Here is a 56,048-nt window from a genome sequence, read left to right as displayed (position 1 = left end):
GTGGCCGCCGACCGGGCGCCGGTGACGAGTTCCACCGGCCTCGTGCTCGTCCCGACGCTGGCCATGGCGGACTGCCCGCAGCTCGACGTGCTCTGCGTTCCCGGCGGCCTCGGGGTGAACCCGCTGATGCGGGATGCGGCGGTCCTCGCCTTCCTGCGCCAACAGGCGGAGCACGCCCGCTACGTCACCTCGGTCTGCACCGGCGCCCTGGTGCTCGGGGCGGCCGGGCTCCTGCGGGGCCGGCGCGCCACCACCCACTGGGCCAGCCTCGACCTCCTGGCGGCCTTCGGGGCGATCCCGGTCTCCGAGCGGGTGGTGCGCGACGGCAACCTCCTCACGGGGGGCGGCGTCACCGCCGGGATCGACTTCGCCCTGACCCTGGCGGCCGAGCTCGCCGGACCGCCGGCGGCGGAGGCGATCCAGCTCGGCCTCGAATACGCGCCCGCCCCGCCCTTCGGCGCCGGCACGCCCGCCGGCGCCGGGCCCGCCGTGCTGGCGACGGTGCGGGGGCGCCTCGCCGCGGGCCGGGCCGAGCGGGAGCGCATCGTGGGCGCGATCACCGGGGCGACCGGCATCGTCCCCTGGGCACCGGCCGGGCCCTGAGGCGGGGCGCCGGCCCTTTGCGCGTTCTTAAACGTATTCTGCGCGCCTAGCGGGCAGCGGCGGCGACTCTAGACTGCGCGACCTCGGAACTGCGCGACCTTGCCGGCCCTCGAGCGCGGGAGTGGACCATGACGACGGGCATCGCCACCGGCGCGGGCGCGACGCGGCGGGTGGACCTCCCCGATGCCCTGCGCATCGGGGTGATGGGCGCGATCCTGCTCTTCATGCTGATCGGGGCCGATCCCTTCCTCGACGGGACGGCGGCGGAGAACGCCGCCTCGCGGGCCGGCGGCAACGTCGTCAACCAGGTGCTGTTCCTGGTCATGGCGGCCCTCGCGGCGGCGGTGCTCGCCTGGCGCGGACGCGAGGCCCTGCGGCCCCTGGCCACCCTGCCGATCCTGGCGATGCTGGCCTGGATCGGCGTCTCCACCGCCCTCTCGATCGAGCCCGCCGTCTCCGCGCGGCGCCTCGTCTCCCTCGTCATCATGTTCGGCGGGGTGGTGAGCGTGCTGGTGCTCGCCCGGGACGCGCGCCAGTTCGCCCACGTCCTCGGCGGCACCGTCCTCCTGGTGCTGGCGACCTGCTACCTCGGCCTCGTGCTGATCCCCGAGCGCGCGATGCACACCGCCCTCGACCTGATCGAGCCCGAGCACGCGGGCAGCTGGCGCGGCGTCTTCGCCCACAAGAACGGCGCCGGCGCGGCCATGAGCCTGTTCATCATCGTCGGACTGTTCTGGGCCGGGCTGGGCCAGCGCCTCCTGGGCTACGCGGTCGTGGGGCTGGCGGGGGTGTTCCTCGTCTTCACCAACGCCAAGACCTCCCTGGTCATGACCCCGGCGGTGCTCGGGCTGACCTGGGCCTGCACCCTCTCGGCCTCGGGCGCCTGGCGCCGCCTGGTCCTCCTCGGACCTCTGGCGCTGCTGCTCCTGCTCACCGTGGGCTCGGTCCTGTCGCCCGGCCTCGGCGCCCTGGTGGCGAGCCTGACCTCCGACCCGACCTATACCGGCCGCACCGAGATCTGGCACTTCGCCCTCGACAACATCGCCAAGAAGCCGCTCACCGGCTTCGGCTACGGCGCCTTCTGGGAGAGCGTGTTCTACGGCGGCGGCGGCGATGCCACGACCTGGGTCAACCGCGCCACCGACGCCCATGACGGCTACCTCAACACCGCCCTGGAGAGCGGCCTGCCGGGCCTCGCCCTCACGATGTGGTGGATGGTGCTGGCCCCCCTCTCCGACCTCCAGGCCCAGAGCCGGTCCGGGGCCGGCCCCGCCCTCGATCCCCTGCGGCTGCTCTTCCTGCGGATCTGGCTGCTCGGCCTGATGGTGGGGGTCTTCGAGTCGGTGTTCTACCAGGCCACCAACGCGCTGTTCTTCCTCGTCGCCCTCTCGGTCTTCGGCCTGCGCTTCGGCGCTTCCGGGCGGGTCGTCACGGGGGCCCAGCGATGAGCGCCCCCGCCCCGCCCGCCCATCCGCCGATGGCCCCGCTGCCGGCGCTCACGTCCCTGCGCTTCCTGGCCGCCGCCTACGTGGTGGCGTTCCACTACGCGACCTTCTTCTTCCCCGACGGGGCGATCCCCGGGGCGGTGCGCCTCGGCTATTCCGGGGTGACCTTCTTCTTCCTGCTCTCCGGCTTCATCCTGGCCTACACCTACCGGGACGTGGACCTCACCGACCGCGCCGCCCGCGCGCGCTTCGCCTGGGCCCGGGTGGCGCGGGTCTACCCGGTCTACCTGGTCTGCCTCGTCCTCGCCCTGCCCTGGTTCGTCGCCTGGGTGGCGAAGTCCGCCCCGCCCCTGCAGGGGCTGATGGCCGCGAGCGCGGTGCTGGCGCCCCTGGGCCTGCACGCCTGGGTGCCGGGGGCCGCCTGCGCCCTCGACTGCCCGAGCTGGTCGATCTCGGTGGAGGTCGTCTTCTACGCCCTGTTTCCCCTCCTGCTGCCCCTGGCGCGCGAGGCGCCCGGCCGCACGGCGCGGCTGACCCTCGCCGCCTGGATCGCCCTGACCGGCGGGGCCGCCCTCGCCTTCGCGCGCCACGCCCCCGGCGTCTCGCTGATCGATCCGGATGCGGGAGGCGCCGGCCCGGTGCTGCTGGCCCAGGCCATCAAGTACAACCCCCTGCTGCGCCTGCCGGAATTCGTGGCCGGGCTTCTCCTCTACGGGGCCTGGACCCGCTGGCGCCTGCCCACGCCCGCCCTCCTCGCCCTGGCGGCCCTGGCGGGCCTCGCGCTGGTGGCGGGGGCCCCCCACCTGCCCGCGGTGCTGCTCCACAACGGCCTCACGGCCCTGGCCTGGGCCCCCCTGATCCTGGCCGGCGCCCAGCTCCGCAGCGGTCCCCTGGTGAGGCCGGGCTTCGTCTTCCTCGGCCGGATCTCCTTCGCCCTCTACCTCATCCACGTGCCGGCCTATGCCCTGGTGAACAGCCTCGACCGGATCGCCCTCGGGGGCCGCCTCGCCGCCGCGCCCTGGCTCGGGGCGGGGCTCGCCGCCGCCCTGGCCCTGGCCCTCAGCGTCCTCCTGCACCGGGGCCTCGAGGAGCCGGCGCGCCGGCACATCCTACGCTGGGCCGCGCGCCCGCGGGCCGCCGGACCCGTCGCCGCGGGCTGATCCGCACCCTGTCAGGGAGCGTTCAGCCATCACCCGGCAGGATCACCGTCCTGATCACCGTCTTCCGGCCTCCCGGAGGCCGGACGGTCAAGAACAACGAAGGTCACACCAGCAGAAGGTCATGGCGTCATGTCCGTGAAATCGCTGTTTCGCACGACATCGCTGTTTCGCACGAGGCTTGCCCGTACGACGCTGGCCGCGTCGCTCGGCGTCGCGGGTGCCGTCGGCCTCGCCGCCGCCGCCGAGGCGACGCCCCGCGCCGCGGCTCTCGCCGGGACGCTGGCGGGCGCCCCCGTCGAGACCGTCGCCTATGGCTGCGGTCCCGGCTTCATCCCGAACCGGTTCGGCTATTGCCGGCCGATGTACCGCCCCTACGGCTCTTATCGGCCGCGGCCGTTCTACGGCCCCCGTCCCTTCTACGGACCGCGCTACGGCTATGACCGCCCGCGTCCGCCCTTCGGGCCCTACTTCTAGGATCGGGAACCGCCAGGGTCGGGCTCCAGGCCCGACGCGAGACCGGGCGGCGGCGCGCCGCCCGCGTCATTTCGCGACCGCGCGCCCGCGCCGTGCCGGGACTAGGACCCTCGGCCTGTCCCGAAACCCCGCATCCGGGGAACCCCCATGCGCGCCCTCCTCCTCCTGCTCGGCCTGTCGGCGATCGCCCTCCCGGGGGCCGCTATGGCCCAGACGGTGCTGCCCACGATCGACGCGGCCAACACCCGCTACTCGGATCTCGACCAGATCACCGCCGCCAATGTCGGCCGGCTCCAAGTGGCCTGGACCTTCTCCACCGGGGTCCTGCGCGGCCACGAGGGCGCCCCCCTGGTGGTGGACGGGGTGATGTACGTCCACAACCCCTTCCCCAACACCGTCACGGCCCTCGATCTCGACCAGGACGGGCGCATCCTCTGGCGCTACGAACCGAAGCAGGATCCGGCGGTGATGCCGCTCCTGTGCTGCGACACGGTCCATCGCGGCCTCGCCTATGCCGACGGCGCCCTCTTCCTGCAGCAGGCCGACACCACCCTGGTCTCCCTCGACGCGAAGAGCGGCCGGGTGAACTGGTCGGTCCGCAACGGCGACCCGGCCCGGGGCGAGACCAACACCGCCGCCGTGCTGCCGGTGAAGGGCAAGGTCCTGGTGGGTCTCTCGGGGGGCGAGTTCGGGGTCCAGTGCCACGTCACCGCCTACGACGCGCGCACCGGCGCTCGGCTCTGGCGCGCCACCGCGACGGGCACCGACGAACAGATGCGGGTCGACCCCGCGCGCACGACGGCGCTCGGCAGGCCGGTCGGCCCGGATTCCTCGCTGAAGAGCTGGGAGAGCGACCAGTGGAAGACCGGCGGCGCCTGCGCCTGGGGCTGGTTCGCCTACGATCCGGCCCTCGACCTCGTCTATTACGGCACCGGCAATCCCTCGACCTGGAATCCGCGCCAGCGCCCCGGCGACAACCGCTGGGCGGCCTCGATCGTGGCCCGCGACCCCGACACCGGCATCGCCCGCTGGCTCTACCAGATGACGCCCCACGACGAGTGGGACTACGACGGCGTCAACGAGATGATCCTCACGAACCAGACGGTCGACGGCAAGGAGCGTCCGCTCCTGACCCATTTCGACCGCAACGGCTTCGGCTACACCCTCGACCGCGCCACCGGCGAGCTCCTGGTGGCGCAGACGTTCGACCGCTCCGTGAACTGGGCGACCCGCGTGGACCTCGACCGGGCCTCGCCGGACTATGGCCGCCCGGTCCGCGACCCGCGCTATTCCCCGGAAGCCACCGGCGAGGACGAGACCACCACGGGCATCTGCCCCGGCGCCATCGGGGCCAAGAACCAGCAGCCGGCGGCCTATTCCCCGCGCACCCGGCTGTTCTACGTGCCGACCAACCACATCTGCATGGATTACGAGCCCTTCCAGGTCAGCTACACCCCCGGCCTGCCCTATGTGGGCGCCACCGTGAGCCTGCACCCGGCCCCCGACGATCCCCGCACCGGCACCCTGACCGCCTGGGACGGGGTCGCGGGCACGGTCCGCTGGTCGATCCCCGAGCCGTTCTCGGTCTGGTCCGGAGTGCTCGCCACCGCCGGGGACGTGGTGTTCTACGGCACCCTGGAGGGCTACCTGAAGGCCGTCGACGCCCATTCGGGCCGCGAACTCTACCGCTTCAAGACCCCCTCGGGCATCGTCGGCAACGTCACCACCTACCGGCACCGGGGCCGGCAATACGTGGCCGTGCTCTCGGGCGTCGGCGGCTGGGCCGGGATCGGCCTCGCGGCCGGGCTCACCGACCCGAACGACGGTGCCGGCGCGGTGGGCGGCTACGCCGCCCTGTCCCGCTACACGGCGCTCGGCGGCCAGCTCACGGTCTTCGCCCTGCCCGAGTGATCGTTCGGTGTACGCGCGGACCGGCTTTTCAGCCGAGGTCCTCGTCCTCCTCGGCCGGCGCGTAGACCGCCTCGCCGAGGCGCTTCAGGGGACCGCCCGGCCCCGCGCGCTTCCACAGGCGGGTGTTGAGGGCGGCCACGGGGTCGTGCCCCGGCACCGCGAAGCCCAGCGCCGTCAGGCCCTCCAGGATCTCGCCGGCATGGAGGGGCCGACCGGCCTCGTGCAGCAGGTTGATGGCGGCCGCCACCAGGGCGCGCCCGTGCCGGCGGGCGGCCACGAGGTCCTCGCCCGCCCGCGCGGGGTCCGGCGACGGCTCGGGCCCTGGCCCATCCGTGTGCCCCTGCGTTTCGCGCCCGGTGCCGGACGCCGATTCCGGGACCACCGGCTGCCCCGGCGGCGGTTCGGCGGCGCGGGCCGGCCCGCCGAGGCGGCGGCCGAGTTCGAGATAGAGCTGGTGCTCGGCGATGGCGCGGTCGAGCGCGTCGCGGCGGTGGCGCAGGTCGCGCAGGGCCGCCTCGGCCTCGGCCTGGGACAGGAACATGGACGCCTCATGGAATATTCTTCGAAACCGATGGAGACGGATCGGTTCGTCGCATATTCCTTATCGAGCCCCGTGGCGCAAGACATATTCCCTCACTGATATAGGGAATATACCCTCACGCCACCGCTTGCGGGACCTTGCGTGGCAGCCGGGCGCCCCGCGGCGGGATCAGCAGGGTGCTCGGGTCGGCCGGCTGCAGCAGCATGCCGGTGTCGTCGAGGCGGATTGGCAGCTTCGGGAACACCTCCTGCAGGTGGGCGAGATCCGCCTTGAAGGCCTGCCGGAAGCTGCGGAGGCTGGCATTGTCGGCGCCGAACTGCTTGTGCAGGTTGTCCCAGGTCAGCCGCAGGGGGCGCTGCAGGGCACGCAGGCGGTAGCCGACCCAGAACAGCAGGTCGAGCTTGCGCGCCGAGCCCGAAAAGGCCCTGGCGGCGCGGATGTCCACCGGCAGGGCGTGCTGGATCAGGTTGTCGTAGAAATCCTGGTGGAACTGGACGCTCTTCTGCCAGACCACCCCGTCGGCGCCCTGCGGCAGCCAGAGGTCGAGCTGGCGGAAGGGCGGCACGTTGAGGGTGCTGGCGCTGCCCGCCCCATCCCAGAGGCCGATCTGCAGGGTGCAGGCGGCTAGGCGCGCCAGCTGCTCCTTGAACTGGCGGATGGTGCCGCGCTCGCCGCCCGTGACGGCGAAGCCCATCTCCTTCATGAAGCCCGACAGGCTGTCGGCCACCGCCACGGTGGGGCTGCGCTGGCGCACGGCCTCGGTGCAGAGGTGCAGCAGGACGAGGCGGGCCTTCGGGCCGTAGGGCAGGCCCTGGAACTCCATCTCGCCGGTGGCGGGGTTCTTGAGGCGCCCAGCCAGGAGGCTGAGGGAATTCCGGCCGTATTCGCGGAAGAATTCCCGGGCGTCGCCGGGATCGCGATAGGGCAGGCCGCAGAGGGCCAGCACCGAGTGGATGTGCTGCAGGTTCTCCGGGCCCGTGGGCTCGGTCTCGATCACCTCGCGGATGGCGTCGCGGCGGCGCTGGTCGCGCCCCATGGCCTGGCGCCGGCCGGCCACGGCGCCGCGAGCGGCGGCCTCCGCGTCCCGGGCCCGCTGCCGATGCAGGATGGTCTCCGCGATGGTGGCGAACAGGAAGCTGCCGCGGGCCGCCTCGACCTCGGCGAGGAGGTCCGCGTCGCGGATGCCCGCCAATGTGTCCTCGATCCCCAACAGACCCTGCCCCGATCGACCCCGAACCACGTCACGCGGCGACCATGCCCGATTCCCCGCCCAGGAGTCTCGGCGACCCGGGCGGAAGGTGGACGTCATCCCGGCTATCCACCGGCCGCGACGGGACAAACGCCTGCAGGCCGGCGTGGCGGATCCGGTCGGCGCAGCCCGACGCAGAGTTCGATACGGGGCCGGATTCGGCACAATCCCCAGAGTTCACCGCCCCGATCCCCGATTCACGCCGAACCCGATACGCCGGCACGCAGAATCCCATGCGCCGGCGGGGTTTACGCACGCAGATCTCGATACGGATCCACGCAGAGTTCGATACGCACCCGCGCAGAGTTGAATACGCGAACACCTCGCAAGCCACTGGAGGAAAACGGCTTTCGACGCTCCCATATAACTCTCAGAAATGACTCTCTGAGAATCTCTTACTGATACCTTTCCTAAGGGTCCGGGAGCCGTTCGGAAGAACGAACACACCCCGGGCCAGGCTTTTTCATGGGAATTTTCCAGAGGAAGCCACCGTCTCTCCCGCCTTCGTCCCCAGCCTCACGGGCTGGCCCACAATCCGCTAAGGGAGGCGGAGCGAGGCTGGATGCGGAGGAATGGGGTGAGGATCGAGGATCTGCTGGCGCTGATGGCGCAGCTGCGCGACCCGGAGACCGGCTGCGCCTGGGACGTGGCCCAGGATTTCGCCAGCATCGCGCCCTACACGGTGGAGGAGGCCTACGAGGTGGCCGACGCCATCGCGCGGGGCGACACCGAGGACTTGCGCGACGAGCTCGGCGACCTCCTGCTCCAGGTGGTCTTCCACGCCCGCATCGCGGAGGAGGCCGGGCTCTTCGCCTTCCCGGACGTCGTTCGGGCCGTGATGGCCAAGATGATCCGGCGCCATCCGCACGTCTTCGCGCCGGACGGCTCCCTCCTGCCCGCGGGTTCGCCCCGACGCGACCCGGAGGCCGTGGCCGCCCAATGGGCGGCGATCAAGGCCGAGGAGCGCCGTCTGAAGCCGGCCGGGGCACCGGGACCGCTGGCGGGCATTCCCCTGCCCCTGCCCGCCCTGACCCGGGCGGAGAAGCTCTCGGCCCGGGCCGCCACCTACGGCTTCGACTGGACCGACCCGGCGCAGGTGGTGCTGAAGGTGCGCGAGGAGATCGACGAGGTCGCCGACGCCATGGCCCACGGCACCCCGGCGGCGGTGGCGGAGGAGCTCGGCGACCTCCTGTTCTCGGTAGCCAACCTCGCCCGCCACCTCGGGATCGATCCGGAATATTCCTTACGAGAAGGGAATATGAAGTTCGAGCGCCGCTTCACTGCCATGGCGGCGACCCTCGCCGCGGAGGGGCGCGACCTGGCCGACAGCGATCTCGACGCGATGGAGGCGGCCTGGGCGGCGGTCAAGGTCGCGGAGAAGGGCTGACGCCGTGGGCTCCGCCGGAAGGCGGGCGCTGGGGCTCAGGCTGGGCTCCGCCGGAGGGCGAGCCCTGGGGCTCAGGCCGGGCGCCGGCGGAACGGCCAGTCGATGACCCCGCCGGCATAGAGGGCCCACCAGACGAAGACCGGCTGAAACGCCAGCCGGGGGCCGTGGTACCACCAGCTGTTCGGCAGGCCCGGTACGACGATGCCCTCCAGCGCGTGCTTGAGGTTGGCCGGGAAGACGCAGACCGCGTAGAGGGCCAGCCCGATCCCGGCCCAGCGCCGGGTCGGCCCCCAGGCGAGGCCGAGCACCCCGGCGAGCTCGCACAGGCCGGTGACGATCACGGTGAGGCGGGGCTCCGGCACCCAGTCCGGCATGATCGGCAGGAAGGCGTCGGGGGCGGCGAGGTGCACGATCCCGATGAAGCCGTAGGCCGCCATCAGGGGCAGGCGCCACCAGACGCGGGACGCCGTCATGGCTTCGGGCCTCCCCAGGGCGCGAAGGTCCTCATGACGTGAAGACCTCGCGCAGATCGGCCACCAGGGCCGCCACCGCTTGGTGGCCGGCGCTCGCGAAGACGGTCGAACCGATCGCCGTCACGGGGGCGAGGCCCCGCAGGGAATTGGTCACGAACACCGCCTCGGCGCGCAGGAGCTCGTCGAGGCCGAGGCTGCGTTCGGCGACGGGCAGGCCGAGGCGCGGCGCACAGCCTGCGCGAATCTCGGCGCGCAGGATGCCGGGCAGCACGCCGTCCGCGAGGGGCGGGGTGACGAGGCCGCCGTCGATCACCGCGAACAGGTTGGCGGTACCGGCGCAGGCGACGTGCCCCCGCGTGTTCCGGAACAGGGCCTCGTCGAAGCCCGCGGCCCGGGCGGCCCCGGCGGCCAGCACCGCATCGAGGTAGCCGAGGGTCTTCAGGCCCGCGGCCGGCGAGGTCTCGTTGCGGCGGATCTCCGTGGGGTGGAGGGTGAGGGGCGAAAAGGCGAGGGCCGGCGAGACCGGGGCGGCGCTCGCCCACAGCACCGGCCGCGGCTCGGCCGGGGGGCTGAGCCCGCGCGGGCCGGAGCCCCGGGTCACGGTGGTGCGGATCGCCGCCAGGGGATGGGCCCGGCCCGCCGCCTCGGCGAGCCCCCCCATGGCGTCCGCGATGCGCGCGGGCGCCACGGGAAAGCCCAGGGCCGCGGTGGCGGCGGCGAGGCGGCCGATATGCGCGGCCTCGAACACGATGCGGCCGTGCCGGGCCAGGGCGGTGTCGAACACCCCGTCCCCGAGGGTCAGGCCCCGGTCGGCGAGGTCGAAGGGCACCGGCCCCTCGGTGAGGCCGCCGTCAAACCACAGCATCGGTCTGGGCCGGCAGAGGATGGTCGGCGCGCCAGTCGCGGGCCAATCGCAAAAAGTTGGCGAAGAGGGCGTGGCCGTTCTCGGTGAGGACCGATTCCGGGTGGAACTGCACGCCCCAGGTCGGGTGGCTCCGGTGCGACAGGGCCATCACCTCCCCCTCCGTGGAGACCGCGTCGACGCTGAGCCGGTCGGCCATGCCGGGCTCCGGCGCCACGATGAGCGAGTGGTAGCGCCCGACCTGCATCGGGTCGGGCAGGCCGGCGAACAGCCCGGCCCCGTCGTGGTGGATCGGGGTCGCCTGCCCGTGCAGGGGGCGCCCCGCCCGCGCGACCCGGCCGCCGAAGGCCGCGCCGATGGCCTGGTGGCCGAGGCAGACGCCGAGCAGCGGCACCGCGCCGGAGAGTTCCCGGATGGCGGGCAGCGAGATGCCGGCCTCCGCCGGGGTGCAGGGGCCGGGTGAGATCACGATCGCCGCGGGGTCGAGGGCGCGGATGCCGGCGACGTCGATCGCGTCGTTGCGCACCACCCGCACGGCCTCGCCCAGCTCCTCGAAGTAGCGCACCACGTTGAAGACGAAGCTGTCGTAATTGTCGATGACAAGGATCATGGCGCCCTCCCCGCCCCGTCCCCGGATGCCGGATCCGCGGGTTCGCAGGGACCCGGCTCCAAGAGGTCCGGCTTGCAGGAGTTCGGCTCGAAGGCCTGGAACACCCGGGCGGCCTTGGTCAGGGTCTCCTCGTATTCCGGGCCCGGCTCGGACAGCAGGGTGATGCCGCCGCCGGCCTGGAGCACGGCCCGGCTCCGGTCCATGAACACGGTGCGGATGGCGATGGACGTATCGAGGTCGCCGCTGAAGTCGAGGGCGCCGATGGCGCCACAATAGAGTTCGCGCGCGTCGCTCTCGATCTCCGTGATGATGTCCATGGCGCGCAGCTTCGGCGCGCCGGTGATCGAGCCGCCCGGGAAGGTGGCGGCGATCAGGTCGAGGGCGTCCATGTCCGCTTTCAGGGTTCCGGTGACCACCGAGACGAGATGGTGGACCGAGGCATAGGATTCGAGGCCGCACAGCACCGGCACCCGCACGCTGTGGGGCTCGCAAATGCGCGAGAGGTCGTTGCGCAGGAGGTCGACGATCATGATGTTCTCGGCCCGCTCCTTGGCGTTGGCCTGGAGGGCTTCGCCCAGGCGCGCGTCGGCCTCGGGATCGGCGACGCGGCGCACCGTGCCCTTGATCGGCCGGGTCTCGATCGCCCGTCCGCCGAGCTTGAGGAAGCGCTCGGGGCTGCTGGAGGCGACGCGCAGGGTGTCGAAGTCGAGATAGGCGCCGAAGGTCGCCGGGTTGGTGGCGCGCAGGCGCCGGTAGAGGCCGAACGGGTCGAAGCCCTCCGGCAGGTCGGCCTCGAAGCGCTGGGCGATGTTGGCCTGGTAGATGTCGCCGGCGCGGATGTAGTCCCGCACCTGCTCCACCGCCGCCTCGTAGCCGGCGCGGGTGAAGTTCGAGCGCCAGGCGAGCGGTCCCTGTGCCGCCGGCTCGGGGCTCGGCCGGGCTTGCGCCAGGAGCGCGGCGAACTGCGCCAGCCGGGCCCGGGCCCGGGCCTCGCGCGCCGCCGGGTCGGTCTCGGGAAACCCCGTGGCGATCAGGCGGGCGCGTCCGCTGCCGTGGTCGAGGCTCAGCACCGTGTCGTAGAGGTTGAAGGCGATGTCGTCGCAGAGGCCCGCCCGCCGGGCCGGGGGCGCCACCCGCTCCAGCGTCGCGCCGAGGTCGTAGGCGAAGTAGCCGATGGCACCGCCCGCGAAGGCCGGCAGGTCCGGGTCGCGGGCCGTACGGTAGGGGGCGAGGCAGGTGCGCAGCGCCTCGAGGCCGGCGCCCGGGACGGGGCGCCCGTCCAGGGTGGCCTGGCCATCGCGGAACCGGAAGCGCGCGAACGGGTCCGCCGCCAGGGTCGAGGTCCGCCCCAGGGTGTCGTGGTGCATGGCGCTGTCGAGGAAGGCGAGCCCCGGCAGGGCCGCCAGGGCCTCGGCCGCGGCGACGGGCTCGACGAACGGGATGTCAGCAATCCACATGACGACTCGAAGGTTTCCGGGCGGCGGACCGAAGATCCCGCTGCGCCGAAGCATCGGGGCCGCCACATCCGCCGCGTCCTGCGGTATCACGCCGAGGTGGCATGCGCGACGGCGTGGCAAAAGCGCGATCCGCGCATGACTCGGCCCGGCGCGGCTCGCGTGACGGAGCGAATCCCGTTATAGGGCTGTCAACCTCTTTGTCCCGCCCTCCCCCGATTCCACGGCCGGTCCGGTTTTAGCAGCCGTGCCGGCCCGACGAGCATCCATGACCGCATCCCCCCTGTCATCGACCCCCGCCGAGGCGCCGAAAAGCGCTCCGAAGATCTCCTTCGTCTCCCTCGGCTGCCCCAAGGCGCTGGTGGATTCCGAGCGCATCCTCACGCACCTGCGCGCCGAGGGCTACGAGCTCGCCCGGCGGCATGACGGCGCGGACGTCGTGATCGTCAACACCTGCGGCTTCCTCGATTCGGCCAAGGCCGAGTCGCTCTCGGCCATCGGCGAGGCCATGGCGGAGAACGGCCGCGTCATCGTGACGGGCTGCATGGGGGCCCAGCCGGACGAGATCCGCGAGAAGTATCCGAACCTGCTCGCCGTCACCGGTCCCCAGGCCTACGAATCGGTGGTCGCGGCGGTGCACGAGGCGGTGCCTCCGGCCCACGACCCGTTCCTCGACCTGGTGCCGCCGCAGGGGGTGAAGCTCACCCCGCGCCACTACGCCTACCTGAAGATTTCCGAGGGCTGCAACAACCGCTGCACCTTCTGCATCATCCCCTCCCTGCGCGGCGATCTCGTCAGCCGGCCGGCCGGCGACGTGCTGCGGGAGGCCGAGAAGCTGGTGAAGGCCGGCGTCAAGGAACTGCTGGTGGTCTCGCAGGACACCTCCGCCTACGGCGTCGACATCCGCTACGCCACGAGCCCCTGGCGCGACCGCGAGGTCCGGGCGAAGTTCTACGACCTCGCGGCCGAGCTCGGCGAACTCGGGGCCTGGGTTCGGATGCACTACGTCTATCCCTACCCGCACGTGGACGAGGTCATCCCCCTGATGGCGGAGGGCAAGATCCTGCCCTACCTCGATATGCCGCTCCAGCACGCGAGCCCCACGGTGCTCCGGCGCATGCGCCGGCCCGGCAACCAGGAACGCCAGCTGGAGCGCATCCGGCGCTGGCGCGAGATCTGCCCGGACCTCGTCATCCGCTCGACCTTCATCGTCGGCTTCCCCGGCGAGACCGAAGCCGAGTTCGAGGAGCTCCTCGCCTGGATCCGGGAGGCCAAGCTCGAGCGCGTCGGCTGCTTCGAGTTCGAGCCGGTGGCCGGCGCCGTGGCCAACGGCCTCGGTGACCTCGTTCCGCCTGAGGTCAAGGCCGAGCGCAAGCGCCGCTTCATGGAGGCCCAGCAGGGCGTCTCCGCCCGCCTGCAGAAGGCTCGCATCGGCAAGCGCCTGCCCGTGATCATCGACGCGGCCGACGGCACCGTCGCCAAGGGCCGCTCGAAATACGATGCCCCCGAGATCGACGGCACCGTTCACGTTACATCGCGCCGGCCCCTGCGGGTGGGCGACATCGTCACCGTGAAGGTCGAGCGCGCGGACGCGTACGATCTCTATGGGAGCGCGGTCTAGACCGCGACGCGTCCCTCTCCCCCGTGTGGGGAGAGGGACGCGGTCCTATCCACCGATCGCCCCGCTCAGGATCCGCCCGACACCCGCCGCCGCCATCTCGGTCCAGGCCCGCGCCACCGCGCCGTCCTGGTCGATGCCCCGCACCGCATCCGCGACCACCAGGGCCTCGAAGCCGGCCGCCCGCGCGTCGCGGGCGCTCCAGGCCACGCAGTAATCCGTGGCGAGGCCGCACAGGACGACCCGGGTGAAGCCGCGCTCGCGCAGGTAGCCGGCCAGCCCGGTGGGTGTGCGCCGGTCGGCCTCCAGGAAGGCCGAGTAGCTGTCGACGTGCCGGTGATGGCCCTTGCGGATCACCAGTTCGGCGCGGTCCGCCGCGAGGCCGGGGGCGAGGGCCGCCCCGGCGCTGCCCTGCACGCAATGCTCCGGCCACAGCACCTGCGGGCCGTAGGCCAGCGGCACGGTGTCGAAGGGCGCCCGGCCCGGATGGCTCGTCGCGAAGGAGACGTGCCCCGGCGGGTGCCAGTCCTGCGTCAGCACCGCGTGCGGGAACAGGCCGAGGAGGCGGTTCACCGGCTCGATTACGGCGTCGCCGTCCGGCACGGCGAGGGCTCCGCCGGGCAGGAAGTCCACCTGAACGTCGATGACGAGGAGGACGTCCCGCCCGCCCGGGATCACGCGATCCTCCGATCCTGGGAGGGCCGGATCCCGGGATTCCCGGATCACGGGATCATCACCGTGGCGCCGGTGGTCTTGCGCGCGGCGAGATCCCGGTGGACCTGCTGCACGTCGGCGAGCCGGGCCGTGCTGTGGACCGGGATCGTCACCGCGCCGCTGGCCACCACCGAGAACAGGTTCTCGGCCATGGCGTCGAGGGTCTCCCGCTTGCTCGCATGGGCGAAGAGCGAGGGGCGGGTGGCGTAGAGCGAGCCCTTCTGGCCCAGCAGCGCCAGGCTGAAATCGTCCACCGGGCCGGAGGCCGAGCCGAAGCTGACGAACAGGCCCAGGGGGCTGATGCAGTCGAGGGAGGCGGGGAAGGTGTCCTTGCCGACGCCGTCATAGACCACCGGCACGCCCTTGCCGCCGGTGATCTCCTTCACCCGGGCGACGAAATCCTCGTCGCGGTAGAGGATGACGTGGTCGCAGCCGTTGGCGCGGGCGAGCTCCGCCTTCTCCGCCGAGCCGACGGTGCCGATCACCGTGGCGCCGAGATGCTTGGCCCACTGGCAGGCGATGAGGCCGACGCCGCCGGCGGCGGCGTGGAACAGGATGGTGTCGCCTGGCTTCACCGCGTAGGTCCGGTGCAGCAGGTACTCGGCGGTGAGGCCCTTGAGCATCATGGCCGCGGCGGTCTTGTCGTCGACGCCGTCGGCGAGGTGCACGGCGGCGCTGGCCTCGATCACCGCCTCCTCCGCGTAGGTGCTCGCGGCCGAGCCGTAGGCGACCCGCTCGCCGACCTGGAAATCGGTGACGCCCTCGCCCAGGGCCACGATCACGCCGGCGCCCTCCTTGCCGGGGATGAAGGGCAGCTGCGGCGCCTTGTAGGCGCCCGAGCGGAAGTAGATGTCGATGAAGTTCACCCCGATGGCGGTCTGGCGGACGTGGATCTGGCCGGGACCCGGGGCCGGCAGCGTCACGTCCTCGTAGCGCATCACCTCGGGGCCGCCATACGCGTGAACCTGGATCGCCTTCGGCATCGTGTCGTTCCTCAGTGTGGGTCTTCGGTGTGGATTTCGCGTCGGAGGCTTCGGCCGGACGGGTGCGGGGCCATCGGCCGCGATGACGTGCGACATAGACGGTCTCGGCACGCCGGCAATGGCACAGGTTCTCATCCCGCCCCCGCCACCCCGTGTGCGCCAGCGCACCGGGCCGGCCCCCTCCGGGCGACGGGGACAACCGGATTGCGTCCGCGTCGGCCCCGTGATTAACGCATGTTAACGGCTGCGTCCGCGTCGCGCGGCCCGGGTCGGACCCGAGAAGCGCCGACCCGGTCCGGCTGGGACGACACGACCACGAGGGCGGATCGGCGGGATGGATGAGATCGTGTGGATCCGGCCCGCCGGCTACGACCCCGCCGTCCAGCCGGGCACGATCCTGCGCCCGGATGCGGGGCTGCCGGAATTCCAGGTCCTGGCGCGCCGGCCCGTGGTGATGATGTTCCATGCCGGCCCGGCCTGGGACATCCGGCCCTTCACCCAGCTCACCCTGCGGCTCGTGGCGCCGGAGGAGGCCCTGCCGCCGGCCGGATCGGACTGATCCTGCAGGGCTCGAGCGGGTTCGGGCATCGCCCGGCCGCCGGGCGCCGTCAGACGATGCCGGTGAGGTAGTAGACCCCGATCACCAGGAACACCGCCGCGGTCTTCAGAAGCGTGATGGCGAAGACGTCGGCATAGGCCTGCCGGTGGGTCAGACCCGTCACCGACAGCAGGGTGATGACGGCACCGTTATGCGGCAGGGTGTCCATGCCGCCGCTCGCCATGGCGGCGACCCGATGCAGCACCTCCATGGGGATGTGGGCGGCCTGCGCCGCCGCGATGAAGGTGGCGGACATCGCCGCCAGCGCGATGCTCATGCCGCCGGAGGCCGACCCGGTGATGCCCGCGAGCGCCGTCACGGTGATGGCTTCGTTGACCAGGGGGTTCGGGATCGCCGACAGGGCGTCGCGGATGACGAGGAAGCCCGGCAGGGCGGCGATGACCGCGCCGAAGCCGTATTCGGAGGCGGTGTTCATCGCCGCCAGCAGCGAGCCCGCCACCGCGGCGCGGCTGCCCTCCGCGAAGCCCTGGGAGACCGGGCGCCAGGCGAAGACCAGGACCGTGAGGATGCCGGCGAGCAGGGCCAGCTCCACCGCCCAGATCGCGGTCACGGAGGAGACCGCGGTGACGATGGGCTTGTCGAGGCCGGCCAGCACCGTCTCGGCCTTGGGTCCGTAGAGGCGCGGGATCGCGGCCGTGAAGGCGAGGTTCGACAGGCCGACCACGATCAGCGGCAGGAGGGCGACGGCCGGATGGGCGCGGGCGGCCGCGTCCATCACCTGCGGCTCGTTGCTGTGGTCGGTGCCGTAGCCCTCGCCCCGGCGCTTGGCCGTGGCGATGCGCCGGTCGAGATAGGCGACGCCGGCCACCAGGATGAAGGCCGCGCCGATCAGCCCCAGCCAGGGGGCGGCCCAGGTGTTGGTGCCGAAGAAGGTGGTGGGGATGATGTTCTGGATCTGCGGCGTGCCGGGCAGTGCGTCCATCGTGTAGGAGAAGGCGCCGAGCGCGATGGTGCCGGGGATCAGGCGCTTGGGGATGTCGCTGAGGCGGAAGGCCTCCGCCGCGAAGGGATAGACCGCGAACACCACCACGAAGAGCGAGACGCCCCCGTAGGTGAGCAGGTTGCACACCAGCACGATGGAGAGCACCGCCCGCCGGGCGCCCACCAGGTCGATCACGGCGGTCACGATGGAGCGGGAGAAGCCCGACATCTCGATGACCTTGCCGAACACCGCGCCGAGCAGGAACACCGGGAAGTACAGCTTCACGAAGCCGACCATCTTCTCCATGAACAGGCCGGAGAAGACCGGCAGCACCGCCGACGGGTCCGTGAGCAGCACCGCCAGCAGGGCGGCCACCGGCGCGAACAGGATGACGCTGAAGCCGCGATAGGCGACGAGCATCAGGAATCCGAGCGCCAGCAGCGCGATGAACAGGCTCATGGTCGGGTGGCCTCCGGGCAGCCGATGTCCACGGCCTTGGGCCGGATGCTACAAGCCCCGTCCCTGCGGCACCATCGCGGCCTTGACCGGCGGGGTGACACGCCTCTGTAAGCGTTAGGTTTTACGGGGGCGCGTCGGCCTGGACGACCGACGGGCCCGAGGCCGTTCAGGAGACCGCGAGCCCGTGGCGACACTTCCTCCGAAATCCGAGACCCCGAAATCCGAGACCTTCGCGGTCGCCGTGGTCGGTGCCGGCGCGGCGGGCCTGAGTCTCGCCCTGGCGCTCGCCCGCGACGGCGTCGCCACCGCCCTGGTCGGCCGGCACGCCCCCGTGGCCGACGGGCGCACGGTGGCGCTCCTCGACGGCTCGGTGCGCTTCCTCGACGCCCTCGGGGTCTGGGCCGCGATCGCGCCCCAGGCGAGCCCCCTGGCCGAGCTCCACATCGTCGACGACACCGGCAGCCTGTTCCGCCCGCCCCCGGCCCGCTTCGTCGCCACCGAGATCGGCCTCGACGCCTTCGGCTGGAACGTCGAGAGCGCCCGCCTCGTCGAGGGCCTGCGCGCCGAGGCCCGCGCGGCCGCCAACCTGACCCTGTTCGAGGCGGATGCGGTCGGTTTCGCGGCCGGCGCGGACGCCGCCACGATCACGCTCGCCGGCGGCGCCACCCTGTCGGCCCGGCTCGTCGCCGGCGCGGACGGCGCCCGCTCCAAGCTGCGCGAGGCCGCCGGCATCGTGCCGCGCATCTGGTCCTACCCGCAGAGCGCCGTCACGACGATCCTCGCCCACACGCGGCCCCACCGCGACGTCTCCACCGAGTTCCACACCCGGCAGGGGCCGTTCACCCTGGTGCCCCTGCCCGGCGGGCTCCGCTCCAGCCTCGTCTGGGTGATGGGGGAGAACCCGGCCAAGCGTCTTTCCGCCCTCGACGACGATGCCCTCGCCCGGGCCGTCGAGCATCAGGCCCAGGCGATGCTGGGGGCGATGCGCATCGACGGGCCGCGCGGCCTCGTGCCGATGCGGGGCCTGTCCGTGCCGAGCCCGGTCGCGGCCCGCCTCGCCCTGATCGGCGAGGCCGCCCATGTCTTCCCGCCCATCGGGGCGCAGGGCTTGAACCTCGGCCTGCGCGATGCCGCATCCTTGCGCGACGCGGTGATGCGGGCAGTGTCGGACGGGCGCGACCCCGGTTCGCGCGCGGCGCTGGCCGGCTTCGCCCGCGGGCGCGACCTCGACGCGCGCTTGCGGTCGACCGCGGTCGACGCGCTCAACCGCAGCCTGCTGGCCGACCTCGTGCCGGTGGACGCCCTGCGCGGCCTCGGCCTCCTCGCCATGACGACGATCGGCCCCCTGCGCCGCCTCGTCATGCGCGAGGGGGTGCTGCCCCGCCTCGGCGCCCCGAGCCTGATGCGCTGATCAGCGCCCGGCCACGCTCCGGACGGGCGGCTGAGCGGGACCCTCCTGGGCCGCCCGGCGGTCGACCGAGCCGGTGGCGATCTCCGCCGCCGGGTCCGTCGTGCCGTCCTGGAAGGCGGTGCCCGCCTTGCCCAGGGCGACGCCGTGGGCGAACAGGGCCTTCATATACGTCTGGTCGAACGGCGCGGCCGAGGTCTTTCCGAAACGCCCGTCGATCTGGGCGACCTGGAGGTCGAGGCCGGTGCGCCGGGCGAAGCCCTGGCTGAGGGCGAGCGCGGCCCGTGTCTGCGCCTTGATCGCCGCCGACATCGAGCGGCCGAGCACGCTCAGGGTGGTGCGCGACGCCATCTGGAAGTCGGGCGACAGGCTGTTGTTGACGACGAGGTAGACCTGGGGCGTCGGCAGGGGCGCCGGGTCCTTCGCCAGGAGCATGGATTCCGGGGCGAGGTAGTACGGCGCGGTGGTGCCGCCGTCGTCGTGCATCTCCTGGAAGTGCTTGCCGTCGCCCGCCACCGCGTCGATCATCACCGGCGGGAACACGCCGGGCACGGCCGAGGAGGCCAGGATCACAGAGCGGAACAGCGCCAGCGCCTTCGGCCCCCCGGTCTGCGCGATGGCGCCCATGTCCCACAGGACCGGCCGCTCGCCGTCCACCGCCGTGGTCGCCACCAGGAGCCGGCGGCCCTTGGCGTGCTCCGCGGCCACCGCCTTCAGCAGGGCCGGGGTGACCGCCCGGTCGATCCGGCGCTTGAGGGGCCAGGTATCCGTGAGGGCCTCGTTGGTGCCGCCGAACTCGAACACGTCCGCGGCGGAGATCTCGGTGTAGTTCTGGCGCAGGGCCGCGTCGCCGGCGCTGCCGATGAAGGCGAAGGGCGCGATCATCGCGCCGGTGCTGACGCCCGTGATGACGCCGAAATCCGGCCGGGTGCCGGCCTCGCTCCAGCCGTTGAGCAGGCCGGCGGCGAAGGCGCCGTTCTCGCCGCCGCCCGAGAGCACGAGCCAGGGCCGGTTGGCGGCCGAGGCGCCGTCCAGGAGGGTGCGGAAAGCAGCGGCATCGTCGCCGGGAATCCGCAGCCCCGCGGCCAGGCCGTCGGGCCGTGCCGTCGCGGCCTCGGCAGCCGTGAAGGCCACGCGCCCGGATTGCGTCTCCGCCGAAAGCGGCTTCTCAGCAGGCGGCTTGGCGCGCTCGGCGGCGAATGCGGTCTGCGGAAGGCTGAGCCCGATCAGGGCTGCCCCGAGCAGCGCCGGATGGCGGAAGCCGGTCCGCCGGGTCGATGATCCGGACATGGGTCCGTCCTTCGTGGTCGGTGAGGTGCCCCCCTCGATCGTGAGAACGTGAGCCGGGGATGCGCGTTCCGCCGCGCGTCCCGCGGCGGCGGCATGGCAAACGGATTGCGTGCGCCCGCGCACCTTTACGGCGGGGCCGGCCTTGCCCTAACCGCTGGTTCGGGACGCCGATCTCACAAGAAGTCTCCGGGAGCCAGAAACACCCATGAAACTGCCACGCCGCTTCTTCCAGCCGCTCGCCACCGGCGCACCGGCCCCCTTCCGCGAGCTTCCCGTCAAGCTGGAGCGGATGATCCACTTCGTTCCGCCCCACAACGAGAAGGTCCGGGCCCGCGTGCCGGAGCTCGCCGCCACCGTCGACGTGGTGCTGGGCAACCTCGAGGACGCGGTGCCGATCGACCAGAAGGAGGCCGCCCGCAAGGGCTTCGTGGCCATGGCCCAGGCCACCGATTTCGCCGCCTCCGGCACCGGCCTCTGGACCCGCATCAACGCCCTGAACTCGCCCTGGATTCTCGACGACCTGTTCGAGATCGTCTCCCAGGTCGGGAACAAGCTCGACGTCGTGATGGTGCCCAAGGTCGAGGGGCCGTGGGACATCCACTACATCGACCAGTTGCTGGCCCAGCTCGAGGCCCGGCACGGCGTGACCAAGCCGATCCTCGTCCACGCCATCCTGGAGACCGCCGAGGGTGTCGCCAACGTCGATGCCATCGCCGCCGCCTCGCCGCGCATGCACGGCATGAGCCTCGGCCCCGCCGACCTCGCGGCCTCCCGCGGCATGAAGACCACCCGCGTCGGCGGCGGCCATCCGGACTACCGGGTCATCGCCGATCCGACGCAGGATGGGGCCGCCCGGGCCTCAGCCCAGCAGGACCTCTGGCACTACACCATCGCCAAGATGGTCGATGCCTGCATGGCCAACGGCCTCAAGGCCTTCTACGGCCCCTTCGGCGATTTCTCCGATGGCGAGGCCTGCGAGGCCCAGTTCCGCAACGCCTTCCTGATGGGGTGCGCCGGCGCCTGGACCCTGCACCCGAATCAGGTCGCCATCGCCAAGCGGGTCTTCGCGCCCGATCCGGCGGAGGTCGCCTTCGCGGTGCGCATCGTCGAGGCGATGCCCGACGGCACCGGCGCGGTGATGCTCGACGGCAAGATGCAGGACGACGCCACCTGGAAGCAGGCCAAGGTCATCGTCGATCTCGCCAAGCTCGTGGCCGAGAAGGATCCGGACCTCGCCAAGACCTACGGTCTCGCCTGAGCGTTTTTCGCCTGCCCTTCGTCATCGGCGGAGCACCGCCGATGACAAGTGGCCCGGAGCCGCTTATTTTCTGTCGCATGACCGATACGATCACAGCTGATTCCGTGATGAGAACCGCCAAGTTCGGCCTCGGCGCCGTCGTGCGCCACCGCATCTATCCCTTCCGCGGCATCGTCTTCGACATCGACCCGGTGTTCGACAACACCGAGGAATGGTGGCTGGCGATTCCCGAGGAGGTCAGGCCGCGCAAGGACCAGCCGTTCTACCACCTGCTCGCCGAGAATGCGGAGAGCGAATACGTCGCCTACGTGTCCGAGCAGAACCTCGTCACCGACACCTCCGGGGAGGCGCTCCGCCATACCGGCATCGCCGAGGTCTTCGAGCGCGGCGCCGATGGCAGCTACCGGATGCGCGGGGCTGCCCACGCCAACTGAGACCCCACCGGGGCGGTCGGCGCCCGGAGACGGGCCCGGGAGACAGACCGGTGAAACGAAACGAGGCCGGGCAGCGCGCCCGGCCTCGTTTCGTCTGGGGTGCCGGCCGCGCCGGCGGCCGGCAGCGTCGCGATCCTCAGGGCTTCGGCGCGGCGGCCGGCGCACCGGCGGCCGGTGCGGCGCCGGCGGCGTTCTGCTGCTCGAGCTTCTTGCGCATGTCCTCGCTGCGCTTCTCCAGCTCCGCCTGCAGCTTCTTCTGCTGCTCCTCGAGCACCTTCGGGTCGATGGCCGGGCCGTCGAAGGCCTTGCCGAAGCCGGTGATCGGCACCGCGAAGGTGACCTCGCGCTGGGTCTGGTTCTGGACGCTGACGTTGAGGGTGGTGCCCTTCTTCATCGCGGTGACGAGCTCGGGACCGACATTGCCGGCCTCGGCGAAGCAGCCGTTGGGGAAGCACACGGCGAACTTGCCGGCGGTGCCCTGCTGTCCGTCGATGGTGAAGCGGATGCCCGGCTGCAGCAGCAGGCCGAGGGGCAGCAGGTAGCGGATCACCCGCACTTCCTGCTTCTGGGCGGCGTTCTTCATCTCGTAGACGGCGACCGCGAGCACCGGCTGGCCCTGGTCGGAGACGAAGTCGCGGGTGGTGTAGCAGACGTCGGTGCCGCTGGCCTGGTCCTTGCCGCAGACCTTGGTCCATTCCGTCTGGGCCGGATCGGACTTCACGTTGACGATCTGCGGGCCCGTCTGGGCCGCCCCGGTGGGCGCGGCGGCCGGGGGCGGCGTCGGCGCGGGGGCGGTCGGGGCCGGCGCAGCCTTGCCCTTGCTGCCCTGCGCGAGAGCCGGTCCGGCAACCCCCGCCACTCCGGTAAGGCCCGCCAGGGCGAGGAACGCGGCGACGCGCAGCGGGCGCGCGGGACGGTTGGCGAAGAACATCAGCTCTGACCCCTTAAGATGACGGCGTAACGGATTCGGCTCGCGGGATGCGCCTCGAAGCTAGGGCGCGGATTCGCATCGAACGGTTCGGACTTCAAGGGCGCTTCCGGCGTTCGGAGGTCCGTTCGGCCCCTGCCCGGCGCATTCATCGCACCAGGCCGGCCGGACAGGCATCCTTCGACCGAGATCGCTTCGAAGCCGACATCCCCCTGGGCCGAGATCATGACTGGACCGGGATCGCAGCGGTGCAGCGGATGAGATCCTCCGCCACCGCGCGGCAACCCGCGGACCGCGCCCTCGACGGCGCAGTCCCGTCCCGACGACAGGGCGGCCTGCTTTCCCCCCGAATGCGGCGAAGACATGACACCACGGCCGTGGCCGGGGGCTGAGGCGGCACCGGGGTTAAGCCGGACTTAACCCTAAGCGCCCATGAACGAGGGGTCGCGGGAGTCAGCGTACGTGCCGGCGCAGCAAGCAGCCCAGTTCCAAGCCTCCCATCTCCTGGACTCGGTCCGGGCGGGAATTCCCCTGTCCCAGGCCAGCCGCCGCATGGCCGGCGGGCCCGGGCCCGGGCTCGGCCGTCCGCCGGCCCTGGTCGGGTCCGGGGCCACGCCGGGCAGCCCTGGGGGCGCGTGGCCCGACAGCGCGCGGGTTCCGCCCCGGGCGCAGCGCCTCTGTACCCTCCTGGCCGGGACGGCCCATGCCCACCCCCATCGCGTCGCCTTCGTCGATCCGCCGCACAAGCCCCTGTGGAGCGGGCGGCCCGCCATCACCTGGACCTACGCGGCGGCGGCCGAGATCGTGGCCCGCCTCGCCAACGGCCTGCGCAGCTGGCGCCTGGCCCCCGGCAGCCGCATCGGCCTCGCCCTCCCGGGCAGCTCCGAGAGCTTCCTCGCCTACCTGGCCGTGGAGGCCGCCGGCCACATCCCCTGCCTGCTGCCGCTGAGCCTCGACGAGGAGGGGCTCCTCGCCGCCGTGCAGCACGCCGCGCTCCCGGCGGTCATCACCCAGACCCGGTTCGGCCCCCTCGCGCTCGCCGACCGCCTCTGCCGGGTCGCGGTCCGGTATTTCGGGCTGCGCTACCTCGCCGCCTTCGGCCCGGACGTCCCGGACGGCGTGATCAGCCTCGACGCCATGGCCCTCGACCAGGCGGGCGGCCCCTTCGCCCCCGGGCCCGGCGGCCTCATCAGCTTCACCGCGGGCAATCCCGCCCATCCGGTCCACCGCAGCGGCGACGCGCTGCTCGCGGCCATCGCCGTCTACCTCGTCACCACCCGAGTCCAGCCCGGGGACCGCATCCTCAGCCTGGTGCCGCAGAGCGATCTGCGCGGCCTCGTCACCGGCCTCGGGGCGGCCCTCGTGGCGGGCGCCGGCCTGGAGACGCTGCCGGTGTTCGAGGCCCGCAGCTTCGCCGACGCCCTCGACCGGCCGCTGCCGACCCGCCTCGTCGTTCCGGCGGCGCTGGAGCGGAACCTCGCCGCCAGCCGCCTGCCGCGGACGCTGGAGGCCATCGTCCTCGCCCATCGCGCCCCCGGGCGCCTCGGTCCGCGCACCCTGGCCTCGGAGCCCCATCGTCCGGTCATCGACGTGGTCGCCTTCGACGAGACCGCCCTCCTGGCCGGTGCCCGGGAGGCCAACGACGTCGCGCTGGCGCTGACCCATCCCGAGCGCGCGCACCTGTTCTCGACCCTCATGGCCCTGCGGCGCGACCCGGACGGGCACCTCGCCTTCCGGGGCCGGGCCTGCCACGCCGAGCCGTTGCAGCGCGATATCCTGATCCCCGAGACGGTCGATGCCTGGGCGCCCTCGCCCTTCGCCGCCGGCGTCGAGGACGACCGCACGCTCGCCATCCGGCGCGCCTGAACGGCCCGGCGTCCGGGCTTCCGGCCGGGGCACCGGGCTGCCCCCCGGCGCGCGGCCGCGGCGCCCGCCGCCGGTCCGCGATTGCGGTGCCGAAGGCCGGATTGCCGATTCGCCGGAACGGGTTGCGCCGGGCGCGCCCGGTCCGGCCCCGTCGCATGATGCGCCGCACCGAGTCGGTTCATCCGCCGCTCAGGGATCCGGCGGCACGGTCACGTTCGGAACGTGGCCGGCGAACCAATCGCCCTCCATGTGTGTTGTCACACGGGTCTCTTTCCAAGGTACGAAGGATGGGCTAGCACTGATGCTCATGGGTGCGCTGCAACAAGTTCTCGTTGTCGACGATGGCCATCGCGCCATCGATCATTCGCTCGCCGCCGAGCTCGCGGAGCTCGGCTACGCTAGCGTCACCGCCTCGCTCGAGGCGGCGCATGACGTGCTCGCGGTCATCGCGCGCCCGGCCGCCATCCTGCTCCAGGCCTCCTCCCGGCGCGATCCGGCCTATGCCCAGCTCTCCGAGCGCCTGCGCGAGCAGATGCGCCAAGCCGGCATCCCGGTCATCGTCGTCGACGAGACGATGGGCCGCCGGTCCGGTGCCTGCATCGACCTGCAGAGCCAGATCGGCCCCTACGTGCTGAACCAGCCTGACCTCTGAGGGGGCGGTCGAAGAGACCGTCCCAACCTCTTCTCTTCCTTGCGAAAAGGGCGTGCCGGCGGCGCGCCCTTTTCGCGTTCAGGCCCCCGCGCTGCCTGCGTTCCCCCCGGGCTAGGCCGCCTTCTTGCGCCGGGCGATGGTGGACAGGCTGCGCAGGATCGTCGTCGTCACCTTCAGGCGCTCCGGGATGGTGTCGAGCTCGCGGATGAAGACGATGCTCATGTCGGGCCGCACCTTGGCGAAGGAGGCCTGCTCGGCCACGTAGGCCACGAGCCCCTGCGGGTTGGCGAAGGCCTTGTCGCGGAAGTGGACGACGACGCCCTTCGGCCCGGCCTCGACCTTCTCCACGTTGGTGTCGCGGCAGAGGATCTTGATGGTGACGATCTTGAGGAGCTGCTCCACCTCCGGCGGCAGCGGGCCGAAGCGGTCGATCAGCTCGGCGCCGAAGCTCTCCATCTCGGCGTCGTTCTCCAGGGTCGAGAGCCGGCGGTAGAGGCCGAGGCGGACGGTGAGGTCCTCGACGTAGTCCTCCGGGATCGTGACCGGCGCGCCGAGCGCGATGGTGGGCGACCAGGCCTCCTCCACCGGCTCGTCGATGCCGGCCTTCAGGGCGGTGACCGCATCCTCCAGCATCTGCTGGTAGAGTTCGTAGCCGACCTCCTTGATGTGGCCGGACTGGGCATCGCCGAGCAGGTTGCCGGCGCCGCGGATGTCGAGGTCGTGGGAGGCGAGCTGGAAGCCGGCGCCGAGGGTGTCGAGGGTCTGGAGCACCTGCAGGCGCTTCTCCGCCTGGACCGTGAGGGTGCGGTTGGCCGGGGTGGTGAACAGGGCGTAGGCCCGGGCCTTGGCGCGGCCGACGCGGCCGCGCAGCTGGTAGAGCTGGGCCAGGCCGAACATGTCGGCCCGATGCACGATGAGCGTGTTGGCGGTGGGAATGTCGAGGCCGGATTCGACGATGGTGGTCGACAGCAGCACGTCGAACTTGCCCTCGTAGAAGGCCGTCATCACGTCCTCGAGCTGGCCCGCCGCCATCTGGCCATGGGCCACCGCCACCTTGGTCTCGGGCATCTCCTGGTCGAGGAAGCGCTTGACCTCGGCGAGGTCCTCGATGCGCGGGACGACGTAGAAGGACTGCCCGCCGCGGTAGCGCTCGCGCAGCAGGGCCTCGCGGATCAGGAGCGGGTCGAAGGGCGTCACGAAGGTGCGCACGGCCAGGCGGTCCACCGGCGGCGTCGCGATGATCGAGAGCTCGCGCACCCCCGTCATGGCGAGCTGCAGGGTGCGGGGGATCGGCGTCGCCGAGAGGGTGAGCACGTGCACGTCGGCCTGGAGCGCCTTGAGCCGCTCCTTGTGGGCCACGCCGAAATGCTGCTCCTCGTCGACGATGATGAGGCCGAGATCCTTGAAGGCGACGTTCTTGGCGAGCAGGGCGTGGGTGCCGACCACGATGTCGACCGTACCGGCGGTCAGGCCGTCGCGGACCCGCTTCATCTCGGTGCTGGAGACGAAGCGCGACATCTGGGCGACCTCCACGGGCAGGCCCTTGAAGCGCTCGGCGAAGGTCCGGTAGTGCTGGCGGGCCAGGAGGGTGGTGGGCACCACCACCGCCACCTGCTTGCCACCGAGCGCCCCCGCGAAGGCGGCGCGGAGCGCCACCTCGGTCTTGCCGAAGCCGACATCGCCGCAGACGAGGCGGTCCATCGGACGGCCGGCATTGAGGTCGGTGAGCACCGCGTCGATGGCGTTGGCCTGGTCCTCGGTCTCGTCGAAGGCGAAGCGGGCGGCGAACTCGTCGTAGAGCCCCTCCGGCGCGTGCAGGCGCGGGGCCTGCCGCACGAAGCGCTCGGCCGCGACCCGGATGAGCTGGCCGGCCATCTCCAGGATGCGCTTCTTCATCTTGGCCTTGCGGGCCTGCCAGGCGCCGCCGCCGAGCCGGTCGAGGGCCACCTCGGCATCCTCCGAGCCGTAGCGCGTCAGGAGCTCGATGTTCTCCACCGGCAGCAGCAGCAGGCCGCCGGCATACTGGATCTCCAGGCAATCGTGCGGCGCCCCCGCGGCCGTCACGGTCTTGAGGCCGACGAAGCGGCCGATGCCGTGGTCGGCATGGACCACGAGGTCGCCGGGCTGGAGGGCCTGCACCTCCAGGATGATGTCCTGGGGGCGCTTGGCCTTGCGCTTCTGGCGCACCAGACGGTCGCCGAGGATGTCGCCCTCGGAGATCACCGCGAGCCGGTCCACGACGAAGCCGGATTCCAGGCCCCAGACCGCGACGGCGACGTCGGTGCCGCGCTTCAGGGCGTTCACCGCCGCGAGGGTGTTGATGGCAACGGGCTTCTTCAGGCCGTGATCGGCCAGCACCGAGCAGAGCCGGTCGCGCGAGCCGTCGGACCAGGAGCCCAGGATCACGTGATGACCGGATCCCTGGAGGTCCTTCACGTGGGCGACGGCCGCGTCGAACACGCTGGCGGCCTCGTCGGCGCGCTCCGCGGCGAAGCTGCGGCCCTGGCGGCCCTCGCAGTCGATGGTCGCCCGGTCCGGATTCTCGGGCATCGAGAACGGCGAGAGCCGGGCGACGGAGGCCGCCGCGACCCGGTCGCGCCACTCGTTGGGGGTGAGGTAGAGGGCCGAGGGCTTCAGGGGCTTGTAGGGGGCGACCCCGGGGGACGGCGCCTTCATGGCCTCGGCGCGGGCGTCGTAATAGTCGCGGATCAGGGTCAGGCGCTCGCCCGCCGCCTCGTCCACCTGGGCGTCGAACACCATCGGCACGCCGGCCACGTAGTCGAACAGCGTGTCGAGGTGGTCGTAGAACAGCGGCATCCAGTGCTCGAGGCCGGCATAGCGCCGGCCCTCGCTGATGGTCTCGTAGAGCCGGTCGTCGCGGTTGGCCGCGCCGAAGGCCGAGAGGTAGCCCTGGCGGAAGCGCCGGATCGTCTCGGTGGTGAGCTGCACCTCGCTCATCGGCACGAGGTCGAGGGAGCGCAGCTGCCCGACGGTGCGCTGGGTCTCGGGGTCGAAGGCGCGGATCGATTCCAGGGTATCGCCGAAGAAGTCGAGGCGGATCGGGTTGGGCAGCCCCGGGGGCGACAGGTCGAGGATGCCGCCGCGCACCGCGTACTCGCCCGTATCCCGCACGGTGCCCGTGCGCAGAAACCCGTTGGCCTCGACCCAGGCCGTCACGGTGTCCATCGGCACCACGTTGCCGATCGCCGCCGAGAAGGTCTCGGTCGCGATCTTCTCCCGGGGCGGCACCTTCTGAATCAAGGCGTTGACGGTGGTGCAGAGGATGCGGGGCTGCTCCTCCGAGGAGCGCGAGCGGGCGAGGCGCGACAGGGCCGTCATGCGCTGGGCCGCGATGGCGCCGTTGGGCGAGACCCGGTCGTAGGGCTGGCAGTCCCAGGCCGGCACGCTCAGCACCTCGATCTCGGGGGCGACGAACTTCAGGGCGCCGGCGAAGGCGGCCGAGCGCCCGGAATCGCGGGCGACATGCACCAGCACCGCCGGCCCCTCGACGTCGCGGCTGAGGGCCCGGGCGAGATCCGCCACGACCACCGCGTCGAACCCCTCCGGCACGTTGGCGAGCGTCGGGCTGTCGCCGCGCTTCAGCGCCTCCAGGGCCCGGGCGAGGGCGCCGGATTTCGGCAGGGCGAAGCGCGCCGTCTGGGGTTTCGCCGCGGGCGCGGGAGCTTTCGGTTGGGGTTTGGCCATCGGGTCGGGGTTTTGCACTCGTGCTGCGCCGGGTCGGACCCCGGCGGGTCCGTCCGGCTTCGTTCGTCTGAAGGACCGCCCCGGACGCGAACCGGGGGGAAGCGATGCGCGGGACCGGACCGCGGGACCGGACCGTATGTAACCGTGGGCCGGCTCCTTACCAGACCCACGCGACGGCGTACCGGCATCCACGCGACGGCGTACCGGCGTTACCGCACCCCACCGCGTTGATCCAGCGCGGGGGCCTCTTCCTCTCCCCCCCTGCGGGAGAGGGTGGCCCGCGAAGCGGGTCGGGCGAGGGGGGCGCGTGATCCGGACAGGTCGCCCCTCTCCCGCCTGCTCCGCAGGCACCCTCCCCCGCAACGGGGGGAGGGACGGAGCCCCCTGCCCCAGGCCTTTCACCCGCGCCTTTTCCCACGCGGCTTCACCCCCGCGCGCGGTTCCGCGCCGGGGGCATGGCCCAAATCGATGCGCGGACGGGGACGCGGGACGCCGCGGAACCCAGTGTTGCGCTTCAGTGATGTGCCGGTTCCCCGGCGTCCCGGGCTCCGGCGTCGCCGCCGGGGCCGTTGGCGTCGCGGTGTCTCCGACGGGGCTCGCGCTGGCGCTAAGTTCGGCGGGTTCTGGGGAGACCCCGCACGCTTCGGAGCGAGCCTTCGTCGCACGCCGCCTCGTCATGGGCGGCGCCGCAGCTTCTTCCCGCTGACCCAGCGACGGGTCGGACGGCGGGGGCATTTCCTCCCCCGGCGCGCCGCCCTGTGCCGAGCCGGCGGTCATAGCGAGCCGTCGCCCGGGGCGGCAGCGACCGAAGCCACCGACGCGGGCACCGCCCCGCCGCCCTTCAGCCCGCCCGGTCGGTCTCCGGTCAGGCTCCCGATTCGTTCGGGCGGCAGGTGCGGGGATAGAGACACGAATTAGGAATATTGTCAAGATTTTTCGGACGCCCGAACGCTGGCCCGGCTCCGGGCCCCGCCGGGGCGCGGGCCCCCGATCGGTTGCGGCCCCGCGCGCGCCGAGCAACGCCGGGGTTTCGGTGCGGCACCCCGGCTCTCCGTCGCCCTCCAGGGACGCCCCTTCTCGTCAAGGTTGGAACCTTGCCAGCAACTCGGCCAGCAACTCGGCCAATAACTCCGCCGCGAACTCGACCAGGGACTCGCCTGTAAGCTGTTTCGGGTTTGCTTAATGGAAAGCGACTAAGACGAGCGTGGATGCGGGATACGCATCGCGGGAACCTCTCCGTGCCGTTCTTCGACACCGATCTGCGCGCGCTGATGGCCGCCATCGACAGATCCCGGGCCCGCATCGAGTTCACCCCCGACGGCACGGTGCTCACCGCCAACGCCCTGTTCCTCGACCTGATGGGCTACACCCTCGCCGAGGTGACGGGACAGCCCCACGGGCGCTTCGTCTCCCCCGAGGAGCGGGCGAGCGCGGCCTATCGCGCGTTCTGGGAGGACCTGCGCCGGGGCACGCCGCAGACGCGCGCGTTCAAGCGCTTCGCCAAGGACGGCCGCGCGGTCTGGATCCAGGCCACCTACAACCCGGTGCGCGATCGCGCCGGGCGCGTGACCCGGGTGGTCAAGCTCGCCACCGACGTCACCGCCGAGGTCCTGCGCGCCATCGACCATGACGGGCAGCTCGAGGCCCTGCAGCGCTCCCAGGCCGTCATCGCCTTCGCCCTGGACGGCACCATCCTGGAGGCCAACGCCAATTTCCTGGCCGCGGTGGGCTACGGCCTCGACGAGGTCCAGGGGCGCCATCACGGCCTGTTCGTCGATCCGGACGAGCGCGCGGGGGACGCCTACCGGGCGTTCTGGGCGGATCTCGGCCGCGGCGAGTTCCGCTCGGGCGAGTTCAAGCGCATCGCCAAGGGCGGCCGCGAGATCTGGATCCAGGCCACCTACAACCCGATCCGGGACCGGGACGGGGTGCCGGTCAAGGTGGTCAAGTTCGCCACCGACATCACCGCGCAGAAGCGGCTGGTGGCGGACGCGACGGCGCAGCTGGCGGCGGTCAACCGCTCGCAGGCGGTGATCGAGTTCGCCCCCGACGCGACGGTCCTCGACGCCAATGCCAACTTCCTGAAGGCCCTCGGCTACGGGATCGAGGAGATCCGGGGCCGGCCGCACGCCCAGTTCGTCGAGCCCGGCTACGCCCGGACGGCGGAGTATGCCGCCTTCTGGGACCGCCTGCGCGCCGGCCGCTTCGCCTCGGGCATGTTCCAGCGCGTCGGCAAGGGAGGCCGGCCCGTCTGGATCCAGGCCAGCTACAACCCGATCTTCGATCCCGCCGGCCGCCTGACCAAGATCGTCAAGTACGCCACCGACGTCACCGCCAACATGACGGCGCGCTCGGTCGCGGTGGAGGCCGCCGAGCGCACCCTCGACAACGTCCAGGCGGTCACGGATGCGGCCGACGTCATGAACGCCGCCGCGCTGGAGATCTCGCGCAGCATGGCCCAGTCCAAGACCGTCGTGGACGACATCCACGGCCGGGCCGGGGAGGCGGATGCCGCCACCGAGCGGCTGCGCGGCGCGGCCCAGGCGATGAGCGGCGTCGCCACGATGATCACGGACATCGCCCAGCAGATCAACCTGCTGGCCCTCAACGCCACCATCGAGGCGGCCCGGGCCGGCGAGGCCGGGCGCGGCTTCGCGGTGGTCGCCTCCGAGGTGAAGAACCTGGCCGGCCAGGCCGCCGCCGCCACGAACCGGATCAGCCACGAGATCGCCGGGATGCAGGCGGTCTCCAGCGAGGTCGCCACCACCCTGGCGACGATCACGGCGGCGGTCGGCACGATCAGCCGGCACGTCGACGGCGTCACCGCCGCGATGGACGAGCAGGCGCAGGCCACGGGCGCGATCCTGTCCAGCATGCAGCAGGCGGCCGACGGGGTGTCGCGCATCAGCACGGGCCTGGACGACTGGACCATCGGGATGGAGGAGCGGCGCACCGCGCGACGGACGCGCGTGCTCCTGCGCGCCGCGATCCACCTGCCCGACGGCGCGCGGATCGCCTGCTCCATCCGCGACCTGACGGAGGGCGGCGCGCGGCTGCAGCTCGGCCAGCCGGCCCAGGTGCCGGATCGCTTCGCGGTGGTCGTCGCGGCGGATGGACGCCGGTTCGACTGCGCCGTGCGGCATCGCTCCGGCACCGGCCTGAACGTGCAGTTCCTGGCCGCGGCCGACGGACGACCGGCGGCGCACGCCCAGGGCCGCTGACCGGCAATCCGTCCCGGCACGGACCTTCATCGAGACGAAACTTGGGCCGGCACGAAATTCGGGCTGCGACGGACCCTGCCGGCCCGCCGCGGAGGCGGCGCGGGCGGCTCAGTCGACGCGGACGGCCAGCTTCATCGTCGGGTGCACGCCGCAGAGGACGAGGAAGTCGCCCCGCTGCGGGAACACCATCGTGGTGCGGGTGCCGGGGGCCTGGTCGCCGAAGTCCCGGCGGACGCCGTCGGCCTCGATATAGGCGTGGTGGACGGCCGTCGCGTCTTCGTTGGACAGCACGATGGACCCGCCGGCCTGCAGGGTGACGGCCTGGAAGCCGAACTGTCTGGCCTTCTGGATGACGATGCCGGCGACGTCCGACGCCTGGGCGTAGGCGTGAAGGCATCCGAGACAACAGGCCAAACCTGCCGCATACGCGAAAACGCGCCGCTTGATCACGGATCCCATCACACAGGCCTGAGCTATATTTATAGCGTTTGTTCTCCTGCGCACAGTAGAACCCGAACGTTTCAAAAGCATTGCGCCCTTGATCCTATCGGAAATTTGAACGGGCTTGGTTGATTCGAGGTAGAAGATCTCGGACGTTTTTTGGGTATCGGCCCTGACGTTCGAGGGTCTCCGGGCTGCCCCGATGCGCGACGGCCCGGAAACGCCCGTCGCGTCCGGACCCGGCGGCGCGGCCGCGGACCGGGCTCCCTAGTGGATCGGCGCGTCGTGCTTGTGGAAGGCCTTGAGGCGGCGATAGACCGGCGTGTCGTAGTTCGCGGGCGTCGGGTCCTCGCCGGTGAGCCAGCGGAACAGGTCGCGGTCGGGCACCTCGATCAGGGCCTCGAAGGTGGCGAGCTCCTCCTCCGTGAGGGTGCCGATCTCGGCATCGGCGAAGCGGCCCATGATCAGGTCCATCTCGCGGATGCCGCGGTGCCAGGCGCGGAAGAGGGTGCGGCGGCGGCGCGGATCGAGGTCGGCGCTGGTGCGGGTGGTGCCGGACATGCGGTCAGCCTGTGATGCTGTGATCCCGGGATGCCGTGATCCAAGGATCGGAGGATCGTCTGGATCGTGGCAGCCCCGGCCCGGCCCCGATGCGTCATCCGTCGCGGGACCAAGCCTTCCGGTCGGTATATAGAGGCAGCGGCCCGCGCCGCCATCCCGCCCATGCGCGGGGCGGGGTCCCGCGCCGTCCGAGACCACCCGGGTCCCGCCCCCCGCCTCCGGGTTCCCCTTCCGCCCGTTTCCCGCCCCCGAGCCGCATGACCGAGCCCGCGTCCCGCCAGCCCCTGCTCCGCCCGAGCGTCCTCGATGCCCTCTTCGCGCCCGCGCGCGGCCTGCCCGGCATCGGGCCCAAGATGGCGCCGATGATCGAGCGCCTGCTCGGCACGCCCGAGCAGCCGGCCCGGATCGTCGACCTCCTGTTCCACCTGCCGCAGGGCGGCGTCGCCCGGCGCCTGATGGGCTCCATCGCCGAGGCGCCCCCCGGCGAGCCCGTGACCCTGGGCGTCACCGTGACGGGCTACCGGGCGCCCCAGCCGGGGGCGGGGCGCCGCCCCTTCCGGGTGCTGGTGGAGGACGCCACCGGGGACATCACCCTGGTGTTCTTCGGCATGCCCCAGGCCCGGGTCGAGAAGATGCTGCCCCTGGGGAGCCACCGCTACATCACCGGGCGCATCGACCTCTGGGACGGGCACCGCCAGATGGTCCATCCGGCCCGCATCGTCGACGAGGCGGGGCTCGCCGCCCAGCCCACCGTCGAGCCGATCTACGGCGCCACCGAGGGCCTGACCTCCCGGGCGATCTCGAAGCTGGCCCATGCGGCCCTGGAGCGCCTGCCGGTGCTGCCCGAGTGGCTGGACCCGGCCTGGATGGCCCGCGAGGGACTGCCGGCCTTCGCCGACGCCCTGCGGGCCGAGCACCGGCCGGAGGTGGCCCCGCCCCCCGTGCCCGAGGGCGGCGGCGCGCCCCCGCGCTCCCCGGCCCGGCGGCGCCTGGCCTACGACGAGCTCCTGGCCTCGCAGCTCGCCCTCGCCCTGATGCGGGCCCGCAACCGCCGGGCCCCCGGCCGGGCCAATGCGGGGGACGGGGCCCTGAGCGGCCGGATCGAGGCCGCCCTGCCCTTCGGGCTGACGGGGGCGCAGCGGCGCGCGGTCGCCGAGATCCGGGGCGACCTCGCCTCCGACCGGCGCATGCTGCGCCTGCTCCAGGGCGACGTCGGCTCCGGCAAGACCGCGGTGGCGCTGCTCGCCATGGCCTCGGCCGTGGAGGTCGGGCGCCAGGCGGCCCTGATGGCCCCCACCGAGATCCTGGCGCGCCAGCATTTCGAGCGCCTCGCCCCCCTGGCCGCGCCCCTGCGCCTGCGCCTCCTCACCGGGCGCGACAAGGCCTCGGAGCGCCGCGCCACCCTGGCGGCGCTCGCCGCCGGGGAGGTCGACATCGTGGTCGGCACCCACGCGCTGTTCCAGGACAGCGTGGTCTTTTCCGATCTCGGCGTGGCCGTGGTGGACGAGCAGCACCGCTTCGGCGTGCACCAGCGCCTGGCGCTGGGGGCGAAGGGCGCGGCCGTCGACATCCTGGTGATGACGGCGACCCCGATCCCCCGCACCCTGGCGCTGACCTGCTTCGGCGACATGGACGTCTCGGTGCTCGACGAGAAGCCGGCCGGGCGCCAGCCCATCGCCACCCGCCTCGTCTCCACCGACCGCCTCGACGAGGTGGTGGCGGGCCTGGGGCGGGCGCTGGCCGCCGGCGACCGGGTCTACTGGATCTGCCCCCTGGTGGCGGAATCCGAGTTCGTCGACCTCGCCGCGGCCGAGGAGCGCTTCGGGGACCTGCGCCACAGCTTCGGCGACGCGGTCGGGCTGATCCACGGCAAGATGCCCGGGCCCGACAAGGACGCCGCCATGGAGCGCTTCCAGCGGGGCGAGACGAAGATCCTCGTCTCGACGACCGTCGTGGAGGTCGGCGTCGACGTGCCGGAGGCCACCATCATGGTCATCGAGCATGCCGAGCGCTTCGGGCTGGCCCAGCTCCACCAGCTCCGCGGCCGGGTCGGGCGCGGCGCCAAGGCCTCGAGCTGCCTCCTCCTCTATCGCGGCCCCCTCGGCCAGGTCTCGCGGGCCCGCCTCGAGATGATGCGCGAGACCGAGGACGGCTTCCGCATCGCGGAGGAAGACCTGCGCCTGCGCGGCGAGGGCGAGGTGCTGGGCACCCGGCAATCGGGGATGGCCGCCTTCCGCCTCGCCAGCCTGGAGAACGACGCCGAACTGCTCCAGGTGGCCCGCGACGACGCCCAGCTCGTGGTCCAGCGCGACCCCGGCCTGAAGAGCGCACGCGGCCAGGCGCTCCGGGTGCTGCTCTACCTGTTCGAGCGCGACGCGGCGATCCGCCTGCTCGGGGCGGGCTGACCCCGTCCCGGTCAGGCGTCGATTTCAGGCGTCGATCTCATGCATCGATCTCACGCATCGATCTTGGGCGGGTCCCCGTGGGTCGCCCGCAAGGAGGCCGCCATGGCCTGGAAGCGCGCCTGCGGATCCTTGGCATGGGCGTCCCGCGCCCCCGGATCTTCCGGCTGGATCACGCCGGCCGACATCACCAGCTTGGCCGCGTCGTCGACGCTCATGGCGATCTCCACGATGTCGGTGCGGGGCAGGTAGAAGAAGAAGCCCGTCGTGGGGTTGGGGGCGCAGGGCAGGAACACGCCGACATGGTCGCCCCCCGGCGCCAGCGCGGCCTGCACGTCCGGGGCGGCCGGCGCGGACAGGAAGACCACCGACCAGGTGCCCTTCACGGGGAATTCCACGAGGCCGACGGTGCGGAACGAGGTGCCGTTGGCGGAAAACAGCGTCTCGAAGATCTGGCGCAGGCCCTTGTAGAGCCCCGAGATCACCGGGGTGCGGGCGAGCAGCACCTCGCCGAACTCGACGACGCTGCGCCCCACCAGGTTGGCGGTGAGGAAGCCCAGCAGCGTCACCGCCACGAAGGCGATGAGGAGGCCGAGGCCGGGAATCGAGAACGGCAGGTAATGGTCGGGCAGGTAGCTCGCCGGCACCAGGGGCTTCACCCAGCCGTCGATGAGGCTGATGAACCACCAGGTCAGGTAGATCGTGATGGCCAGCGGCCCCGACACGATGATGCCGGTGAGGAAGTAGGTCCGCAGGCGGCCCCGCGCGCTCACCCGCGGGCGGGCGCCGGCCTCGGGTTCGGGTGGGGGGAGCGTCGGGGGAAGGGTGGGCGCCACGGATGCACTTTCGGCCGGGGGGACGGCGTCTCGGAACGCCGCTGCTCGGACCGCCCCTGCCCCGCGCGCGGCGCGGAGCCGGGGGTCCGGCAAGCTTGGCCCCGTCGCAAGAGGTAGCCCCTGCGCCCCCGCGGCTCAAGACCGCGTCCGCGCGCCCCAGGCGACGGGCCGCGTTGCGGTGCCGCCGCCCGGGGGCCTATGGAGGAGCCCATGACCGAGAAGCTGACGATTCGCGCCCTGTGCGACCTGGGCCTCATTCCCGCGACCGAGGTGACGGCGGCCGTCGACGCCTACATGGCCGACCCGATGGCACCCCCCTACGTGTTCGGGGCGGGCTACCGGCTCAACCTCGGCAAGGCGATCCGCCGCCATCCCGGCGCCAACGACTTCGTCCTGCGCAGCGGCGCCGGTCCGCAGCTGAAGCGCCCCTTCGTCGAGGCGGCGATCTGGGAGGCCCGGCCCGACCGGGGCTGAGCCGCCCGACCGCCCGGGGGCTCAGCCGCCCAGGATGGTGGCGAGGACCTGCCGGGCGCGCGCGAGGTCGGCGCGGGCCTCGGCCTCGGCGGCCTCCGCCTGGGCCAGCCGGTGCACGGCGTGCATCAGGGGCGAGCCCCGGGTCAGGGCGGAGAGCGCCGCGACCGAGGCGGGATCGACCGCGGCGAGGTGGCCGACCTCCCCGAGCAGCAGGGCGATGCGGTGCTCGCAATGCGCCTGCGCGACACCCTCAGGGCAGGTGCAGGTAAAACGCACGCCGCGCGCGGTCTTCGTGGCCTCCATCCGGTACGTGCCGTCGCCGTCGGGGCTCGACACGGAGAAGATCAGCGAGGTCATCGGCGCTCCTGTTCGCGCTACGGCTCCGGAGGACAGCAAAGGTCCGGCGCCTCTTCTACGGCGGGTTCGGATTCAACGCACCCACATGTGCGCCCACTTGTCATGACACGGCCCAGGGACCACATCACATCTTCTGGAACATATCAGGAACGTGGCCGTAGGTCACGGCCCGCGCCCGGCTTCCCGGGCAGTCCTGGCGAGAAGGCCCGATGAGAACGGCGGACAAGCAGATCGCGGACATCCTGGTCCGCTACGGCGAACCCTTCGGCGGCAACGTCTGGCGGGTGCAGGGCACGGCGGTGATCTACCACCGGACCCTGGAGCGCATCGCCGCCCAGGCCGGCATCCGCTTCGACCCGCCGACCCTGGTGCGGGCCGAGCGCGACGAGGCCGTGATCCTGGTGACCGGTCGGATGGCGGGGGCGAAGGCCGGGACCGAGCGGGTCGAGTGGTCGATCGGCGAGGCCCTGGTCAACGTGAACTACCGGGTCTCGGGCAGGCAGGCCGGCTACGTCTACGCCATGGCCGAGAAGCGCGCCAAGGACCGGGTGATCCTCAAGCTCCTGGAGCTGCACGGCCTCGTCTATTCCGAGGAGGAGGCGGACGAGTTCCGGGCCGGCCCCCCGGCCGCGATCCAGGCCGTGGACGACGCCTTCGCGGAATCCGACCCGTTCGACGCGGTGACCGAGGCCGAGGCCGACCTGAAGCGCCGGATCGACGACCGGGACAGCATCGACGCCGTCACCGACCTGATGCTCGACGCCGAGACCCAGCAGGTGCTCGCCGGGATGCCGCCGGGCACCCGCGACGAGGTCCGCGACTATGCCCGCGCCCGCCTCGTCGCCCTGGGCTGGCCTCCCAAGAAACCCGGCCGCCGCGCGGCCTGAGCCAAGAAACCCGGCCGCCGCGCGGCCTGAGCCAAGAAACCCGGCCGCCGCGCGGCCTGAGCCAAGAAACCCGGCCGCCGCGCGGCCTGAGCCAAGAAACCCGGCCGCCGCGCGGCCTGAGCCAAGAAACCCGGCCGCCGCGCGGCCTGAGCCAAGAAACCCGGCCGCCGCGCGGCCTGAGCCAAGAAACCCGGCCGCCGCGCGGCTTGAGCCAAGAAACCCGGCCGCCGCGCGGCTTGAGCCAAGAAACCCGGCCGCCGCGCGGCTTGAGCCAAGAAACCCGGCCGCCGCGCGGCCTGAGCCAAGAAACCCGGCCGCCGCGCGGCCTGAGCCAAGAAACCCGGCCGCCGCGCGGCTTGAGCCAAGAAGCCCGGCCGCCGTGCGGCGGCCTGACCCCCAAAACCCGGTCGCCGCGCGGCGGCCTGATCCAGGAAACCGTGACGCAGGGCCGGTGGCGTGAACAGGATGATCCGCCCGGGAGATCTCGAACCGCAGGCCGGCGCGGCGTCCCGTCGCCGGGAGCCCGGGGACACCCTCGCGGGCACCATCGAGCGCGTCACCTTCCACAACGCCGAGACCGGCTTCTGCGTGCTCAAGGTCCAGGCGGCGGGCAAGCGCGACCTGGTGCCGGTGATCGGGCACGCCCCCGCGATCGCGCCGGGCGAGTGGATCGCCGCCTCGGGCCGCTGGACCTCCGACCGCCAGCACGGGCTGCAGTTCCGGGCCGAGACCCTGCGGGTGACGCCGCCGACGGGCCGCGAGGGCATCGCGCGCTACCTCGCCTCCGGGCAGATGCGGGGCATCGGCCCGGCCATGGCGGAGCGCATCGTCGCCCTGTTCGGCGCCGACACCTTCGCGGTGATCGAGGCGGAGCCCGGCCGCCTGACGGAGGTGGCGGGGATCGGCCCCAAGCGCGCCGCCCGCATCCTGCGCGGCTGGGCCGAGCAGAAGCTGGTGCGGGAGATCATGATCTTCCTGCACGCCCACGGGGTCGGCACCGCCCGGGCCGTGCGCATCTTCCGGACCTACGGCCGCGACGCGATCGCGGTGATGACGCAGGACCCCTACCGGCTCGCCCGCGACATCCGCGGCATCGGCTTCCGCACCGCCGACGCCATCGCGATGCGCCTCGGCCTGGCCCGGGAGGCGCCGCAGCGCCTGCGCGCCGGGGTCACCTTCGCGCTCCAGACCGCCACCGACGAGGGCCATTGCGGCCTGCCCACCGAGCGCCTCGTGGCCCTGGCCCAGCGCCTGCTCGAGGTCGAGCCGGACCTGATCCGCCTCGCCATCGCGCTCGAACTGCGCGGCGCGGACGTGGTGGCGGACACGATCGCGGTCGGCAGATCCGGGCCCGAGACGTCCGGGTCCGAGACCTGCCTGTTCCTCAAGGGCCTGCACGGGGCCGAGCGCGCCATCGCGGACCGCCTGATCGACCGCCGCGACGGGGCCCCGCCCTGGCCCGCCATCGACCTCGCCCGGGCGATCCCCTGGGTCGAGGCCCGCACGGGCAAGACCCTGTCGCCCTCGCAGGCCGCCGCCATCGGCACGATGCTCGCGAGCCGGCTCTGCGTCCTCACCGGTGGCCCGGGGGTCGGCAAGACCAGCACGCTGGATTCGCTCCTGCGCATCCTCGTCGCCAAGGGCGTGCGGGTGCTCCTCGCCGCCCCCACCGGCCGGGCGGCCAAGCGCATGACCGAGCAGACCGGGCTCCCGGCCAAGACCCTCCACCGGCTGCTGGAGGTCGACCCGGCCCGGGGCGGCTTCGCCCGCGACGCCGACAACCCCCTCGCCTGCGACCTCCTCGTCGTCGACGAGGCCTCGATGATCGACGTCCCGCTGATGAACGCCCTCCTGAAGGCGGTGCCGGAGCGGGCGGCTCTGCTCCTCGTGGGCGACGTCGACCAGCTGCCCTCCGTGGGCCCGGGCCAGGTCCTGGCCGACCTCATCGCCTCGGAGCGCGTCCCGGTCGCCCGCCTCACCGAGGTGTTCCGCCAGGCCGCGGCGAGCCGGATCGTCGTCAACGCGCACCGCATCAACCGCGGCCTGATGCCGGAGGCGGTGCCGCCGGTGCCGGAGGCGGTGCCGGAGGGCGCGTCCCCGGACGCGGCGGCGGATTTCTACTGGATCGCGGTGGACGATCCCGAGATCGGCCTCGCCCGGCTGATCGAGGTGGTGACCCGGCGCATCCCCGCCCGCTTCGGCCTCGACCCCCTCCGCGACGTCCAGGTGCTGACGCCGATGCTGCGCGGGGTGCTGGGCAGCCGCAACCTCAACCACGAACTCCAGCGGGTGCTGAACCCGCCCCCCGAGACGGCGGTGGAGCGCTTCGGCTGGCGCTTCACGCCCGGCGACCGGGTGATGGAGACCCAGAACGACTACGACCGCGACGTGTTCAACGGCGATCTCGGCCGGGTCGTGCGCCTCGAGGCCGAGGACCAGGCGGTGATCGTGTCCTTCGACGGGCGCGAGGTCGCCTACCCGTACGGCGAGCTCGACACCCTCGTGCCGGCCTTCGCCACCACCATCCACAAGAGCCAGGGCTCCGAGTACCCGGCCGTGGTGATCCCGATCGTGAACCAGCACTTCACCCTGCTGGCGCGCAACCTCCTCTACACGGCGGTGACCCGGGGCCGGCAGCTCGTGGTGCTGGTGGGCCAGCCCCGCGCGATCCGCACGGCCGTGTCGGGGCGCCGCCAGGCCCGGCGCTGGACCAAGCTCGGCCAGTGGCTGCGCGAGCGCGGCTAGGGGCGGCGGGCCCGCGAGACGGATGGTCAGGGGCGGCGCACGGCCAGCAACGCCGGCGCTGCCGGGCTCGTCGGCAAGCTCTGCCGCAGGTCCGCGTCAGAACGCGCCGGGGCGGATTCTTGATGAGAACAAAAGAAGAACTTATATGGGCGGAACGACGTTGCGCGATCCGGCCGCGAAGACCGGACAACAGCCCCGGCGAGGATCCCGACAGGGACGGGTCGGGCATCGGAGGCCCGGCCATGACTGTCCTGCGGAAGCCCCGTTCCCAGTACCGGTTCCACTGCACCGACGGCCACGTGGCCATCATCGACCCGACGGGCGTCGCGCTCGCGGACCCGACCCAGGTCCGCTTCCACGCCGCGGAGGTGGCCCTGCACGCCATGGAGCGGGTGGGGGCCGGGCTCGACTGGTCGGACTGGATCGTCGACGTTCACGACGCCCAGGGCCGGCGCGTCCTCCTCCTCGCCTTCCGCGAGGTCCTGCCGCTGGCCAAGGCCGCATGAATTCGGGCGGCAAGAATTCGGGCGGCATGAATTCCGGCGGCAAGAATTCGGGCCGCACGCAGATCGGCCGCCCGGGGGCGGCGAGGTTCGAAGACGCGACGCAGACGAGGAAGCACCCATGCGAGGCATCATGACGAAGGGCGCGGCGAAGCGGGCCGCCTACACGATCGAGACCCTGTCCTACAGCAGCACCCGCCTCGTCCGGCTCGGCGGCCGGAAGGTGGCGATCCTGTTCCCGCCCCTGGATCCGGACGGGCCGTACCAGCTCTATCCCCATCCCGACACGTTCCGGAGCCTGACCTTCGCGGGGCTTCCCGCGCCCCTGCGCCCGGAATTCATGGCCTTCGATTCCCTGGCGGCCGTGGAGGCCTTCCTCGGCATCCGCGCCGCCGCCCCGGCGCCGGACGCCCTGCCGCTGGCGGCCTGAGGCGGCTGCCCCGGGCGGGGATCAGGCCCCGCCGATCAGCCGGGCGTACTCGGCCTCGGCGGTGCCGTAGCTGCCGTCGGCCAGGGCCAGCAGCGCCGGGCGGTCGAGGATGGTGATGCGCCCGCGCCGCGCCCGGATCAGGTGCTGGCCCTCGAGGATCTGCACCGCCAGGGTCGCCCCGGAGCGCTGCACGCCGAGCATCAGCGCCAGGAACTCGTGCGTGATGGCGATGTCGTCGCCGTCGATCCGGTCGTGGCACATCAGCAGCCAGGCGGCGAGGCGCACCTCCATGGTGTAGGTGGCGTTGGCATAGGCGGCCTTGCCCAGGTGGACGATCTGCACCTGGACGAAGCGCAGCAGCAGGCGGCGCAGGGACGGGCTCTGCCCGACGGCCGCCAGGAGCGCCGGGGCGGCGACGGCGAGCAGGCGGCCGGTATTCTGTACGGAGGCGTGATGCGGCGTCCGATCGCTGTCGAGCAGGACCGGCGTGGCGCCGACGAGGCCCTCCCGCCCCACGAGGCCGATCTCGACCCGGCCGGACGAGGCCTCCGTGACGATCGAGACGAACCCGCTCTCGGGGAAGTACAGCCGCTCGACCGGCTGGTGGGGCCGGATCAGGACCTGGCGGAATTCGCCCGCCATCGGTTCGAGGTGCGGCGCGAGACGTGCGAAATCCTCCGGCGCCATCGCCCGCAGGAGGCGGTTCTGCACCGTGGCCTGGACCGGATCGGGTGGGGCAGCGCTCGGCTGTGACGGATCTGGCATGGCGCTCCTCCCGGGACGGCAAGAGTCCCGGGACGGCAAGAGCGCGCGCGGTCTCCCAACCGCCCGCAGCGGGATGCGGGCGACAGCCTTAACATAGATTTACGATTGTAATTTACAAGTATCCGTCTGTGTCTGCATGGTATTATGGAGATATAAGACCGCAAATTTTGGCGGATTGGCCAGATTCCAGGATATTCTTAGGAATTCATAAGAAAAACCGTTCCGGGCCAGCGCCGCCGACGCAGGCCCCGTCCGCCCGGTGTGGGCTTCGGGTCGCGCCCCGCTTTTTTTCGCGGCGGCCGGGATTAAAGCCGGCACCCGCACAGGGGGCTCAGTTCAGTTCCAACCTGGAATAAGTAAAAAACATAGCTCTTGCCGATGAAATAGGATTCCTGCCAAGACGTTTCGGTGCTGACGGAAGTAAGTCAATTCACGTCTGCGGTACCGATTTCGTACTCACCCTGGAATGGTCTTTGGCTGTGAATTGTTTTGCGTCGCATGAGCATGCCCGTCCCGTCGCCAGAGCGGCCCAACGCTGCCTTCTGGCGACGCTGCTGTCCGGCGTTGCTGGCGTCGGGTTCGGAATCCGGGATGCGCAGGCGCAGGCGGGAACCGAGACGGTGACCCTCGACACCCTCTCGGTGGAGGGGGCCGGCACGGGCCGGAACGCCTCCGGCAGCCAGCCCGGCGGCGCGGTCGGCCCCGTGCGCGGCTACGTCGCCACCCAGAGCCGGGTCGCCACCAAGACCGACACGCCGATCCTGGAGACGGCGCAGTCGATCTCGGTGATCGGCCGGCAGCAGATCGAGGACCAGAACGCGCTCACCATCAACCAGGCCCTGCGCTATTCGCCGAGCGTGACCACCGAGCAGCGCGGCGGCGCCGGCGCCACCCGCCTGGAGCAGTTCTACATCCGCGGCTTCACCGCGCCGCTCTTCCTCGACGGTCTCGCCCTGCCGGGCAGCCGCGACGCGTCCGCCAGCATCGACCCGTTCCGCCTGGAGCGCGTCGACGTCATCAAGGGCCCGGCCTCGGTGCTCTACGGGCAGTCGGGCCCCGGCGGCATCGTCAACTTCGTCTCCAAGATGCCGCGCTTCGTCCAGCACGGGGAGATCTTCGTCCAGGGCGGCGGCTTCAGCGAGGTGCGCGGCGGCTTCGACATCGGCGGCCCGATCCCGTCGGCGGCGGGGCCGCTGGCCGACCAGTTCGCCTACCGGGTGATCGGCCTCGGCTGGAAGGGCGACGGCCCGGCGGTGACGACCGAGGTCGAGCGCGTCCTGATCAACCCGAGCCTGACCTGGCGGCCCTCCGCCGACACCTCGCTCACCCTCATCGGCAATTACCAGCGCGATCCGTTCTCGGGCTTCTACGGCGGATTCCCCGCCGTGGGCACGGTGTTCCCGCGCAACTTCGGCAACGGCGTCACCGGCCGGCTGCCGGTGGACTTCTACGACGGCGACCGCAACTTCGAGCGCTCGGACCGGACCCAGGCCTCGATCGGCTACATCTTCGACCACGATGTCAACGAGGCCCTGCATGTCCACTCGGCGGCGCGCTACCTGCGCACCGAGGGCGATTACCGCAGCGTCTACAGCGCCTTCTCCGACAACAGCGGCCCCTTCAGCACCGGGCCGATCATCGACCGCTCGCGCATCGCCACCCGGGTCGGGATCGACGCCTACACCATCGACAACAACCTCGTGGGCCGGTTCGAGACCGGCCTCTTCGCCCACACCGCCCTCGTCGGCGTCGATTACCGCAACTTCGAGACCCGCACGCTGTCCTCGGCCTTCCCGGCGGCCCCGAGTTTGAACGTGCTGGCGCCCAACTACAGCATGACCATCCCGGCGCCGCCCTTCACCACGGATGCGCGGATCACGGCGGAGCAGACCGGGCTCTACGTCCAGGACCAGGTGAAGTTCGACCGCCTCGTCCTGACCCTCGGCGGCCGCTACGACTGGGCCCGGACCTCGGGCCCGACCCGCACCCTCGCCACGAACGTGGTGACCAACCAGGACGTCCCCGCGGAGGCCTTCACCGGCCGGGCGAGCCTGCTCTACCTCTTCGACAACGGCGTCGCCCCTTACGTCTCCTACAGCGAGGCCTTCGAGCCGATCACCGCCGGGCGGATCTTCGACGCGAATTTCGGCTCGGTCGGGCGCATCCCCGATCCGATCACCAGCGACCAGTTCGAGGCCGGCATCAAGTACCAGCCCCCCGGCACCGACATCCTGCTGACCGCGGCGGCCTTCGACATCCGCCGCTCGAACGCCACGAACCCGGACCCGGTGAACCGGAACTTCGTGGTGCAGACCGGCGCGGTGGGCGTGCAGGGCCTGGAATTCGAGGCGCGGGCCAACCTCGCCGAGGGCCTGAACGTCATCGGCGGCTTCTCGCTCATCGACGCGCGCATCACCCAGGACATCACGACCACGGCGAACCTTCTGACGGGCCAGACCGTGCCGCTGCTGGGGCGGGTCCCGGTCCAGATCCCCGACACCACCGCCTCGCTGTTCGTCGATTACCGCTTCACCGGCGGGCCCCTGCTGGGGCTCGGCCTCGGCGGCGGCGTGCGCTATCTCGGCTCCTCCTGGGGCGACCCGGCCAATTCCTTCAAGGTGCCCGAGAGCGTCCTCGTGGATGCGGTCCTGTCCTACGACCTGAAGAACTTCGACGCGACGCTCAACGGCTTCACCCTGCAGGTCAACGCCCAGAACCTCCTCGACGCGCGCACCGTGACGGGCTGCTTCAGCTATTCGAGCTGCTTCTACGGCCTGCCCCGTACGGTCTACGCCACCCTGCGCTACCGCTGGTAGCGCGCCGCGCCAGCCTCCCGGAGGACGCCATGGGAACGAGCTTCCGCCAGGCCATGGCTTGGCTCCACACCTGGTCCGGCCTCGTCGTCGGCTGGGTCCTGCTGGCGATCTTCGTCACCGGTACGGCGAGCTACTACCGGACGGACATCTCGCGCTGGATGCGGCCCGAGCTTCCGCAGGCCGAGGCCCTTTCGCCCGATCGCCTGGCGCGGGCGGCCGAGCTCGGCGTCGCGCATCTCCAGCGGCACGCCGGCGGGGCGCGGACGTGGTTCATCGGCCTGCCGACCCCCGACAGCCCGGTGCTCGACCTGTTCTGGCGAACGAAGCCCGGCACCCCGCCGGGGCAGGCCCGCCTCGACCCGGCGACGGGCGAGCCGGCGGCGATCCGCGAGACGCGGGGCGGCGACTTCCTCTACCGCTTCCACTTCGAGCTCCACATGCCGCCCCTCTGGGGCCGCTGGATCGTCGGCCTCTGCGCCATGATCATGCTGGTGGCGCTGATCTCCGGCGTGATCACCCACCGGCGCATCTTCGCCGACTTCTTCACCCTGCGGCGGGACAAGGCGCCCCAGCGCGGCTGGCTCGACGCCCACAACGTCACGGGCGTGCTCGCCCTGCCCTTCCACCTGATGATCACCTACACGGGCATCGTCACGCTGGCGGTGATGTACATGCCCTGGGGCATCACCGCCGCCTACAAGGGCGAGGCGCAGACCTTCTTCGCCGAGAGCGGGCAGATCCCGGCGCCCCGGCCCGCCGCCGGGCAGCCCGGCACCCTGGCGCCCATCGGCCCGATGGTGCGCGAGGCCATGGCGCGGGTCCCCGAGCCCCTGGAGCGGCTCTCGGTCGTCAACCCGCGGGACGCCCACGCGGTGGTGACGGCGGTGTTCGCGGAGCCGCACGGCCTCTCCCACGCGCATCCGCAGATCGCCTTCGACGGGGTGACGGGCGCCGTGCGCGAGGTCCGGCAGGGCGGCCTCGGGCCGGCGACCCGGACCTTCACCATCCTGGTCGGCCTGCACGAGGCCCACTTCGCCGGGCCGGCCCTGCGCATCCTGTTCTTCCTCTGCGGCCTGATGGGCTCCGCCATGGTGGCCACCGGCCTCGTGCTCTGGTCGGTGGCACGCCTGCCCAAGGCCGGCGCGCGGGGCTTCCCCGGCCTGCGCCTGGTCCAGGCCCTGAACATCGGCGCCGTGGCCGGGCTGCCGGCGGCCATCGCGGCCTACTTCCTCGCCAACCGCCTGCTGCCCCCCGGTCTGGCGGGCCGGGCGGATGCGGAGATCGGCGCCTTCTTCGCCACCTGGGGCCTCGTCACCCTGGCGGCCCTCGCCGGCCCGTCGCGCCGGGCCTGGGGCGCGGCCCTGACCGCGACCGCCGGGCTCTATCTCGCGGTGGTGGCCGCCGACCTCGCCCTGGTCGACCACCACTGGGCGGGGCTCCTCGCCGGGCAGGCCCGCTTCGTCGGGTTCGACGCGACGCTGCTCGCCCTGGCGGGCCTGTTCGCCGTCGCGGCGCGCAAGCTCGCCCGCTACGCCGGGCCGCGGCGGGCGGCTTCCGGGCCTGCGGCGGCTTCCGGGCCTGCGGCGGCTTCCGCGCCCGCGGCGGCGCGCGCCGGCCTCGGCGCCCTCGCGGCCCCGGGTTCCGCGGCCCGCTGACGGCCCGGACGACACGGGCGCATGTTGCGGGGCAACCAACCGGCCCGCCGGCCGTTTCCAGGGTCCTTCAACGACACCCGAAAAGGGACGACCCGCCATGATGCACCGCCTCGCCGCCGCCGCCGGATTTCTCGCCTTGAGCACCGGCCTCGTGCTGGCCCAGACGCCGGCCGCCAAGATGGATGCCAAGATGGATGCCAAGATGGATGCCAAGACCGACAAGGACATGAAGGAGTACCAGGTCGCCGCCGTCAGCAAGGTCACCCTCGCGCAGGCGCTGACCACCGCCGAGCAGCAGGGCGAGAAGGGCCGCGCCATCGACGCCGACTTCGAGAAGGCCGACGGCAAGAACCCGAACCACTACAGCATCAAGGTGGTGTACCCGGACGGCAAGCTGGTCGAGTACGGCATCAACGCCGATGACGGCGCCCTCTACAAGACCGAGAACCAGCCGATCGAGCGCTACTTCACCCGCCTGAAGCCGGCCGACTTCCAGAAGGCGACCACCTCGCTCAAGGACGCCCTGAAGATCGCCGAGCAGAAGGCCGGCGGCGGCAAGGCCTACGAGGCCGAGGTCGAGCGCGAGGGCTCCTCGGTGCAGTACGACATCAAGGTGGCGCTCCCCGACCGCGAGCAGAAGGTCAAGGTCGGCCCCGACGGCAAGGTCGTCGACTGATCCGCCAAATCGGCAACGGATCCGCAAGCTCCCCGGCGAGTCCCGGGGGGGGCGGACGTCTGCGAAGCGGGAGGCCGGCCCCGAAGCCGGCCTCCCTGCCCCGCCCGGCGCGCGTCAGCGGTAGTCGGTCGGCGTGAGGCCGTGGCGGGCGATCTTGTCGTAGAGGGTCTTGCGCGGCGTCCCCAGGGATTCCGCCGCCAGCCGGACGTCGCCGCCGGCCATGATGAGCTCCTCGCGGATCAGGCTGCGCTCGAAGCGGTCGACCTGCTCGGCCAGGGTGCCGGCGGCGACGATCTCGGGGGCGGCCAAGTCCTGCGCCCCGAGGCCGAGGGCGTAGCGCTCGGCGAAGTGGCCGAGCTCGCGCACGTTGCCGGGCCAGTCGTGCCGGCGCAGGTGCTCCAGCACCGGTCCGGTGATGGCCGGGACCTCGCGGCCGAAGCGGGCGGCCGCCCGCCGCAGAAATTCCTGGAAGAGCAGGATCACGTCCTCCCGCCGGTCCCGCAGGGGCGGGATCGCGATCGTGATCACGTTGAGCCGGTGGTAGAGGTCGTCCCGGAAGGTGCCCTGGGCCGCGGCCTGGCCGAGATCGACCTTGGTGGCGGCCACCACCCGCATGTCGACGGGCAGGGAGTCGTTGCCGCCGAGGGGCTCGACCTTGCGCTCCTGCAGCACGCGCAGGATCTTGACCTGCAGGTTGAGCGGCATGCTCTCGATCTCGTCGAGGAAGAGTGTGCCCCCCTGGGCATGCTCGATCCGCCCCACCCGGCGCTTCACCGCGCCCGTGAAGGCCCCGGCCTCGTGGCCGAACAGCTCGCTCTCGGCGACGCTGTCGGGCAGCGCCCCGCAATTCATCGCCACGAAGTTGCGCTTGGCGCGCCGGCCCCAGCGGTGCAGCGCGCTCGCCACCACCTCCTTGCCGGCGCCGGTCTCGCCGAACACCAGCACGTCGACGTCGGCCCGGGCCACCTCGCGCACGAGCTGGCGCAGGCGCACCATGGCGGGCGACACGCCGAGGAAGGCCGGGTCCTCCTCCAGGGCGGCGTCGAGGCGCGCCCGCAGCTGGCGGTTCTCCAGCACGAGGCGGCGCCGCTCCAGGGCGCGCCGGGCCGAGGCCAGCAGCGCCTCGGCCGGGTAGGGCTTGGCCAGGAAGTCGTAGGCGCCGTCGCGCATCGCCCCCACCGCCATGCGGATGTCGCCGTGGCCGGTGATCAGGATGACGGGCAGCTCCGGGTCGATGGCGCGCAGGCGGGCGAACAGCGCGACCCCGTCGAGGTCGGGCAGGCGCACGTCGGTGATGACGAGGCCGGGGGGATCGGCCAGGATCGCGGTCAGGGCCGGCCCGGCGGCCCCGAAGGTCTCCACCGTGAAGCCGTCGAGCTCCAGGCTCTGGCGGTTGGCCCGGCAGACATCCGCCTCGTCGTCGATGAAGACGACCCGCTCCGCCGAGGCCGCCCCCTCCCTGGTTTCGCTCACGTCGTCGCCTCCGCCGGTCCGGTCACCCCGGTCCCCCCCTGTGCCGCGGCCGCTTCCGTGGCCGCTCCTGGTTTTGTGGCCTTGGCCAGGACCATGCGGAAGATCGTGCCGCCCGCCGGATCGTCCAGGACGGTGAGGCTTCCGCCGCAATCCTCGACGATTCCGCGGGCGATGGCGAGCCCGAGGCCGAGCCCGTCCGACTTGGTGGTGAAGAAGGCGTCGAAGATCTGCGCCCGGACCGCCTCGGGGATGCCGGGCCCGCTGTCGCGGACCGCCACCACGACGCGGTCGGGCGCCGCCTCGGCGACCTGCAGGGCGACGCGCGGGTCGGGCCGGCCCTGGACGGCATCGAGGGCGTTCTGGAGCAGGTTCACCACGACCTGTTCGAGGCGCGGCCCGTCGCCGAGCACCCGGAGGCCGGGGCCTGCGCCCTCCACCACCAGGGGGATGCGGGCGGCCGCGGCCCGGGCCTCGACCAGTTCCAGGCTGTTGTGCAGGATCTCGGACAGGGCCACGGGCTCCCGCTTGGCGGAGGAGCGCCGGGCGAAGCCCTTGAGCTGGCGGGTGAGGCCGCCGATGCGGTCGCTGAGGCGCCCGATGGCGAAGGCGTTCTCGGCCGCCTCCTCCGCCCGGCCGCGCCGGACCAGGATGGCGGCGTTGTCGGCGTAGGACCGGATGGCGGCCAGCGGCTGGTTGATCTCGTGGGCCATGCTGGCGGCGAACTGCCCGAGGGCGGCCAGGCGCCCCGCCTGGGCGAGCTCGCGCCCCAGGCGTTCGCGCTCGGCCTCCGCCCGCTGCCGCTCCTCGATCTCGAGGCGCAGCAGCCGGTTGGCGTCGGTGAGTTCCAGGGTCCGCTCCCGGACGCGGGCCTCAAGGGCGTCCCGCTGGGCCGAGGCGCGGGCGAGGCGCTCGCGGTTGCGCCGGCCCCGGCCCGCGAGGGCGGTGAGGCCGAGGCAGGCGAGGCCCGTGACCAGGGCGGCGATGATCCAGGCCTGGACCCGCTCGCGCTCCACGGTGCGGCCCAGCGGCGTCAGGGTGGTGAGCCGCCAGGCGGTGCCGGGGATCGGGGCGTCGAGGCGCAGGGCGGCCCAGGCCGGCCGCGCCCCCTGGCCGACGCGCACGAGATCCTCCGTGCCGGCGACGGGATAGAGCGGCATGTCGTCGAGGGGCGCGTCGCCGAATTCCAGGGCCTCGCGGATGCGCCGCCGCTCGGCCTCGTCGATCCGGCGCAGGGTGGTGAAGCGCCAGGCCGGCTCGCTCGCCACGAGGACGATGCCGCGGGCATCCGCGACGAACACCCCGTCCGCCGCCGCGCGCCAGGCCGCCTCGACCCCGTTGAACTCGATCTTGACCACCACGACGCCGCCGGCGCTGCCGATCCGCCGGGACAGGTAGTAGCCGGCGCGGCCGCTCACGGTGCCGAGGGCGAACTGCGATCCGGACCCCTCCTGCATCGCCTGCCGGAAATAGGGCCGGAAGGCGTAGTCGCGGCCGAGGAAGCTGCCCCGGCTGCCCGCATTGCTGGCCGCGGCCGTGATGCCGTCCGGCCGGATGACGTAGATCACCGCCGAGTCCGTGGCTTCGGCGACCTGGGCGAGGCGCCGGTTCACGCGGCCGATCAGGTCCGCCGGGGGCGCGGCCTCCGCGGCGGCGGCGATCTCCGGATCCGCCGCCAGGGCCAGGGGCAGGGAGGTCTGCTTCTGCATCTCGGCGGCCAGGACGCCGACCTGCAGGCCCAGCGTCGCCTCGGCCGTGCGGCGCAAGTCGGCCAGGGCCCAGCGCTCGGCGATGCCCCCTGCGAGCCAGGCCGCCAGCAGGATCGCGGCGACGCTCGCCAGCAGGACGAGGCTGCGCTGGCTCGGCACGTGCGACGGGGGCGCCCGGTGCGCGCCGGGCTCCGCGTCCGCCCAGGATCGGGCCGGCTGGGATTTCGGGCTCATGCCGGTCGGTTCCCTGCGATTTCCCGGAAAGGATTTCGCCGCCCCGTCCGGGTTTTCGCAAGGCGATCCTGGGCGCGTCGCGGACTCATCGGAAAAACGATCCCGTTTCCAGGGACTTAACGAAAAGTTTCGCCGGCGCCGGCCCTGGCATGCCGGTTGCCATTCCGGAGGGGTAATGCAGCCCTGCGCCAACCGCAGGGCTGTCCGCCGAGGGCCCGCCGCCCCCGCCGCCGCTCTCCTCCGGGGCGCGGCCGGGGGATGCCGGATCCGCCGGCGCAAGAGCAAGAGAGCGCGGACGCGGGACGTCGTCCCCGAGCCGCGCCGCCATCGTTCGAGAGACCCATCGGGAGAACGCCATCATGGCCGCTGTACCATCGCCCCTCACCGCGCCCCACGCGCCGCCCAAGCCCAAGCCGATCTACCGGACCCTGTATTTCCAGGTGCTGGTCGCCGTGGCGATCGGCATCGCGCTGGGCCACTTCTACCCGCAGGTCGGCGCGGACATGAAGCCGCTCGGCGACGCCTTCATCAAGCTCGTCAAGATGATCATCGCGCCGGTGATCTTCCTCACCGTGGTCTCCGGCATCGCCGGCATGACCAACCTCGAGAAGGTCGGACGCGTCGGCGGCAAGGCGCTGATCTACTTCATCACCTTCTCGACCCTGGCGCTGATCGTCGGCCTGATCGTGGCGAACCTCGTCCAGCCGGGCGCGGGCATGCACATCGATCCGAAGTCGCTCGATCCGAAGTCGATCGCGATGTACGCCGACAAGGCCAAGACGCAGACGATCACCGACTTTCTGATGAACATCATCCCGACCACGGCGGTGGGGGCGTTCTCGGGCGGCGAGATCCTCCAGGTGCTGTTCTTCTCGGTGCTGTTCGGCTTCGGGCTCGCCTTCCTGGGCGATCGCGGCAAGCCGGTCCTCGACATCATCAAGGTGCTGTCGGAGGCCATCTTCGGCGTCGTCAACATCATCATGAAGGTCGCCCCCATCGGCGCCTTCGGCGCCATGGCCTTCACCATCGGCAAGTACGGCATCGCCTCGCTGGCCAACCTCGCCTACCTGGTCGGCGCCTTCTACCTGACCTCGGCGATCTTCGTCCTCGGCGTCCTCGGGGCCGTCGCCCGCTACAACGGCTTCTCGATCATCAAGCTCATCCGCTACATCAAGGAAGAGCTGATGCTGGTGCTCGGCACCTCGTCGTCCGAGTCGGCCCTGCCCTCGCTCCTCGAGAAGATGGAGCGCGCCGGCTGCTCGAAGCCCGTGGTCGGCCTCGTGGTCCCCACCGGCTACTCGTTCAACCTCGACGGCACCAACATCTACATGACGATGGCGGCGCTCTTCATCGCCCAGGCGACGGACACGCCCCTGACCTTCGGCGAGCAGGGCCTGCTGCTCCTCGTGGCGATGCTGTCCTCCAAGGGCGCGGCCGGCGTCACCGGCTCGGGCTTCATCACCCTGGCGGCGACCCTCGCGGTGGTGCCCTCGGTGCCGGTCGTCGGCATGGCGCTGATCCTCGGCGTCGACCGCTTCATGTCCGAGTGCCGCGCGCTCACCAACTTCATCGGCAACGCGGTGGCCTGCATCGTGGTCGCCCGCTGGGAGGGCGAGGTCGACGACGTCAAGCTCGCCGCCGCCATGGGCGGCAACCCGATGCCCCTCGACTCGGAGCTCCCGGCCCTGCAGCCGGCCGAGTGAGGCGACACCGGACCGGGCGCGCCGCGCCCGGTCCTTTCCAACGCCATGAAGGGGCGCCGACCGGCCGGTCGGCGCCCCTTTTCATCGAGTCCCAGAGCGGGCGGGGGCTGGCGCCGCGGACAGGGGGCCGCGACGGCCGGCCTCCCTGGCGCCGACACCTAGGCGGTGGGACCGCCCTCGCGCGAGGCCGGGACGAGCCGGTTGACCACGCGCAGGTCGGCGACGCGTTCGAATTCGCGGCAATTGTCCGTCACCAGGGACCGGTTCAGCGCGAGGGCATGGGCGGCGATCAGCAAGTCCATGGCTCCGATCGTCCTGCCCTCGCGCTCCAGCGTCGTCCGGATGATGCCGTAGGCGTGCGCGCAGTCGGAGGCGTAGGGGACGATCTCGATGTTGCGCAGGACGCGCTCCACCTTGTCACGCAGGAGCGTCGAGCCCTTGCGCGCGACGCCGTAGCGCATCTCGCTCGCCACGATCGCACTCGTGCAGATCTTGTCCTGGCCGACCCGGGCGATCATGCCGAGGACGGCGCTGTCTCTGCCCGCCCGGATGATCTCGGAGAGGATGTTGGTGTCGAGCAGGTAGCGCTCGCTCATCGCTCCACGGGCTCTGCCGGACGATCCGGGACGGGGTCCATCGCATCGTCCGGCGGCAGCGGCGGCTCATCCTTGAAGGCGGCCAGCAGCCCGGTTTCGCCCAGGGGCTCGATCTCGAGATTGCCGTTCGGCAGCCTGCGGATGCGCGCACTCGTGCCGGGCAGCTCGAATCCGCGCGGAATGCGCAGGGCCTGATTGCGGCCGCTCCGGAACAGGCTCGCGGTCTTTCCGTCCATGAAAGCCTCCCCTGAACACCCCTTCCCTGAAACAGCCCTCCGGACCGTCGCAGGGGCCTCGGCCCGCGAGCATAGGCCCGCGGCCGGGGGCTGGCCACCGGCTGACCTCAGTCCTCGGGGCCGGACCTCTTCCACCCTGCCCGACTCATTCCACCGTGACGGATTTCGCGAGGTTGCGCGGCTGGTCGACGTCTTTGCCCATGAAGACGGCGGTGTGGTAGGCGATGAGCTGGATCGGCACCGCGTAGACGATGGGGGCCACCACCGGGTCGAGGTCGGGCATCGTCACCGTGGCCATGGTGTCGAGGCCGGCCGCGGCGGCGCCCTTGGCGTCGCCGATCAGGATGATGCGGCCGCCGCGGGCGGCGACCTCCTGCATGTTCGAGACCGTCTTCTCGAAGATCGCGTCGTGGGGCGCGATCACGATCACCGGCACGCTCTCGTCGATGAGGGCGATGGGGCCGTGCTTGAGTTCACCCGCCGCATAACCTTCCGCGTGGATGTAGCTGATTTCCTTGAGCTTCAGGGCGCCTTCCAGCGCCATCGGGTAGCTGGTGCCGCGCCCCAGGTAGAGCACGTCCCGGGCCTTGGCGACCTCACGGGCCAGACCCTCGATCGACCCTTCGAGCTTGGTCGCGTCGGCCATCAGGCCCGGCACGGTGATCAGCGCGTCGACCAGGCGGCGCTCCGCCTCCGGGCTCAGGGTGCCCCGGGCCCGGCCCGCCGCGATGGCGAGGCACAGCAGCACGGTGAGCTGGCACGAGAACGCCTTGGTGGAGGCGACGCCGATCTCGGGGCCGGCCAGGGTCGGCACGGTGGCGGAGGCCTCCCGGGCGATGGTGGAGGTCGGCACGTTGACCACCGCCAGGGTGTGCTGGCCCTGGGCCTTGGCGTAGCGGAGCGACGCCAGGGTGTCGGCAGTCTCGCCCGATTGCGAGATCACGAGGGTGAGGCCGTCCCGGTCCAGCGGCGGCTCGCGGTAGCGCGCCTCCGAGGCGACGTCGATCTCCACGGGCAGGCGCGCCAGGCTCTCGAACCAGTACTTGGCCACGAGGCCGGCATAGTAGGCCGTGCCGCAGGCGGTGATCGAGATCCGCGAGAGCCGGGCGAAGTCGAAGGGCAAGGCCTCGGGCAGCGCCACGCGGCCGTTCGCGAGGTCGACGTAGTGGGCGAGGGTCCGGCCGACGACTTCCGGCTGCTCGTGGATCTCCTTGGCCATGAAGTGGCGGTGGTTGCCCTTCTCCACCCGGAAGGCCTGGGCGACGATGCGCTGGCGCTCACGGGTGACGGGCCGGCCCGCCTGGTCGCGGATCTCGGCGCCCGCGCGCGACAGGATCGCCCAGTCGCCCTCGTCGAGATAGGTGATCTCCTGGGTGAAGGGCGCCAGCGCCAGGGCGTCCGAGCCGAGATAGGTCTCGCCCTCCCCGTAGCCGATGGCCAGCGGCGCGCCGTGGCGGGCGCCGATCAGGAGGTCGTCGTGCCCGGCGAAGACGAAGCCCAGCGCGAACGCCCCGTGCAGGCGCGGCAGGCAGGCGGCCACCGCCTCGACGGGGCCGAGGCCCCCGTCCATGGCGTGGCTGACGAGCTGGGCCACCACCTCGGTGTCGGTCTCGCTCTCGAAGCGCACGCCCTGCGCCTGGAGCTCGGCCTTCAGCTCGCGGAAGTTCTCGATGATGCCGTTATGGACCACCGCCAGCCGGGCGGTGGCGTGCGGGTGCGCGTTGGTCTCGTTGGGCCGCCCGTGCGTGGCCCAGCGGGTGTGGCCGATGCCGAGGCGGCCGGCCAGGGGCGCGTCGCGCAGACGCATCTCGAGGTTGGCGAGCTTGCCCTCGGCCCGCCGGCGCTCCAGGTGCCCCTCCGTCAGGGTGGCGATGCCGGCCGAGTCGTAGCCGCGATATTCGAGCCGGCGCAGGGCTTCCACCAGCTGCCCGGCCACGGCGTCCCGTCCGACGATGCCAACGATTCCGCACATGGGTTTTCGTGTCTTTCAAGAGTCCGGTCTGCAAGAGCCCGGTTCGCAAGAGCCGGTTCGCGAGAGCCCGGTTCGCGGCACGACCGGGCCGCGTCATCCCGGGCTTGTACCGGATCGGGACGGGCGCGCGCCAGCCACCCGGCCGCCGGGGTCGGCCCGGCCCGGATGCGCCAGTCTGGCCCGGCAATCCTGAACGCGGTCTTGCCAAGCGCGTGCCGCGGGCTTGCGAGACGCGTGCCGCGGGCTCGTCCTACGGCTTCCGGGTCCGGGCCGCCTTCTCCGCCTGCAGGGCCGCGCGCTTGCCCGGTGCCCAGCCCGGCAGGATGCGCTGGCG

General features: G+C 72.2%; 47 protein-coding genes (2 of these 47 only partly in view). 24 read left to right on the top strand and 23 right to left on the bottom strand.

Annotated elements, in window-relative coordinates:
- The 5 genes from AC1MGR_RS13980 to AC1MGR_RS13960 form a co-directional block, all read left to right on the top strand.
- On the top strand, positions 1 to 603 hold the 3' portion of the coding sequence (locus AC1MGR_RS13980) for a DJ-1/PfpI family protein (protein ID WP_480231981.1). It extends 105 nt beyond the left edge of the window; only the last 603 of its 708 coding nucleotides appear in the window; its start codon lies off the left edge, out of view; its stop codon occupies positions 601 to 603.
- A gap of 128 nt (positions 604 to 731) precedes the next feature.
- On the top strand, positions 732 to 2,051 hold the full coding sequence (locus AC1MGR_RS13975; protein WP_480231980.1) for an O-antigen ligase family protein: 1,320 nt from the start codon (positions 732 to 734) through the stop codon (positions 2,049 to 2,051).
- Positions 2,048 to 3,208: an acyltransferase family protein gene (locus AC1MGR_RS13970; protein WP_480231979.1), complete on the top strand. Its 1,161-nt coding sequence runs from the start codon at positions 2,048 to 2,050 to the stop codon at positions 3,206 to 3,208. The genes AC1MGR_RS13975 and AC1MGR_RS13970 overlap by 4 nt, the downstream gene beginning before the upstream one ends.
- Before the next feature lie 129 nt (positions 3,209 to 3,337).
- Positions 3,338 to 3,682 carry a GCG_CRPN prefix-to-repeats domain-containing protein gene (locus AC1MGR_RS13965; RefSeq protein ID WP_480231978.1) on the top strand — a complete coding sequence of 115 codons (345 nt, stop codon included), beginning with the start codon at positions 3,338 to 3,340 and terminating at the stop codon, positions 3,680 to 3,682.
- Positions 3,683 to 3,829: 147 nt separating this feature from the next.
- On the top strand, positions 3,830 to 5,593 hold the full coding sequence (locus tag AC1MGR_RS13960; protein ID WP_480231977.1) for a methanol/ethanol family PQQ-dependent dehydrogenase: 1,764 nt from the start codon (positions 3,830 to 3,832) through the stop codon (positions 5,591 to 5,593).
- A 28-nt stretch (positions 5,594 to 5,621) separates the two neighbouring features.
- On the opposite strand, the gene AC1MGR_RS13955 is transcribed toward AC1MGR_RS13960, so the two are convergent.
- Both AC1MGR_RS13955 and AC1MGR_RS13950 read right to left on the bottom strand, forming a co-directional pair.
- Positions 5,622 to 6,134 (bottom strand): hypothetical protein, encoded by a 513-nt coding sequence (locus AC1MGR_RS13955; protein WP_480231976.1) that lies wholly within the window; start codon positions 6,132 to 6,134, stop codon positions 5,622 to 5,624.
- Between the two features lie 115 nt (positions 6,135 to 6,249).
- Positions 6,250 to 7,344, bottom strand: a complete 1,095-nt coding sequence (locus tag AC1MGR_RS13950; RefSeq protein ID WP_480231975.1) for a replication protein RepA — start codon at positions 7,342 to 7,344, stop codon at positions 6,250 to 6,252.
- Positions 7,345 to 7,945: 601 nt separating this feature from the next.
- Between AC1MGR_RS13950 and mazG the strand changes: the two genes are divergently transcribed.
- Positions 7,946 to 8,770 carry a nucleoside triphosphate pyrophosphohydrolase gene (gene mazG / locus AC1MGR_RS13945; RefSeq protein WP_480231974.1) on the top strand — a complete coding sequence of 275 codons (825 nt, stop codon included), beginning with the start codon at positions 7,946 to 7,948 and terminating at the stop codon, positions 8,768 to 8,770.
- Between the two features lie 71 nt (positions 8,771 to 8,841).
- On the opposite strand, the gene AC1MGR_RS13940 is transcribed toward mazG, so the two are convergent.
- The 4 genes from AC1MGR_RS13940 to pabB are packed head-to-tail and all read right to left on the bottom strand — an operon-like array spanning position 8,842 to position 12,172.
- Positions 8,842 to 9,243, bottom strand: a complete 402-nt coding sequence (locus tag AC1MGR_RS13940) for a DoxX family protein (RefSeq protein WP_480231973.1) — start codon at positions 9,241 to 9,243, stop codon at positions 8,842 to 8,844.
- A gap of 31 nt (positions 9,244 to 9,274) precedes the next feature.
- Positions 9,275 to 10,108: an aminotransferase class IV gene (locus tag AC1MGR_RS13935; protein ID WP_480231972.1), complete on the bottom strand. Its 834-nt coding sequence runs from the start codon at positions 10,106 to 10,108 to the stop codon at positions 9,275 to 9,277.
- Positions 10,095 to 10,715, bottom strand: coding sequence for an aminodeoxychorismate/anthranilate synthase component II (locus AC1MGR_RS13930; protein WP_108036250.1), 621 nt, complete (start codon positions 10,713 to 10,715; stop codon positions 10,095 to 10,097). The genes AC1MGR_RS13935 and AC1MGR_RS13930 overlap by 14 nt, the downstream gene beginning before the upstream one ends.
- Entirely contained in the window at positions 10,712 to 12,172 is a 1,461-nt protein-coding gene (gene pabB, locus AC1MGR_RS13925; RefSeq protein ID WP_480231971.1) for an aminodeoxychorismate synthase component I, read from the bottom strand. Before pabB ends, AC1MGR_RS13930 begins: the two co-directional genes overlap by 4 nt.
- A 265-nt stretch (positions 12,173 to 12,437) precedes the next feature.
- Here pabB and rimO point away from each other — a divergent pair, with 265 nt between their 5' ends.
- Positions 12,438 to 13,790 carry a 30S ribosomal protein S12 methylthiotransferase RimO gene (gene rimO, locus AC1MGR_RS13920; protein WP_480231970.1) on the top strand — a complete coding sequence of 451 codons (1,353 nt, stop codon included), beginning with the start codon at positions 12,438 to 12,440 and terminating at the stop codon, positions 13,788 to 13,790.
- 45 nt (positions 13,791 to 13,835) lie between these two features.
- On the opposite strand, the gene pncA is transcribed toward rimO, so the two are convergent.
- Positions 13,836 to 14,465: a bifunctional nicotinamidase/pyrazinamidase gene (pncA, locus tag AC1MGR_RS13915; protein ID WP_108036401.1), complete on the bottom strand. Its 630-nt coding sequence runs from the start codon at positions 14,463 to 14,465 to the stop codon at positions 13,836 to 13,838.
- A gap of 44 nt (positions 14,466 to 14,509) precedes the next feature.
- A complete protein-coding gene (locus tag AC1MGR_RS13910; protein WP_108036256.1) occupies positions 14,510 to 15,484 on the bottom strand; it encodes a quinone oxidoreductase family protein in 975 nt (324 codons plus the stop codon).
- Between the two features lie 334 nt (positions 15,485 to 15,818).
- Here AC1MGR_RS13910 and AC1MGR_RS13905 point away from each other — a divergent pair, with 334 nt between their 5' ends.
- Positions 15,819 to 16,043, top strand: coding sequence for a hypothetical protein (locus tag AC1MGR_RS13905; RefSeq protein ID WP_480231969.1), 225 nt, complete (start codon positions 15,819 to 15,821; stop codon positions 16,041 to 16,043).
- Positions 16,044 to 16,092: 49 nt separating this feature from the next.
- On the opposite strand, the gene AC1MGR_RS13900 is transcribed toward AC1MGR_RS13905, so the two are convergent.
- Positions 16,093 to 17,484, bottom strand: a complete 1,392-nt coding sequence (locus tag AC1MGR_RS13900; RefSeq protein WP_480231968.1) for a GntP family permease — start codon at positions 17,482 to 17,484, stop codon at positions 16,093 to 16,095.
- Positions 17,485 to 17,668: 184 nt separating this feature from the next.
- Here AC1MGR_RS13900 and AC1MGR_RS13895 point away from each other — a divergent pair, with 184 nt between their 5' ends.
- On the top strand, positions 17,669 to 18,895 hold the full coding sequence (locus AC1MGR_RS13895) for an FAD-dependent monooxygenase (protein WP_480231967.1): 1,227 nt from the start codon (positions 17,669 to 17,671) through the stop codon (positions 18,893 to 18,895).
- Here the strand turns inward: AC1MGR_RS13895 and AC1MGR_RS13890 are convergent, their stop codons facing one another.
- A complete protein-coding gene (locus AC1MGR_RS13890) occupies positions 18,896 to 20,182 on the bottom strand; it encodes a patatin-like phospholipase family protein (protein ID WP_480231966.1) in 1,287 nt (428 codons plus the stop codon).
- A 205-nt stretch (positions 20,183 to 20,387) separates the two neighbouring features.
- Here AC1MGR_RS13890 and AC1MGR_RS13885 point away from each other — a divergent pair, with 205 nt between their 5' ends.
- Both AC1MGR_RS13885 and hspQ read left to right on the top strand, forming a co-directional pair.
- Complete coding sequence (locus AC1MGR_RS13885) at positions 20,388 to 21,440, top strand: HpcH/HpaI aldolase/citrate lyase family protein (RefSeq protein ID WP_108036265.1); 1,053 nt, start codon at positions 20,388 to 20,390, stop codon at positions 21,438 to 21,440.
- Positions 21,441 to 21,547: 107 nt separating this feature from the next.
- A complete protein-coding gene (gene hspQ / locus AC1MGR_RS13880; protein ID WP_244472571.1) occupies positions 21,548 to 21,874 on the top strand; it encodes a heat shock protein HspQ in 327 nt (108 codons plus the stop codon).
- Between the two features lie 136 nt (positions 21,875 to 22,010).
- On the opposite strand, the gene AC1MGR_RS13875 is transcribed toward hspQ, so the two are convergent.
- Positions 22,011 to 22,805 carry an invasion associated locus B family protein gene (locus AC1MGR_RS13875; RefSeq protein ID WP_108036267.1) on the bottom strand — a complete coding sequence of 265 codons (795 nt, stop codon included), beginning with the start codon at positions 22,803 to 22,805 and terminating at the stop codon, positions 22,011 to 22,013.
- Between the two features lie 459 nt (positions 22,806 to 23,264).
- Between AC1MGR_RS13875 and AC1MGR_RS13870 the strand changes: the two genes are divergently transcribed.
- Positions 23,265 to 24,668, top strand: a complete 1,404-nt coding sequence (locus tag AC1MGR_RS13870; protein ID WP_480231965.1) for an AMP-binding protein — start codon at positions 23,265 to 23,267, stop codon at positions 24,666 to 24,668.
- Positions 24,669 to 24,975: 307 nt separating this feature from the next.
- A complete protein-coding gene (locus AC1MGR_RS13865; protein ID WP_108036403.1) occupies positions 24,976 to 25,320 on the top strand; it encodes a hypothetical protein in 345 nt (114 codons plus the stop codon).
- A gap of 111 nt (positions 25,321 to 25,431) precedes the next feature.
- On the opposite strand, the gene mfd is transcribed toward AC1MGR_RS13865, so the two are convergent.
- Positions 25,432 to 29,025, bottom strand: a complete 3,594-nt coding sequence (gene mfd, locus AC1MGR_RS13860) for a transcription-repair coupling factor (protein WP_480231964.1) — start codon at positions 29,023 to 29,025, stop codon at positions 25,432 to 25,434.
- Between the two features lie 1,271 nt (positions 29,026 to 30,296).
- Here mfd and AC1MGR_RS13855 point away from each other — a divergent pair.
- Entirely contained in the window at positions 30,297 to 32,246 is a 1,950-nt protein-coding gene (locus AC1MGR_RS13855; protein ID WP_480234798.1) for a methyl-accepting chemotaxis protein, read from the top strand.
- Positions 32,247 to 32,354: 108 nt separating this feature from the next.
- Here AC1MGR_RS13855 and AC1MGR_RS13850 read toward each other — a convergent pair whose 3' ends face one another.
- Positions 32,355 to 32,696 (bottom strand): cupredoxin domain-containing protein, encoded by a 342-nt coding sequence (locus AC1MGR_RS13850; protein ID WP_146180472.1) that lies wholly within the window; start codon positions 32,694 to 32,696, stop codon positions 32,355 to 32,357.
- A 258-nt stretch (positions 32,697 to 32,954) separates the two neighbouring features.
- Positions 32,955 to 33,248, bottom strand: a complete 294-nt coding sequence (locus AC1MGR_RS13845; protein WP_108036275.1) for an FAD assembly factor SdhE — start codon at positions 33,246 to 33,248, stop codon at positions 32,955 to 32,957.
- A 257-nt stretch (positions 33,249 to 33,505) separates the two neighbouring features.
- On the opposite strand from AC1MGR_RS13845, the gene recG reads away from it, so the two are divergent.
- Positions 33,506 to 35,653: an ATP-dependent DNA helicase RecG gene (gene recG / locus AC1MGR_RS13840; protein WP_480231963.1), complete on the top strand. Its 2,148-nt coding sequence runs from the start codon at positions 33,506 to 33,508 to the stop codon at positions 35,651 to 35,653.
- A 50-nt stretch (positions 35,654 to 35,703) separates the two neighbouring features.
- Here the strand turns inward: recG and AC1MGR_RS13835 are convergent, their stop codons facing one another.
- The gene (locus AC1MGR_RS13835; protein ID WP_108036279.1) at positions 35,704 to 36,486 is read right to left on the bottom strand and encodes a DUF502 domain-containing protein; all 783 of its coding nucleotides are present in this window, start codon (positions 36,484 to 36,486) and stop codon (positions 35,704 to 35,706) included.
- A gap of 210 nt (positions 36,487 to 36,696) precedes the next feature.
- On the opposite strand from AC1MGR_RS13835, the gene AC1MGR_RS13830 reads away from it, so the two are divergent.
- The gene (locus AC1MGR_RS13830) at positions 36,697 to 36,960 is read left to right on the top strand and encodes a hypothetical protein (RefSeq protein WP_108036281.1); all 264 of its coding nucleotides are present in this window, start codon (positions 36,697 to 36,699) and stop codon (positions 36,958 to 36,960) included.
- 21 nt (positions 36,961 to 36,981) lie between these two features.
- Here AC1MGR_RS13830 and AC1MGR_RS13825 read toward each other — a convergent pair whose 3' ends face one another.
- On the bottom strand, positions 36,982 to 37,317 hold the full coding sequence (locus AC1MGR_RS13825; protein ID WP_108036283.1) for a hypothetical protein: 336 nt from the start codon (positions 37,315 to 37,317) through the stop codon (positions 36,982 to 36,984).
- Positions 37,318 to 37,526: 209 nt separating this feature from the next.
- Between AC1MGR_RS13825 and AC1MGR_RS13820 the strand changes: the two genes are divergently transcribed.
- From AC1MGR_RS13820 to AC1MGR_RS13805, 4 genes are all read left to right on the top strand, one after another.
- Positions 37,527 to 38,204: a trna delta -isopentenylpyrophosphate transferase gene (locus AC1MGR_RS13820; RefSeq protein WP_480231962.1), complete on the top strand. Its 678-nt coding sequence runs from the start codon at positions 37,527 to 37,529 to the stop codon at positions 38,202 to 38,204.
- A gap of 465 nt (positions 38,205 to 38,669) precedes the next feature.
- A complete protein-coding gene (gene recD2 / locus AC1MGR_RS13815) occupies positions 38,670 to 40,949 on the top strand; it encodes an SF1B family DNA helicase RecD2 (RefSeq protein ID WP_480231961.1) in 2,280 nt (759 codons plus the stop codon).
- A gap of 242 nt (positions 40,950 to 41,191) precedes the next feature.
- A complete protein-coding gene (locus AC1MGR_RS13810) occupies positions 41,192 to 41,455 on the top strand; it encodes a DUF6894 family protein (RefSeq protein ID WP_108036289.1) in 264 nt (87 codons plus the stop codon).
- Positions 41,456 to 41,573: 118 nt separating this feature from the next.
- Entirely contained in the window at positions 41,574 to 41,882 is a 309-nt protein-coding gene (locus tag AC1MGR_RS13805; RefSeq protein ID WP_480231960.1) for a hypothetical protein, read from the top strand.
- A 21-nt stretch (positions 41,883 to 41,903) separates the two neighbouring features.
- Here AC1MGR_RS13805 and AC1MGR_RS13800 read toward each other — a convergent pair whose 3' ends face one another.
- Positions 41,904 to 42,647 (bottom strand): Crp/Fnr family transcriptional regulator, encoded by a 744-nt coding sequence (locus tag AC1MGR_RS13800; protein WP_108036294.1) that lies wholly within the window; start codon positions 42,645 to 42,647, stop codon positions 41,904 to 41,906.
- A gap of 479 nt (positions 42,648 to 43,126) precedes the next feature.
- Here AC1MGR_RS13800 and AC1MGR_RS13795 point away from each other — a divergent pair, with 479 nt between their 5' ends.
- From AC1MGR_RS13795 to AC1MGR_RS13785, 3 genes are all read left to right on the top strand, one after another.
- On the top strand, positions 43,127 to 45,463 hold the full coding sequence (locus AC1MGR_RS13795; RefSeq protein ID WP_480234797.1) for a TonB-dependent siderophore receptor: 2,337 nt from the start codon (positions 43,127 to 43,129) through the stop codon (positions 45,461 to 45,463).
- Positions 45,464 to 45,492: 29 nt separating this feature from the next.
- Positions 45,493 to 47,118 (top strand): PepSY-associated TM helix domain-containing protein, encoded by a 1,626-nt coding sequence (locus AC1MGR_RS13790; protein ID WP_480231959.1) that lies wholly within the window; start codon positions 45,493 to 45,495, stop codon positions 47,116 to 47,118.
- 97 nt (positions 47,119 to 47,215) lie between these two features.
- Entirely contained in the window at positions 47,216 to 47,794 is a 579-nt protein-coding gene (locus tag AC1MGR_RS13785) for a PepSY domain-containing protein (RefSeq protein WP_480231958.1), read from the top strand.
- A gap of 114 nt (positions 47,795 to 47,908) precedes the next feature.
- Here the strand turns inward: AC1MGR_RS13785 and AC1MGR_RS13780 are convergent, their stop codons facing one another.
- Both AC1MGR_RS13780 and AC1MGR_RS13775 read right to left on the bottom strand, forming a co-directional pair.
- Entirely contained in the window at positions 47,909 to 49,267 is a 1,359-nt protein-coding gene (locus tag AC1MGR_RS13780; RefSeq protein WP_108036302.1) for a sigma-54-dependent transcriptional regulator, read from the bottom strand.
- The gene (locus AC1MGR_RS13775) at positions 49,264 to 51,207 is read right to left on the bottom strand and encodes an ATP-binding protein (RefSeq protein ID WP_480231957.1); all 1,944 of its coding nucleotides are present in this window, start codon (positions 51,205 to 51,207) and stop codon (positions 49,264 to 49,266) included. The genes AC1MGR_RS13780 and AC1MGR_RS13775 overlap by 4 nt, the downstream gene beginning before the upstream one ends.
- A 359-nt stretch (positions 51,208 to 51,566) precedes the next feature.
- On the opposite strand from AC1MGR_RS13775, the gene AC1MGR_RS13770 reads away from it, so the two are divergent.
- Positions 51,567 to 52,910: a dicarboxylate/amino acid:cation symporter gene (locus AC1MGR_RS13770; RefSeq protein WP_108036306.1), complete on the top strand. Its 1,344-nt coding sequence runs from the start codon at positions 51,567 to 51,569 to the stop codon at positions 52,908 to 52,910.
- A 158-nt stretch (positions 52,911 to 53,068) separates the two neighbouring features.
- Here the strand turns inward: AC1MGR_RS13770 and AC1MGR_RS13765 are convergent, their stop codons facing one another.
- The 4 genes from AC1MGR_RS13765 to glmU form a co-directional block, all read right to left on the bottom strand.
- Complete coding sequence (locus AC1MGR_RS13765) at positions 53,069 to 53,506, bottom strand: PIN domain-containing protein (RefSeq protein WP_480231956.1); 438 nt, start codon at positions 53,504 to 53,506, stop codon at positions 53,069 to 53,071.
- Entirely contained in the window at positions 53,503 to 53,742 is a 240-nt protein-coding gene (locus tag AC1MGR_RS13760; RefSeq protein WP_480231955.1) for an antitoxin, read from the bottom strand. Before AC1MGR_RS13760 ends, AC1MGR_RS13765 begins: the two co-directional genes overlap by 4 nt.
- 145 nt (positions 53,743 to 53,887) lie before the next feature.
- On the bottom strand, positions 53,888 to 55,714 hold the full coding sequence (gene glmS / locus AC1MGR_RS13755; RefSeq protein WP_480231954.1) for a glutamine--fructose-6-phosphate transaminase (isomerizing): 1,827 nt from the start codon (positions 55,712 to 55,714) through the stop codon (positions 53,888 to 53,890).
- A gap of 250 nt (positions 55,715 to 55,964) precedes the next feature.
- Positions 55,965 to 56,048, bottom strand: the 3' portion of a protein-coding gene (gene glmU / locus AC1MGR_RS13750) for a bifunctional UDP-N-acetylglucosamine diphosphorylase/glucosamine-1-phosphate N-acetyltransferase GlmU (protein WP_480231953.1). The gene runs 1,302 nt beyond the window's last position; the window shows 84 of its 1,386 coding nt (coding positions 1,303-1,386); its start codon lies off the right edge, out of view; its stop codon occupies positions 55,965 to 55,967.

This window comes from Methylobacterium sp. BI1, assembly GCF_056680125.1.
Note: the sequence above shows the minus strand (reverse complement) of the source record. Positions and strands in the feature narration are given on the sequence as shown.

What these genes read in the sequence shown, in the direction of transcription:
- AC1MGR_RS13975 (WP_480231980.1), top strand. Translation starts at nt 732, where the DNA reads ATGACGACGGGCATCGCCACCGGCGCGGGCGCGACGCGGCGGGTGGAC.
- AC1MGR_RS13970 (WP_480231979.1), top strand. Translation starts at nt 2,048, where the DNA reads ATGAGCGCCCCCGCCCCGCCCGCCCATCCGCCGATGGCCCCGCTGCCG.
- AC1MGR_RS13965 (WP_480231978.1), top strand. Translation starts at nt 3,338, where the DNA reads ATGTCCGTGAAATCGCTGTTTCGCACGACATCGCTGTTTCGCACGAGG.
- AC1MGR_RS13960 (WP_480231977.1), top strand. Translation starts at nt 3,830, where the DNA reads ATGCGCGCCCTCCTCCTCCTGCTCGGCCTGTCGGCGATCGCCCTCCCG.
- AC1MGR_RS13955 (WP_480231976.1), bottom strand. Translation starts at nt 6,134, where the DNA reads ATGTTCCTGTCCCAGGCCGAGGCCGAGGCGGCCCTGCGCGACCTGCGC.
- mazG (WP_480231974.1), top strand. Translation starts at nt 7,946, where the DNA reads ATGCGGAGGAATGGGGTGAGGATCGAGGATCTGCTGGCGCTGATGGCG.
- AC1MGR_RS13940 (WP_480231973.1), bottom strand. Translation starts at nt 9,243, where the DNA reads ATGACGGCGTCCCGCGTCTGGTGGCGCCTGCCCCTGATGGCGGCCTAC.
- AC1MGR_RS13935 (WP_480231972.1), bottom strand. Translation starts at nt 10,108, where the DNA reads ATGCTGTGGTTTGACGGCGGCCTCACCGAGGGGCCGGTGCCCTTCGAC.
- AC1MGR_RS13930 (WP_108036250.1), bottom strand. Translation starts at nt 10,715, where the DNA reads ATGATCCTTGTCATCGACAATTACGACAGCTTCGTCTTCAACGTGGTG.
- pabB (WP_480231971.1), bottom strand. Translation starts at nt 12,172, where the DNA reads ATGTGGATTGCTGACATCCCGTTCGTCGAGCCCGTCGCCGCGGCCGAG.
- rimO (WP_480231970.1), top strand. Translation starts at nt 12,438, where the DNA reads ATGACCGCATCCCCCCTGTCATCGACCCCCGCCGAGGCGCCGAAAAGC.
- AC1MGR_RS13910 (WP_108036256.1), bottom strand. Translation starts at nt 15,484, where the DNA reads ATGCCGAAGGCGATCCAGGTTCACGCGTATGGCGGCCCCGAGGTGATG.
- AC1MGR_RS13905 (WP_480231969.1), top strand. Translation starts at nt 15,819, where the DNA reads ATGGATGAGATCGTGTGGATCCGGCCCGCCGGCTACGACCCCGCCGTC.
- AC1MGR_RS13900 (WP_480231968.1), bottom strand. Translation starts at nt 17,484, where the DNA reads ATGAGCCTGTTCATCGCGCTGCTGGCGCTCGGATTCCTGATGCTCGTC.
- AC1MGR_RS13890 (WP_480231966.1), bottom strand. Translation starts at nt 20,182, where the DNA reads ATGTCCGGATCATCGACCCGGCGGACCGGCTTCCGCCATCCGGCGCTG.
- AC1MGR_RS13885 (WP_108036265.1), top strand. Translation starts at nt 20,388, where the DNA reads ATGAAACTGCCACGCCGCTTCTTCCAGCCGCTCGCCACCGGCGCACCG.
- hspQ (WP_244472571.1), top strand. Translation starts at nt 21,548, where the DNA reads ATGAGAACCGCCAAGTTCGGCCTCGGCGCCGTCGTGCGCCACCGCATC.
- AC1MGR_RS13875 (WP_108036267.1), bottom strand. Translation starts at nt 22,805, where the DNA reads ATGTTCTTCGCCAACCGTCCCGCGCGCCCGCTGCGCGTCGCCGCGTTC.
- AC1MGR_RS13865 (WP_108036403.1), top strand. Translation starts at nt 24,976, where the DNA reads ATGGGTGCGCTGCAACAAGTTCTCGTTGTCGACGATGGCCATCGCGCC.
- mfd (WP_480231964.1), bottom strand. Translation starts at nt 29,025, where the DNA reads ATGGCCAAACCCCAACCGAAAGCTCCCGCGCCCGCGGCGAAACCCCAG.
- AC1MGR_RS13855 (WP_480234798.1), top strand. Translation starts at nt 30,297, where the DNA reads ATGGCCGCCATCGACAGATCCCGGGCCCGCATCGAGTTCACCCCCGAC.
- AC1MGR_RS13845 (WP_108036275.1), bottom strand. Translation starts at nt 33,248, where the DNA reads ATGTCCGGCACCACCCGCACCAGCGCCGACCTCGATCCGCGCCGCCGC.
- recG (WP_480231963.1), top strand. Translation starts at nt 33,506, where the DNA reads ATGACCGAGCCCGCGTCCCGCCAGCCCCTGCTCCGCCCGAGCGTCCTC.
- AC1MGR_RS13830 (WP_108036281.1), top strand. Translation starts at nt 36,697, where the DNA reads ATGACCGAGAAGCTGACGATTCGCGCCCTGTGCGACCTGGGCCTCATT.
- AC1MGR_RS13825 (WP_108036283.1), bottom strand. Translation starts at nt 37,317, where the DNA reads ATGACCTCGCTGATCTTCTCCGTGTCGAGCCCCGACGGCGACGGCACG.
- AC1MGR_RS13820 (WP_480231962.1), top strand. Translation starts at nt 37,527, where the DNA reads ATGAGAACGGCGGACAAGCAGATCGCGGACATCCTGGTCCGCTACGGC.
- recD2 (WP_480231961.1), top strand. Translation starts at nt 38,670, where the DNA reads ATGATCCGCCCGGGAGATCTCGAACCGCAGGCCGGCGCGGCGTCCCGT.
- AC1MGR_RS13810 (WP_108036289.1), top strand. Translation starts at nt 41,192, where the DNA reads ATGACTGTCCTGCGGAAGCCCCGTTCCCAGTACCGGTTCCACTGCACC.
- AC1MGR_RS13805 (WP_480231960.1), top strand. Translation starts at nt 41,574, where the DNA reads ATGCGAGGCATCATGACGAAGGGCGCGGCGAAGCGGGCCGCCTACACG.
- AC1MGR_RS13800 (WP_108036294.1), bottom strand. Translation starts at nt 42,647, where the DNA reads ATGCCAGATCCGTCACAGCCGAGCGCTGCCCCACCCGATCCGGTCCAG.
- AC1MGR_RS13790 (WP_480231959.1), top strand. Translation starts at nt 45,493, where the DNA reads ATGGGAACGAGCTTCCGCCAGGCCATGGCTTGGCTCCACACCTGGTCC.
- AC1MGR_RS13785 (WP_480231958.1), top strand. Translation starts at nt 47,216, where the DNA reads ATGATGCACCGCCTCGCCGCCGCCGCCGGATTTCTCGCCTTGAGCACC.
- AC1MGR_RS13775 (WP_480231957.1), bottom strand. Translation starts at nt 51,207, where the DNA reads ATGAGCCCGAAATCCCAGCCGGCCCGATCCTGGGCGGACGCGGAGCCC.
- AC1MGR_RS13770 (WP_108036306.1), top strand. Translation starts at nt 51,567, where the DNA reads ATGGCCGCTGTACCATCGCCCCTCACCGCGCCCCACGCGCCGCCCAAG.
- AC1MGR_RS13765 (WP_480231956.1), bottom strand. Translation starts at nt 53,506, where the DNA reads ATGAGCGAGCGCTACCTGCTCGACACCAACATCCTCTCCGAGATCATC.
- AC1MGR_RS13760 (WP_480231955.1), bottom strand. Translation starts at nt 53,742, where the DNA reads ATGGACGGAAAGACCGCGAGCCTGTTCCGGAGCGGCCGCAATCAGGCC.
- glmS (WP_480231954.1), bottom strand. Translation starts at nt 55,714, where the DNA reads ATGTGCGGAATCGTTGGCATCGTCGGACGGGACGCCGTGGCCGGGCAG.